Annotated in this window: 54 protein-coding genes and 2 riboswitches (1 of these 56 cut by a window edge); of the genes, 26 read left to right on the plus strand and 28 right to left on the minus strand. The window is 62.6% G+C overall.

Annotated features, from left to right (window positions below; all coding sequences use genetic code 11):
* Positions 1-123 carry the end of a CBS domain-containing protein gene (locus tag AC1DUR_RS10200; RefSeq protein WP_477718785.1) on the plus strand. The gene continues 345 nt to the left of window position 1, outside the view, so only the last 123 of its 468 coding nucleotides appear in the window; its start codon lies off the left edge, out of view; its stop codon occupies positions 121-123.
* A gap of 39 nt (positions 124-162) precedes the next feature.
* Here the strand turns inward: AC1DUR_RS10200 and AC1DUR_RS10205 are convergent, their stop codons facing one another.
* Together AC1DUR_RS10205 and AC1DUR_RS10210 are read right to left on the minus strand one after the other, a co-directional pair.
* The gene (locus AC1DUR_RS10205; protein ID WP_477718786.1) at positions 163-1,722 is read right to left on the minus strand and encodes a S8 family peptidase; all 1,560 of its coding nucleotides are present in this window, start codon (positions 1,720-1,722) and stop codon (positions 163-165) included.
* Between the two features lie 177 nt (positions 1,723-1,899).
* Positions 1,900-3,153: a polyhydroxyalkanoate depolymerase gene (locus AC1DUR_RS10210; protein WP_477718787.1), complete on the minus strand. Its 1,254-nt coding sequence runs from the start codon at positions 3,151-3,153 to the stop codon at positions 1,900-1,902.
* A gap of 222 nt (positions 3,154-3,375) precedes the next feature.
* On the opposite strand from AC1DUR_RS10210, the gene AC1DUR_RS10215 reads away from it, so the two are divergent.
* Positions 3,376-4,032, plus strand: a complete 657-nt coding sequence (locus AC1DUR_RS10215) for a glutathione S-transferase family protein (protein ID WP_477718844.1) — start codon at positions 3,376-3,378, stop codon at positions 4,030-4,032.
* Positions 4,033-4,247: 215 nt separating this feature from the next.
* Here the strand turns inward: AC1DUR_RS10215 and AC1DUR_RS10220 are convergent, their stop codons facing one another.
* Entirely contained in the window at positions 4,248-4,673 is a 426-nt protein-coding gene (locus tag AC1DUR_RS10220) for a cupin domain-containing protein (RefSeq protein WP_477718788.1), read from the minus strand.
* A 100-nt stretch (positions 4,674-4,773) separates the two neighbouring features.
* Here AC1DUR_RS10220 and aroC point away from each other — a divergent pair, with 100 nt between their 5' ends.
* A complete protein-coding gene (gene aroC, locus AC1DUR_RS10225; protein ID WP_477718789.1) occupies positions 4,774-5,871 on the plus strand; it encodes a chorismate synthase in 1,098 nt (365 codons plus the stop codon).
* A 52-nt stretch (positions 5,872-5,923) separates the two neighbouring features.
* On the opposite strand, the gene AC1DUR_RS10230 is transcribed toward aroC, so the two are convergent.
* Positions 5,924-6,808: a DMT family transporter gene (locus AC1DUR_RS10230; RefSeq protein WP_477718790.1), complete on the minus strand. Its 885-nt coding sequence runs from the start codon at positions 6,806-6,808 to the stop codon at positions 5,924-5,926.
* 160 nt (positions 6,809-6,968) lie between these two features.
* On the opposite strand from AC1DUR_RS10230, the gene AC1DUR_RS10235 reads away from it, so the two are divergent.
* Positions 6,969-7,103 carry a hypothetical protein gene (locus AC1DUR_RS10235; RefSeq protein ID WP_477718791.1) on the plus strand — a complete coding sequence of 45 codons (135 nt, stop codon included), beginning with the start codon at positions 6,969-6,971 and terminating at the stop codon, positions 7,101-7,103.
* Positions 7,104-7,190: 87 nt separating this feature from the next.
* On the opposite strand, the gene AC1DUR_RS10240 is transcribed toward AC1DUR_RS10235, so the two are convergent.
* A complete protein-coding gene (locus AC1DUR_RS10240) occupies positions 7,191-7,982 on the minus strand; it encodes an IclR family transcriptional regulator domain-containing protein (RefSeq protein ID WP_477718792.1) in 792 nt (263 codons plus the stop codon).
* A gap of 194 nt (positions 7,983-8,176) precedes the next feature.
* Between AC1DUR_RS10240 and AC1DUR_RS10245 the strand changes: the two genes are divergently transcribed.
* The 12 genes from AC1DUR_RS10245 (at position 8,177) to arfB (ending at position 18,984) form a co-directional block, all read left to right on the plus strand.
* On the plus strand, positions 8,177-9,154 hold the full coding sequence (locus AC1DUR_RS10245; protein ID WP_477718793.1) for a shikimate dehydrogenase family protein: 978 nt from the start codon (positions 8,177-8,179) through the stop codon (positions 9,152-9,154).
* Between the two features lie 81 nt (positions 9,155-9,235).
* A complete protein-coding gene (locus tag AC1DUR_RS10250) occupies positions 9,236-10,405 on the plus strand; it encodes an ABC transporter substrate-binding protein (RefSeq protein ID WP_477718794.1) in 1,170 nt (389 codons plus the stop codon).
* 54 nt (positions 10,406-10,459) lie between these two features.
* Positions 10,460-11,335: a branched-chain amino acid ABC transporter permease gene (locus tag AC1DUR_RS10255; RefSeq protein WP_011482781.1), complete on the plus strand. Its 876-nt coding sequence runs from the start codon at positions 10,460-10,462 to the stop codon at positions 11,333-11,335.
* Positions 11,332-12,354: a branched-chain amino acid ABC transporter permease gene (locus tag AC1DUR_RS10260; protein WP_477718795.1), complete on the plus strand. Its 1,023-nt coding sequence runs from the start codon at positions 11,332-11,334 to the stop codon at positions 12,352-12,354. The genes AC1DUR_RS10255 and AC1DUR_RS10260 overlap by 4 nt, the downstream gene beginning before the upstream one ends.
* Complete coding sequence (locus AC1DUR_RS10265; RefSeq protein WP_477718796.1) at positions 12,351-13,109, plus strand: ABC transporter ATP-binding protein; 759 nt, start codon at positions 12,351-12,353, stop codon at positions 13,107-13,109. Before AC1DUR_RS10260 ends, AC1DUR_RS10265 begins: the two co-directional genes overlap by 4 nt.
* A 131-nt stretch (positions 13,110-13,240) precedes the next feature.
* The gene (locus AC1DUR_RS10270) at positions 13,241-14,011 is read left to right on the plus strand and encodes an ABC transporter ATP-binding protein (RefSeq protein WP_477718797.1); all 771 of its coding nucleotides are present in this window, start codon (positions 13,241-13,243) and stop codon (positions 14,009-14,011) included.
* 36 nt (positions 14,012-14,047) lie between these two features.
* Positions 14,048-14,953, plus strand: a complete 906-nt coding sequence (locus AC1DUR_RS10275; protein WP_477718798.1) for a VOC family protein — start codon at positions 14,048-14,050, stop codon at positions 14,951-14,953.
* 5 nt (positions 14,954-14,958) lie between these two features.
* Entirely contained in the window at positions 14,959-15,852 is an 894-nt protein-coding gene (locus AC1DUR_RS10280; protein WP_477718799.1) for a sugar phosphate isomerase/epimerase family protein, read from the plus strand.
* Between the two features lie 128 nt (positions 15,853-15,980).
* Positions 15,981-17,240 carry a 3-carboxy-cis,cis-muconate cycloisomerase gene (pcaB, locus tag AC1DUR_RS10285; RefSeq protein ID WP_477718800.1) on the plus strand — a complete coding sequence of 420 codons (1,260 nt, stop codon included), beginning with the start codon at positions 15,981-15,983 and terminating at the stop codon, positions 17,238-17,240.
* 4 nt (positions 17,241-17,244) lie between these two features.
* Entirely contained in the window at positions 17,245-17,661 is a 417-nt protein-coding gene (locus AC1DUR_RS10290; protein WP_477718801.1) for a carboxymuconolactone decarboxylase family protein, read from the plus strand.
* Positions 17,662-17,675: 14 nt separating this feature from the next.
* Positions 17,676-18,458 (plus strand): 3-oxoadipate enol-lactonase, encoded by a 783-nt coding sequence (gene pcaD, locus AC1DUR_RS10295; RefSeq protein ID WP_477718802.1) that lies wholly within the window; start codon positions 17,676-17,678, stop codon positions 18,456-18,458.
* Between the two features lie 118 nt (positions 18,459-18,576).
* Positions 18,577-18,984 (plus strand): alternative ribosome rescue aminoacyl-tRNA hydrolase ArfB, encoded by a 408-nt coding sequence (arfB, locus tag AC1DUR_RS10300; protein WP_477718803.1) that lies wholly within the window; start codon positions 18,577-18,579, stop codon positions 18,982-18,984.
* A 48-nt stretch (positions 18,985-19,032) separates the two neighbouring features.
* Here arfB and AC1DUR_RS10305 read toward each other — a convergent pair whose 3' ends face one another.
* Positions 19,033-19,929 (minus strand): LysR family transcriptional regulator, encoded by an 897-nt coding sequence (locus tag AC1DUR_RS10305; RefSeq protein ID WP_477718804.1) that lies wholly within the window; start codon positions 19,927-19,929, stop codon positions 19,033-19,035.
* Between the two features lie 173 nt (positions 19,930-20,102).
* Here AC1DUR_RS10305 and AC1DUR_RS10310 point away from each other — a divergent pair, with 173 nt between their 5' ends.
* From AC1DUR_RS10310 to AC1DUR_RS10320, 3 genes are read left to right on the plus strand one after another with little or no spacing between them, the layout of a single operon-like run.
* Positions 20,103-20,924: a DODA-type extradiol aromatic ring-opening family dioxygenase gene (locus tag AC1DUR_RS10310; RefSeq protein ID WP_477718805.1), complete on the plus strand. Its 822-nt coding sequence runs from the start codon at positions 20,103-20,105 to the stop codon at positions 20,922-20,924.
* Positions 20,925-20,958: 34 nt separating this feature from the next.
* On the plus strand, positions 20,959-21,645 hold the full coding sequence (locus tag AC1DUR_RS10315; RefSeq protein WP_477718806.1) for an alpha/beta hydrolase: 687 nt from the start codon (positions 20,959-20,961) through the stop codon (positions 21,643-21,645).
* Between the two features lie 57 nt (positions 21,646-21,702).
* Positions 21,703-22,584, plus strand: a complete 882-nt coding sequence (locus tag AC1DUR_RS10320) for an alpha/beta fold hydrolase (protein WP_477718807.1) — start codon at positions 21,703-21,705, stop codon at positions 22,582-22,584.
* Between the two features lie 33 nt (positions 22,585-22,617).
* Here the strand turns inward: AC1DUR_RS10320 and AC1DUR_RS10325 are convergent, their stop codons facing one another.
* The 10 genes from AC1DUR_RS10325 to AC1DUR_RS10370 all read right to left on the minus strand — a co-directional run bounded on the left by AC1DUR_RS10325 (position 22,618) and on the right by AC1DUR_RS10370 (position 34,264).
* Positions 22,618-23,019, minus strand: a complete 402-nt coding sequence (locus tag AC1DUR_RS10325) for an FKBP-type peptidyl-prolyl cis-trans isomerase (protein WP_477718845.1) — start codon at positions 23,017-23,019, stop codon at positions 22,618-22,620.
* A gap of 140 nt (positions 23,020-23,159) precedes the next feature.
* Complete coding sequence (locus AC1DUR_RS10330) at positions 23,160-23,915, minus strand: sulfite exporter TauE/SafE family protein (RefSeq protein ID WP_477718808.1); 756 nt, start codon at positions 23,913-23,915, stop codon at positions 23,160-23,162.
* A 66-nt stretch (positions 23,916-23,981) separates the two neighbouring features.
* Positions 23,982-26,876: an aminomethyl-transferring glycine dehydrogenase gene (gene gcvP / locus AC1DUR_RS10335; RefSeq protein WP_477718809.1), complete on the minus strand. Its 2,895-nt coding sequence runs from the start codon at positions 26,874-26,876 to the stop codon at positions 23,982-23,984.
* Between the two features lie 32 nt (positions 26,877-26,908).
* Positions 26,909-27,277 (minus strand): glycine cleavage system protein GcvH, encoded by a 369-nt coding sequence (gcvH, locus tag AC1DUR_RS10340; RefSeq protein ID WP_477718810.1) that lies wholly within the window; start codon positions 27,275-27,277, stop codon positions 26,909-26,911.
* A gap of 120 nt (positions 27,278-27,397) precedes the next feature.
* Positions 27,398-28,576, minus strand: a complete 1,179-nt coding sequence (gene gcvT / locus AC1DUR_RS10345; RefSeq protein WP_477718811.1) for a glycine cleavage system aminomethyltransferase GcvT — start codon at positions 28,574-28,576, stop codon at positions 27,398-27,400.
* A 45-nt stretch (positions 28,577-28,621) separates the two neighbouring features.
* A riboswitch (glycine riboswitch) is annotated at positions 28,622-28,723 on the minus strand.
* Between the two features lie 21 nt (positions 28,724-28,744).
* Positions 28,745-28,858: riboswitch (glycine riboswitch) on the minus strand.
* A gap of 52 nt (positions 28,859-28,910) precedes the next feature.
* The gene (locus AC1DUR_RS10350; protein WP_477718812.1) at positions 28,911-30,203 is read right to left on the minus strand and encodes a TRAP transporter large permease; all 1,293 of its coding nucleotides are present in this window, start codon (positions 30,201-30,203) and stop codon (positions 28,911-28,913) included.
* 163 nt (positions 30,204-30,366) lie between these two features.
* Positions 30,367-30,879, minus strand: coding sequence for a TRAP transporter small permease (locus tag AC1DUR_RS10355; RefSeq protein ID WP_477718813.1), 513 nt, complete (start codon positions 30,877-30,879; stop codon positions 30,367-30,369).
* 117 nt (positions 30,880-30,996) lie between these two features.
* Positions 30,997-31,965 carry a TRAP transporter substrate-binding protein gene (locus AC1DUR_RS10360; protein ID WP_477718814.1) on the minus strand — a complete coding sequence of 323 codons (969 nt, stop codon included), beginning with the start codon at positions 31,963-31,965 and terminating at the stop codon, positions 30,997-30,999.
* 68 nt (positions 31,966-32,033) lie between these two features.
* Positions 32,034-33,071: a D-erythronate dehydrogenase gene (denD, locus tag AC1DUR_RS10365; protein WP_477718815.1), complete on the minus strand. Its 1,038-nt coding sequence runs from the start codon at positions 33,069-33,071 to the stop codon at positions 32,034-32,036.
* Between the two features lie 212 nt (positions 33,072-33,283).
* Positions 33,284-34,264, minus strand: coding sequence for an acyltransferase family protein (locus tag AC1DUR_RS10370; RefSeq protein ID WP_477718816.1), 981 nt, complete (start codon positions 34,262-34,264; stop codon positions 33,284-33,286).
* Between the two features lie 394 nt (positions 34,265-34,658).
* On the opposite strand from AC1DUR_RS10370, the gene epsA reads away from it, so the two are divergent.
* The 6 genes from epsA to epsG all read left to right on the plus strand — a co-directional run bounded on the left by epsA (position 34,659) and on the right by epsG (position 41,566).
* The gene (gene epsA / locus AC1DUR_RS10375) at positions 34,659-35,465 is read left to right on the plus strand and encodes an XrtB/PEP-CTERM-associated transcriptional regulator EpsA (RefSeq protein WP_477718817.1); all 807 of its coding nucleotides are present in this window, start codon (positions 34,659-34,661) and stop codon (positions 35,463-35,465) included.
* Positions 35,458-36,891, plus strand: a complete 1,434-nt coding sequence (locus AC1DUR_RS10380) for an undecaprenyl-phosphate glucose phosphotransferase (RefSeq protein ID WP_477718818.1) — start codon at positions 35,458-35,460, stop codon at positions 36,889-36,891. The genes epsA and AC1DUR_RS10380 overlap by 8 nt, the downstream gene beginning before the upstream one ends.
* A 42-nt stretch (positions 36,892-36,933) precedes the next feature.
* Positions 36,934-38,292, plus strand: coding sequence for an XrtB/PEP-CTERM-associated polysaccharide biosynthesis outer membrane protein EpsL (gene epsL / locus AC1DUR_RS10385; protein ID WP_477718819.1), 1,359 nt, complete (start codon positions 36,934-36,936; stop codon positions 38,290-38,292).
* Positions 38,293-38,372: 80 nt separating this feature from the next.
* On the plus strand, positions 38,373-39,272 hold the full coding sequence (epsE, locus tag AC1DUR_RS10390) for a polysaccharide export protein EpsE (protein WP_477721531.1): 900 nt from the start codon (positions 38,373-38,375) through the stop codon (positions 39,270-39,272).
* A gap of 6 nt (positions 39,273-39,278) precedes the next feature.
* Positions 39,279-40,670 carry a chain length determinant protein EpsF gene (gene epsF, locus AC1DUR_RS10395; RefSeq protein ID WP_477718821.1) on the plus strand — a complete coding sequence of 464 codons (1,392 nt, stop codon included), beginning with the start codon at positions 39,279-39,281 and terminating at the stop codon, positions 40,668-40,670.
* Positions 40,667-41,566, plus strand: coding sequence for a chain length determinant protein tyrosine kinase EpsG (gene epsG, locus AC1DUR_RS10400; RefSeq protein WP_477718822.1), 900 nt, complete (start codon positions 40,667-40,669; stop codon positions 41,564-41,566). Before epsF ends, epsG begins: the two co-directional genes overlap by 4 nt.
* 7 nt (positions 41,567-41,573) lie before the next feature.
* Here the strand turns inward: epsG and AC1DUR_RS10405 are convergent, their stop codons facing one another.
* A complete protein-coding gene (locus AC1DUR_RS10405; protein WP_477718823.1) occupies positions 41,574-41,984 on the minus strand; it encodes a VanZ family protein in 411 nt (136 codons plus the stop codon).
* A 62-nt stretch (positions 41,985-42,046) separates the two neighbouring features.
* Here AC1DUR_RS10405 and AC1DUR_RS10410 point away from each other — a divergent pair, with 62 nt between their 5' ends.
* Positions 42,047-42,814, plus strand: coding sequence for a WecB/TagA/CpsF family glycosyltransferase (locus AC1DUR_RS10410; protein ID WP_477718824.1), 768 nt, complete (start codon positions 42,047-42,049; stop codon positions 42,812-42,814).
* A 31-nt stretch (positions 42,815-42,845) separates the two neighbouring features.
* Here the strand turns inward: AC1DUR_RS10410 and AC1DUR_RS10415 are convergent, their stop codons facing one another.
* From AC1DUR_RS10415 to galE, 11 genes are all read right to left on the minus strand, one after another.
* Positions 42,846-43,421 (minus strand): serine O-acetyltransferase, encoded by a 576-nt coding sequence (locus AC1DUR_RS10415; protein WP_477718825.1) that lies wholly within the window; start codon positions 43,419-43,421, stop codon positions 42,846-42,848.
* Positions 43,409-44,437, minus strand: coding sequence for an NAD-dependent epimerase/dehydratase family protein (locus AC1DUR_RS10420; protein ID WP_477718826.1), 1,029 nt, complete (start codon positions 44,435-44,437; stop codon positions 43,409-43,411). The genes AC1DUR_RS10415 and AC1DUR_RS10420 overlap by 13 nt, the downstream gene beginning before the upstream one ends.
* Positions 44,434-46,122 (minus strand): FAD-dependent oxidoreductase, encoded by a 1,689-nt coding sequence (locus AC1DUR_RS10425; RefSeq protein ID WP_477718827.1) that lies wholly within the window; start codon positions 46,120-46,122, stop codon positions 44,434-44,436. Before AC1DUR_RS10425 ends, AC1DUR_RS10420 begins: the two co-directional genes overlap by 4 nt.
* Positions 46,119-47,297, minus strand: coding sequence for a glycosyltransferase family 4 protein (locus tag AC1DUR_RS10430; protein WP_477718828.1), 1,179 nt, complete (start codon positions 47,295-47,297; stop codon positions 46,119-46,121). The genes AC1DUR_RS10425 and AC1DUR_RS10430 overlap by 4 nt, the downstream gene beginning before the upstream one ends.
* Positions 47,298-47,299: 2 nt before the next feature.
* Positions 47,300-48,367 carry an acyltransferase family protein gene (locus AC1DUR_RS10435; protein WP_477718829.1) on the minus strand — a complete coding sequence of 356 codons (1,068 nt, stop codon included), beginning with the start codon at positions 48,365-48,367 and terminating at the stop codon, positions 47,300-47,302.
* Between the two features lie 46 nt (positions 48,368-48,413).
* The gene (locus AC1DUR_RS10440; RefSeq protein ID WP_477718830.1) at positions 48,414-49,496 is read right to left on the minus strand and encodes a glycosyltransferase family 2 protein; all 1,083 of its coding nucleotides are present in this window, start codon (positions 49,494-49,496) and stop codon (positions 48,414-48,416) included.
* Positions 49,497-49,502: 6 nt separating this feature from the next.
* Complete coding sequence (locus tag AC1DUR_RS10445; protein WP_477718831.1) at positions 49,503-50,480, minus strand: glycosyltransferase family 2 protein; 978 nt, start codon at positions 50,478-50,480, stop codon at positions 49,503-49,505.
* Entirely contained in the window at positions 50,477-51,961 is a 1,485-nt protein-coding gene (locus AC1DUR_RS10450) for an O-antigen ligase family protein (RefSeq protein ID WP_477718832.1), read from the minus strand. Before AC1DUR_RS10450 ends, AC1DUR_RS10445 begins: the two co-directional genes overlap by 4 nt.
* 12 nt (positions 51,962-51,973) lie before the next feature.
* On the minus strand, positions 51,974-53,497 hold the full coding sequence (locus AC1DUR_RS10455; RefSeq protein WP_477718833.1) for a lipopolysaccharide biosynthesis protein: 1,524 nt from the start codon (positions 53,495-53,497) through the stop codon (positions 51,974-51,976).
* The gene (locus AC1DUR_RS10460; protein WP_477718834.1) at positions 53,497-53,823 is read right to left on the minus strand and encodes a hypothetical protein; all 327 of its coding nucleotides are present in this window, start codon (positions 53,821-53,823) and stop codon (positions 53,497-53,499) included. Before AC1DUR_RS10460 ends, AC1DUR_RS10455 begins: the two co-directional genes overlap by 1 nt.
* Positions 53,824-53,983: 160 nt before the next feature.
* A complete protein-coding gene (galE, locus tag AC1DUR_RS10465) occupies positions 53,984-55,126 on the minus strand; it encodes a UDP-glucose 4-epimerase GalE (protein WP_477718835.1) in 1,143 nt (380 codons plus the stop codon).
* Positions 55,127-55,697: the final 571 nt, after the last annotated feature.

A 55,697-nucleotide genomic window follows, 5' to 3' on the forward strand; every position in this document is an offset into this window, starting at 1 on the left:
AGTTTTTACGACGTCGCCAAGGCTGTGGTGGACAGCCAGAACTTCGAGAACAAGATGCTCAAGGCCTACATCCGCGATTGGCCGGCCGAGCAGGAAGAAGAGGGCGAGTCCAAGCTGCCGTGAGGCGGGTTGCCCCGCTTTGCTTGTCGGACGTGAGCCTGCTCAGGGTTTGCTGATGACGGTCTGGGTAACTGTGTTCTGGCTTGCGTCGTAAATTATCAGTGGGCCCGAAACGCCGGTCACGCTCATGGTGGTCGAGGGCGTGTTTTTGTTAATCGTTGCGCTGGTCAGCTTGCAACTACTGGTCTGGTCCGTCACGCAGCTGACTGAGCCACCCGGCGAGAAACTCCCTGACACCGTGGCGTTTGCCACGACAGCGCCGCTGTTTTTCACGTCGCGAAGGGTCACCACCGCGGACGCGCGCCAGCCGTTTCTATAACTGACCGCGCTGTTCGTCATGGACGAGACGGCAACGGTCTGCTTGACGGGCTCCTGCGGCGCGCCCGGCGCGAGCGAATAAACCAGCAGGTTGGGCGAGCCGGACCCAATGGCCGTGAGGCGGTTGGCCGAGGCGTTGGCGGTCAGGAAGGAAACCACTGCCCCAGGCGATGCCGCGGTATTGGCTGCCAGCGCCAGCGCGGCGACCCCGGTTACATGGGGCGAAGCCATGGACGTGCCGCTGATGGTGTTGGTGGCGCTGTCACTGGTGTTCCAGGCCGAAGTGATGCCACTGCCTGGCGCGAAAATGTCCAGGCAGGTGCCGTAGTTGGAATACGAGGCGCGCGCGTCGCCGCTTGTGGTCGCCCCCACCGTGATGGCGCTCGGCGCTCGCGCCGGGGAGTCGCTGCAGGCGTCGGCATTGCTGTTGCCGGCCGCCACCACCATGGTTACGCCTTTATTGACCGCACCCGCCACGGCCGCGTCCACCGAGGACGATGCGCTGCCGCCCAGCGACATGTTGGCCACGGCGGGCCGCAGCGGGCTGTTGGCCGCAAAGTCGATGCCGGCAATCACTCCGCTCCAACTGCCGGAACCGCTGCAATTGAGCACGCGCACCGGAATCAGTGAGACCCCCTTTGCCACGCCCCAGGTGGCACCGCCCACCGTGCCGGCGACGTGTGTGCCATGGCCGTTGCAGTCGTTGGTGCCATTGCCATCGGTTATCGCGGTGAAGCCGGCGCCGACATTTACACGGCCATTAAAGTCACTGTGCGTCGCGCGAATCCCGGTGTCGATGATGAAGGCGTGCACGCCCGCGCCGGTGTAGTTGTAGTTGTAAAGGGTGTACTGGGGGTTCAGGGCGCCAACCTGGTCGATCCGGTCCAGCCCCCAGGTGGCATTGAACTGCGTTTGTGTTGCAGGTAATTGGGTTTCATTCAGCGAAACCGTCTGGTCCTGCTCGATGTAGTCCACGTTCGGGTTGTTGCGGATGCCCTGCAGCGCGGCATCTGGAAGGCTGACGGCAAAGCCCTTGAGGGCGCTGGTGTAGGTGTGGTGCAGTTGCCCGCCCAGCCCGCGCGCCAGATTGGCGGCTTCCGCGGCGGGATTGGCCACGCTGTCCTTGAACACCACGATGTAGCGCCCCGGAATCGGTTGCGACTGCGCGTAGGGATGGGTGGCCGGGGGCTGGACCGCCTGGGCGAGGGCCGCTGGTGCGCCAGCGGCGAGCGCTGTTGCGTACACGCCGAGCGCCAGGAGGCGGGCGAGGAAATTTTTTTTCATGATGACCCCGACTGGATGCTGGGAACAATGAACGAGCGCTCATCATTCTGTGCTTGCCATGCAGATGGGTCAAGCTGCTTTGTCAGGCCACCCTCGTTGCGGAGCTTTGGAGTCTGACGAATGGCAACAGCCTGGGCGCCCTTGATCCCTGAACCGGCCAGCCTTGCAGGAGCCGCTTCAGCCTGCGCTGTTGTTGCTGTTGTAAATGACGTCCCGCACCCGCGGGTAGATTTGCTGGTTCCATTTCTTGCCGCTGAAGACACCGTAATGCCCCACGCCAGTTTGTACGTGGTGAGTCTTCATGTAAGGCCGGATGCTGCTGCACAAGTCTTGCGCAGCCACGGTCTGGCCGACAGCGCAAATGTCATCCCGCTCACCTTCTACTGTCAGCAAGGCAGTGCGCCGTATGGCCTTGAGGTTGACTTTTCTGCCATGCCAGGTGAGTTCGCCCCGCGGCAGGTCATAGGTCTGAAAGACCTTGGCAACCGTCTGGAGGTAAAAACTGGCCGGCAGGTCGTTGACGGCCAGGTATTCGTCATAAAACGCGCGGATGATCTGGGCCTTGTCAAATTCGCCCTCCCGGACATGCCGGTACAAGTCTTCAAACGACTTTTTGTGCCGCTCCAGGTTCATGCATAAAAACGCCGTGAGCTGCAAAAAACCGGGGTAGACCTGCCGCATCAGGCCCTTGTGGGGCCAGGGTACGGTGCTGATCAGGTTTTTTTCAAACCATTCGATCGGCTTGCTGTTGGCCAGTTCGTTGACACCGGTGGGGTTGACCCGGCAGTCCACCGGGCCGGCCATCAGGGTCAGGCTGCTCGGCTGTGCCGGGTTGTCGTCTTCGGCCATGAGTGCGGTGGCGGCAAGGGCTGCCACGCAGGGCTGGCAGACCGCGATCATGTGCGTGCCTGGGCCCAGCACTTCCAGAAATTTGATCAGGTAGCTGGTGTAGTGGTCCAACCCGAATTCACCCTGGGCCAAAGGCACATCGCGGGCGTTATGCCAATCGGTGATGTACACGTCATGGTCGGCCAGCAGTGTGCGGGCCGTTTCACGCAGCAGCGTGGCGAAGTGGCCGGACAAGGGCGCAACCAGCAGCACGCGCGGCATGGGGGTGGCCAGTGCTTTCCTGAAATGAAGCAGGGTGCCAAAAGGCAACTCGCAGACTTTGTGTTCCGTCACGGCAACCGGTTCGCCGGCGACCTGCACCACGTCCAGGTTGTAGGCGGGCCTGCTGTGCGTCAGGCGCAGGCGAGCGAGCACTTCGCAGGCTGCGGAGAGTTTGCTGGCCGACTGGCTGATCCATGGGAACAGGGGGGCCGGACTGGACAGGCCAGACTTGACCGAGCCGACCATCATTCCGGCCTGTTCGGCGAACATCCGCAGGGGGGAGGTCAGGTCAGACTGCAACTGATAGGCGTGGTAAAGCATGCTTCTTTCTTGCTGCGCCAGAGCGAGCGGCGGCGTGAACTCTGAGCAATTTACGGGCCACTGCTGGCGACCCGTCCGCCCTGTACATGTAAAGATTCGCCATCGGAGCCGGCAACATTCAAGTTCTGGCACAGGGCTTGCTCAATGACCTTGCGTCAAGGGTTGTTGGCGCGAGGACGGCGTAACAGCGCTGCTTTTACCTTTGTGAAAGACGTCGGCATCATGGCTCAGGCAGTCCTTACCATCAGCAGCAAGAACTACGGCGCCTGGTCGCTGCGCGGCTGGCTGCTTGCCAGGCTGGCCGGTCTGGAGTTCGCCGAGAAGGTGATTCCTCCCGACGATGCGGACATGCGCGCCGAAATCCTGCTGCTGTCACCCTCCATATTGGTGCCCAGCCTGGAGCACAACGGCATCAAGGTGTGGGACACGCTGGCCATTGGCGAATACCTGCATGAAGTCAATCCCAAGGCCGGCCTGTTGCCCGGCGACATGGCCGTCCGGGCGCATTGCCGCGCCATCTGCGGCGAGATGCACTCTGGTTTCAGCGTCATGCGTTCGTCCATGCCCCTGAACATCAAGGCGTTTTTCCCGAAGTTCAGGACATGGTCGCGTGCTGACGCCGATATCCGGCGCATCGTGGGCATATGGACCGACTGCCTCACACGCTATGGCGGGCCCTACCTGTTTGGCAAAAAGCCCTGTATGGCGGACGCCATGTACGCACCGGTGGTCAGTCGTTTCAGGACTTATGACATCCCCCTTGACGCCTTGTGCGTGGGCTATTGCACCAGCATATGGACGCTGCCCGCCATGCAGGAGTGGATTGCCGCCGCGCAGGAAGAGCCTGATGACTTTGACGAACTGGACGCGGAGTTCTGAATTGACATCAACCTGCAAGTGGTAGAAGGGGTAGCTCTTAGGCCCAGCAGGGGCCGCAGGCGCAGCGCCCCTCGGGGGGCAGCGAACCACACGCAGTGGGGGAGCGTGGGGGCCAAGAGATTCCAGCAGGGGCCGCGGGACTGGCTTTGCCAGACCGCAGGCGCAGCGGCCCCCTCGGGGGGCAGGGAGCTACACGCAGTGAGCGACCGTGGGGGCTATTTCCCCCAGGGCGTAGGCGCGGGGATCTCGCACACGGGCTCCACGTCAATGCTTTTGAAGTCCGCCGGCGAAACAATTTCCAGGTATTCCATGTCGGGCGAGTAGTCAAACAGGTAGTGGCGTATACCGGGGCGCTGGTGCACGCAATCTCCGGCGGAAACCAGCGTTTCCCGGTCTTCGTACATGAATCTGGCCCAGCCCTTTAGCATGATGACGATCTGGAAATCCGCCTCATGCCGGTGCCAGCCCGTGCCTTTTTCTGGTGCCATATTGGCCTTCACCAAGTGCGCGATGACCATGCCATGGGTCGCCTCGGCAATGCCCAGGTCGCGGTAGAGGAAGAAATCACGCAATCCGTCCGGTTTGAACGGCGTGTCGCCGGGTTTGACGTGTGAGAACAGGGTGTTGGTTCGCTCAAGCATGGTGCCCTCCGGTAGTGCGCAGCCATTTGCGCCCGTGCCTTCATGCATGAAGTGTTCCCGTCGTACTCCGGCGATGGCCGACGGTTAAAATCGTGTCACTATGTCTGGCAGTACCTTTGGCAACCTCTTCGCAGTCACCAATTTCGGTGAATCCCACGGCCCGGCCATTGGCTGCGTGATTGACGGCTGCCCGCCGGGATTGGCGCTGGCTGAAGCTGACATCCAGGCCGACCTGGACCGCCGCCGCCCGGGTACCAGCCGCCACGTGACGCAGCGCAACGAGCCCGATGCGGTGGAAATCCTGTCGGGCGTGTACGAGGGCAAGACCACCGGCACACCAATCTGCCTGCTGATCAAAAACACCGACCAGCGCAGCAAGGACTACGGCAACATCCTGGAAACCTTCCGGCCCGGTCATGCCGACTACAGCTACCTGCACAAATACGGACGGCGCGACCCCCGCGGTGGCGGCCGCGCCTCGGCTCGCCTGACGGCGCCCATGGTGGCCGCCGGTGCAGTGGCCAAAAAATGGCTGGCTGAAAAATATGGCGCCAGCTTTCGTGGCTGCATGACGCAGATCGGCGACATCGCGATTCCCTTTGAGTCCTGGGAGCATGTGTCCCGCAATCCATTCTTTGCGCCGGTGGCTGACGTTTCCCACCTTGAAGACTATATGGATGCATTGCGCAAGGCCGGCGACTCCTGCGGCGCGCGCATCCGGGTCACGGCTTCGGGCGTTCCGGTCGGGCTGGGCGAGCCGCTGTTTGACAAGCTCGATGCCGACATTGCGTTTGCCATGATGGGCATCAACGCCGTCAAAGGCGTCGAGATCGGCGCGGGCTTTGCCAGCGTGTCCCAGCGAGGAACAACCCATGGCGATTCGTTGTCGCCGGACGGCTTCCTTTCCAACAATGCCGGTGGTGTGCTCGGCGGCATCAGCACCGGGCAGGACCTGGAAGTGTCGATCGCCATCAAGCCCACGAGCTCCATCATCACGCCGCGCCAGTCGATTGACACAGCCGGCAAGCCAGCCGAGGTGGTAACCAAGGGCCGGCATGACCCCTGCGTGGGCATTCGCGCCACGCCGATTGCCGAGGCCATGCTGGCGCTCGTCGTCATGGAGCATGCCCTGCGCCAGCGTGCGCAAAATGCCGATGTGACGGTCAGCACGCCCGACATCATGCGCGCACGCGGCTGAGGCCGCGCACAAACCGGCGATTCTCCGGCGGTTCCCCGGCGGTTCTGCCGGCTCAGGGTTCGGGCGATGAACTCCGGAAAGGATTGAAGCCGGTGATCAGCGCCGTTGCGGCCAGCACCAGCACGCAGCCGGGGAGCATGCTGGCCGTGACCTGCTCCCCCAGGAACAGCGCGCCCCAGGTGACCCCGAACAGTGGAATCATGAAAGCCGACGAGGTGGCCGCGCTGGCCGCAATTTCGCGCATCAGCCGCATGCTGATCCAGTACATGAAGCCCGAGGTGACGATGCCCAGCATGGCCACGGCCAGCATTGCGCCGGCGGTGGGATGCGCTGAAGGCGCAGTCATGCCCGCGGGGATTAGCAAAATCACGGTGGCTGCGGCAAACACGCTGGCGGATGCCGGCAGCGGTCCGTAGGCCAGCGTGGCGCGCTTCATCAGGATGGCGCCCACGCCATAGCTGGCAGCCGCCGCTGTGCATGCCAGCGCGGCCAGCACGACTTGCGGCGTGACGGCCACCGGTCCCAGCTGGACCAGCAGCGCCACGCCGACAAAGCCCACGGCACAGCCCAGCAGGCGCCGTGAGGTCAGCCTTTCTTCGCCGGCAATGGCGGCCCCCAGCACGCCGAACAGCGGGGCCGTGGCATTGAGCACTGCCGAGTAGCCCGCAGGAATGACCAGGGCGGCCCAGTTGAAAAGCACAAAGGGAATGACCACGGTGAGCAGGCTCAGCAGCGCCAGGCGCGGCCAGGCGGCGCGGGGAGGCCAGCGGTCACGCAGGGCGCGCATGAGGACGGTCAGCACCACGGCGGCCAGGGTGCAGCGCAGGCTGGCGACGACCCAGGGACCCAGGGCCGGGCTGGCAATGCGAAGCAGGGGAAATGATGCGCCCCAGAGGGCGGACAGGGCGATGAGCTGGATGAAATGTCGGGTCTGCATGTGGGGTGCCCAGATTGTGCGTGATCCGGGTGAATGCTGCCGGCGATGCCGCTCCATGCCGTCTCATGCCAGTCGAGGCCCTGGTTGCAGGCGCGGATTTTTCCTGTATGTCACCGCCGGACCAGTGTCTGGTTGGAAAACTTCATTGTCAGGAGTCTTCATGCCAAAAACTGCTATCCCGGTCGCCAGCCCAGCCGGAGGAGCTGTCGCCCGCCTATGTATTTTGGCCTCGCCCGTCTGCGCCAGCGATATCACCGGCATCGTGCAGCCCGTCACGGGCAGTGTTGAGGCCTGATTGTCGGGAATTCCATCCGGGTGGGTCCGGGTGGGTGATGACGTCTTCGCTGCATCGGCTTCAGGGCTATCGGCGCGCTGATGCCGATCAGATCAGGTTGCGCATGGCCTGGGCGGTTTCGCGCAGTACCGACAGCACGCGGGCGACGGCCTCTTCGCTCGATTCGTGTCCCATGGGCATGGTTACGCTCAGGGCGCCGGCCACGTCGCCATGCCGGTCGCGCAGCGGCACGGCAATGCCGCGGTAATTGAGTTCCAGCTGCTGCTCGGAAAGGGCCCAGCCCTGGGCGCGCACGCGTGCCAGCTCGATGCGCAGGCGTTCCTTGCTGGCAATGGTGTAGGACGTGTAGGCTTTGAGTTCATGGGTGGCGAACCAGTTTTCCAGCCAGCCGGCTTCGCGCAGGGACAGCATCAGCAGGCCGGCGGCCGTGACCTGGGCCTGCACGCGCGAGCCGAGTACGTAGCCAGTGTTCATCGCGCGGCTGCTGCCATTGCGTGCGATGTACACGACCTCGTCGCCGTCCATGACGCTCACATACGCGCTCTCCTGCGTGCCGGCGGTCACGCGCTGCAGGAAGGGCTGCACGATGCGCGGCAAGCGGGCCGATTCCAGGTAAGACTGCCCAAGCCTCAACACGCGCGGGGTCAGCCAGAACAGCTTTCCGTCGCCCGCCACGTAACCCAGGTATTCCAGTGTCAGCAGGTAGCGGCGGGCGGCCGTGCGCGTCATGCCGCAGCGCGCGCCAGCCTGGCTGGCGGTCAGGCGAGGGTTGGCATCGTCAAAACATTCGATGATGGACAGGCCTTTTTCGAGGCCGGCAATCCAGTCACGTTTGTCGAGCGCGGGTGTGGACGGCACTGAGGGGGCAGGCATTGTCATGGGCCAAGTATTGTGGGAGTGCTCAGTCCGTAAATATGGGGTGAAACCCTTGCTTTGATCGATGATCGCTCAAAACTGATCGTTAATCGCTCAAATGCTGAATTTAAGCTTTTAATTAAGGCTTCAACCCACTAAAGTTCAGCCGAAATCAGCAAATTCAATCGATTATCGAACAAACTCAGCGCCAATTCGACATGCATTCCACCATTCAGGGCAGCACCGATGTGTATTTGATCTCCGGCGATCCGGTGGAGCAAGTGCGGGCGCCCGAGGTGTTCAACCTGATTTTCAGGACGCTGGGCATCAATGCCGTGCTGGTGCCTGTGCATGTGGCCCTTCGGGACATTGAGGCTTTCGTGCGCACTGCCTTCCTGGCCAAAAACATCAAGGGCATGCTGGTAACCATTCCGCATAAATCGCGGGTGATGGGCTTGCTCTCGCACTGCAACGACGCTGGCCGTATGGCCGGCGCGGTGAATGGCATTCGCCGCAATGCAACAGGCGAGCTGGAAGGCGCGCTGTTCGACGGCAAGGGTTTTGTGCTGTCGCTGGACTACTTCGGGGTGGCTTATGCCGGCAAGCGCGTGTTGATTCTGGGCGCCGGCGGTGCTGCGGCCGCCATTGCCGTTTCGTTGGCGCTGGCGGGTAGCCACGCACCGGCCGGAATCGCGCTCTATGATCCGGCACCCGGCAAGGCGCAGGCCTTGGCAAGCCAGCTTGCTGCTGCGGCGCAGATGCCCCTGGCAAACATTGTGGCCGCGACCAGCGGCGACCCGTCGGCCTATGACCTGGTGGTGAATGCCTCGCCGCTGGGGCTCAAGGCCGGTGATCCCCTGCCGTGCGATGTGTCGCGGCTGGCTCCGCATGCGGCCGTGGCGGACATTTTGATGAAGAACCAGCCGACACCGCTGGTCCAGGCTGCCCGGGCACGGCATCTGGTAGCACAGCCCGGCTTTGAAATGCTGATCCAGCAAGCGCCGGATTACCTGGCATTTTTTGGCTATGCCGAGGCGGCGCAAACCGTTCGCAACGACGCCACCTTCATTCGCGAACTCCTGTACCCGGCCGCCATGCGCGGCGAGATCCGTCGGCCGGGCAAGCTCACCCCCGCCCTCCAATCCACCAGCGTTCCAGTCCCCGGAGTCGGGGAATCACGACTCATATCCCATTGATTCGACATTGATTCTGTATTGGTTCCATCTTGATCCCGCATTGATTTTTGTACTGACTTTCAACCCTTAGAGGAGATAACCATGAAGAAACGATTTGCTCTTAAGCTGATAGCTGTTTGCGCAATAGCCATGGCGGCTACAGCCGGATTTGCGCAGGACGTCATCAAGATTGCCAACATTGTCGAGCTGTCCGGTGGCGGCGCCACGGCGGGCACCAACTTCAAAAATGGTGTCGAACTGGCCGTCAAGGAAATCAACGCCGCGGGCGGCATCCTGGGCAAAAAAATCCAGACCATCACCACCGACACCCAGAGCAACCCCGGCGTGGCCAAGGGCCTGACGCAAAAAGCCATCGATGACAACGTGTTCGCCATTTTTGGTCCGGTGTTTTCCGGCTCCATCATGGTCAGCATGGCCGAGTCGCGCCGTGCCGAGGTGCCCAATTTCACCGGCGGCGAGGCGGCCAGCATCACCGAGCAGGGCAACCCCTATGTGTTTCGCACCAGCTTCACCCAGGCCACAGCCATGCCCAAGGTCGCCCGCTACATCAGCGACCAGGCCAAACTCAAAAGCATTGCGATCATTTATGTGAACAACGACTTCGGCAAGGGCGGCCTGGACTCGATCAAGAAGGCGCTGGCCAATTCGCCGACCAAGATCGCTGCCGAAATTTCCACCGAGCCCGGCCAGATCGACTTTTCGGCCGCCGTGCTGCGAGCCAAGCAGAGCAATGCCGAAGGCGTGTTTGCCTACTCCAATGAAGAAGAGTCGGCGCGGCTGCTGCGCGAGTTGCGCAAGCAGGGCTGGAACAAACCCATCATTGGCGAAACCACGCTCACCGGCCAGAAGGTCATCGAGCTGGCGGGTGAGGCTGCCAACGGCGCCGTGGCCCATGTGGGCCTGACGGTTGATGCGCCGCAGCCAGCCATTCGCGCCTTCCGTGCCAAGTTTGAGAAGGAATACAAATATGTGTCCGACCACAACGGCATGAAAGGCTACTCCGGCGTCTACGTGCTGAAGTCCGCGATCGAGAAGGTCGGCAAGCTCGACCGCAAGGCGGTGGCGGCTGCCCTGCATACCCTGAAGGTGAAAGCGGCGGATCAACCCGGTGTGCTGATGGATGTCTCGTTTGACAGCAAGGGCGACCTGGACCGAGAGAGTTTCATGATTGAAGTGAAGAACGGCAAGCAGGAAGTGGTCGCCATCCTGCCGCCGCTGGGTGCCGCGCCTGCGGCCGCACCGAAGAAATAAGCCGCCAGCGCCTCCTGAAACCCTCCAGCAAGCACTTCTTATGCAGGCACTGCCATGACAGACTTCCTCCAACTCTTTTTCTCGGGCCTGGCCACCGGCAGCATCTATGCGCTGGCGGCCCTGGGTTTTACCTTGTTGTGGCAGGCCTCCGGCACGATCAACTTCGCGCAGGGTGAGTTTGTCATGCTGCCCGCCTTCATGCTGCTGGGTTTCATCTCGCTGGGCGCGCCCATGCTGGTCAGCTTTGTGCTCACGGTGCTGCTGGCCGTGCTGCTGCTTGGCTGGGTCTTCAAGCGCGGCGTGGTGGATCCGCTGTTCAAGTACGGCATGATGCCCATCGTCGTGGCCACCATCGGCCTGTCGATCGCCATGCGCAACGGCGTGCGCGCCGGCTACAGCGCCGAAGCCCATCCCTTCCCCAGCCTGTTTGCCGACAAGCTGTACAACATCGCAGGCGTCACCATCACCCTGCAGGACGTCGGCACCTTTGCCCTGGCCATGATCATCGTGCTGGCGACCCAGGCCTTCCTGGCCAGGACGGTCACGGGCCGCGCCATGCAGGCCGTGGCGCAAAACACCGAGAGCGCCAGCGTGCTCGGCATCAACGTGCCGCGCATGATCTTCTACACCTTCGCCATCAACGCCGTGCTGGCCGTGGCGGCAGCGCTGCTGGTCACGCCGACTTACCTGGCCAAGTTCGACATGGGTGAAGGCCTGGGCACCAAGGCCTTCTTTGCCGCCATCATCGGCGGCTTTAACAATTCACGCGGCGCGCTGCTGGGCGGCCTGATCGTGGGCGTGTGCGAAAACCTCGCCTCCGCCTACATCTCGCCCGCCTACAAGGACGCAGTGGCGCTGGTGATTTTCATGATCGTGATCCTGTTCAAGCCGCAAGGCCTGCTCGGCAAGAAAGAGGAGCGCAAGGTATGAAGCTCTTGAACCACAAAATGGCGACCATCTTCACGGTGCTGGGTGCCTTGCTGGTGCTGGTCGCGCCGCAGTACCTGAAGAACTACGGCATCTACCTGCTGACCTACTGGCTCATCTTCATCATTGCCACCATGGGCCTGAACCTGACCATTGGCTATGCGGGCCAGAAGTCCCTGGGGCATGCGGCATTCTTCGGCATCGGCGCCTACACCGTGGCCATCCTGATGAAGGCCGGCTTCAGCTTCTGGCTCGGCCTGCCGGCGGCGGCGCTGATCTGCTTTGCCGTCGGGCTGATCCTCGGCTTTCCGGCGCTGCGGGTGCAGACCATCTACCTGGCCTTTGCTACCCTGGGCTTCAACACCGCCATCTGGCTGGTCATGCGCAACGAAGAGTGGCTCACTGGCGGCACCTTCGGCATCAACAACATAGCGCGTCCCGCCATCCTCGGCTACTCGCTCGAAGCCAACCGGCCGTATTACTATTTTGTGCTGGTGGTGACGCTGATCCTGTCGGGCCTGCTGTGGGGCCTGCTGCGCTCACCCTGGGGCAAAGCCTTCAGGGCCCTGCGCGACAACCCGATACGGGCCGAAAGTCTGGGGGTCGACATCCGCAACTACACGCTGCTGAGTTTCGCCATCGGTGCGGTGTACGCCGGTGTCGCCGGCGCGCTGTTTGCCTCGCTGGTGCAGTTCATTGAACCCGCACCATTCGCGGTGGGTGCTTCCATCATGATGTACCTGATGGTCGTCGTCGGCGGTGCCGGTTATTTCCTCGGCCCCATCGTCGGTGCTGCCGTCGGTGTGGTGCTGCCGGAGTGGCTGCGCGACGTACCGGGCGTGGCCAATTGGTATTTGCCCATGTTTGGCGCCGCGGTGGTGGTGCTGATGGTCTGGCTGCCCGACGGTTTGCTCAGCATTCCGGACCGCATCCGGGACCGGCGCGCCGCGCGTGATGCCTCGGCAGCCCGCAAAATTGCAGCGGGCATGGCGGCCACCAAGCGGGTGGGAGCAGCATCATGATGAACCCTCTGCTGAAAGTCACCGACCTCAGGAAATCCTACGGCGCCATCCAGGCGGTAGGCGGTGTGTCGTTTGAAGTCATGCCGGGCGAGATCTTTGGCGTGATCGGGCCCAACGGCTCGGGCAAGACCACCATGTTCAACAGCGTGCTGGGCCAGATCAGCCCGGACACCGGCGCCATCGAGCTCAACGGCAAAAACATCACGGGTTTGTCACCGCTGGAGTTGAGCCGGCGCGGCGTGGGCCGCACCTTCCAGACCCTGCAGGTGTTTGGCAAGATGACGGTGCGCGACAACCTGATCGTGGCCGCGCAGGAGCACAAAGGCAGCATGCTCAGCCGCATGTTTGCCCCCGGCGACTCGGGGCTGGGCGCGAAGGCCGATGCGCTGATCGACCAGTTCCGCATTCGCCATGTCGCCGACAAGCCGGCCGGCACGCTGAGCTACGGCCAGCAAAAGCTGGTGGACATTGCCATGGCCTTCATGGCCGAGCCCGACCTCGTGCTGCTCGATGAGCCCTGCGCCGGCGTCAACCCCAGCCTGGTGGGTGGCATCTCGACCCTGCTCAAGGAGTTGAACCAGAACCCGAAGTTCGGGCGCAAGGGGTCGTTTGTGGTGATTGAGCACAACATGGACTTCGTCATGGATTTGTGCCACCGCATCATGGTGATGGTGGAGGGGCGGGTGCTGGCGATTGGTACGCCGGCTGAAATTCGGGGCAACAAAGAGGTGCTTGATGCCTATCTTGGAAATTGAGATACACCCCCGTCTCGGCTCACTGCGTGTAGCCGGATCCCCCCTCAAGGGGACAACCGCTGCGGCCCGGCGGAGCCGGTTCCGCGCCGTTGCTTGCCTCGATTTGTACCGCTACGACATGGAATACTGACATGACAAACGATATCTGTATTGAGTTTGACGACGTGGTGGCCGGTTACAAGGACTTCATGATCCTGAACAACCTGTCGTTCAAGGTCAGGCGCGGCTCTATCACCTTGCTGCTGGGCCCCAATGGCGCGGGCAAGTCCACCGTGCTGAAAACGCTGTTCGGTCTGCTCAAGCCGCGCCAGGGTCGCATCCTGCTCGATGGTGTGGACATCTCCGGGGCCAGCCAGAAAGAGTTGTTGGCCAAGGGCATTGCCTTTGTGCCGCAGGGGCGCAACCTGTTTGGCCAGCTCACGGTCTGGCAGAACCTGGAGCTCGGCGGCATCACCCTGGGCACCAAGACCACGCACGAGCGGATTCCCGAGGTGCTGGAGTTCTTCCCGCGCGTGAAGGAGCGCCTGCACTCCCAGGCCTCGGCCCTGTCCGGCGGCGAGCAAAAGCAGCTGGAGGTGGGCCGTGCCCTGTTGCTGCGTCCCAAGGTGCTGCTGATCGACGAGCCTTCCATCGGCTTGTCGCCGATAGTGGTGCAGGACGTGTTCAAGCTGCTGCAAAAACTGGCCTCGCAGGGAACCACGGTGCTGATGGTGGAACAAAATGTCAAGAGCGCCCTCAAAATGGCGGATGACGCGATTGCGCTCGAATCAGGGCAGTTGGTGCTGCACAAGAAAGCTTCCGAGTTGCTGGCCGACCCGAACATCGAGCGGCTCTTTTTGGGCGGCGGGCATGTGCCTGGTGCGACGGTCGAATCCGCTTTTCCGGCAAACCAGCCGCTTTGATGTCCTGATCATTCCTGAACTCAACCGGAGAACACCATGAGTACCCACCTCCAGGCGGCAAGCACTGACCGGGAATCCATTCTTGACGCCGTCAACCCGCTCGGACTGGACGGCATTGAATTCATCGAATACACCACCGCCAAGCCGCAGGCGCTGGGGCAGGTGCTGGAAATGATGGGCTTTCGCCCCATCGCACGCCACCGTTCACGCGAGGTGCTGCTGTACCGGCAGGGCGGTATCAATGTGATCGTCAATGCCCATATTCCGGCCATGCCTGACGGCGCGGCACCGACCGACAAGCCGGTGATTGCGGCCGTGGCCGTGCGCGTGCGCGACGCCGCAGAGGCTTATCGCCGGGCGCTGGAGCGCGGCGCCTGGGCCGTGCCCTCACGCGTGGAAGTCATGGAGCTGAACATTCCCGCCATCCACGGCGTGGGCAAGAGCCGCATCTATTTTGTGGACCGCTACGACAAGTTTTCCATCTATGACGTGGACTTCGTGCCGATTCCCACGGTGGACCCGCATCCACCTGCCGTGGCCGGTCTGCATTTTTTCGGCATCGTGCAGTACATCGGCAATGACCGCACCGAAGACTGGGCGGAGTTTTATCGCGAGCTGTTCGGCTTCACCGAGTTGCCCGCCGAGGAACGCTTCGGCATCCTGCCCAAGGGGCGGATCCTGCGCAGCCCATGCCCGCCGTCATCCCGCTTTTACCTTCAGTTGATCGAGCCCGAAGCCAGCGTGCTGGATGTGGAGGGCGACGAGGGACTGCAGCGCATCGGCCTGGGCACCGCCGACGTGTTGCAGGCGGTGGCCGAACTGGGCAAACGCGGCGTGGAATTTGTCGAGTCGCGCGGCGTTCACACCGAGGACCGCGGCGCGCTGACCAAAACCTGGCTGGGCAGTGTGAGCTTTGAGCTGGTACACGACGAGCGCGGTTGAAGATCATGAGTCACTACAGCGGAAACATAGACGATTTCGGGATGGACACCATCTCGCTGGCCGGCCCGCTCGAGGCCAAGCTGAAGGCTGTCCGGGAAGCAGGATTCACCCAGATCATGCTGGCCGCCAGGGACCTGGTGGGCCACCCCGACGGCCTTGACGCCGCGATTGCTGCGGTGCGTGCCAGCGGTTTGCGCGTCACGGGCTTTCAGGTGCTGCGCGATTTTGAGGGCCTGTCAGGCCATCTGCACGATTACAAAGTCGACATTGCCAAGTCGATGCTGGAGATGTGCCACGCATTGGACTGCCGGCTGTTGCTGATCTGTTCATCCACGTCCGTGCATGCCACGGACGACACCCGGGCGCTGGTCAAGGACTTGCGCAAACTGGCCATGCTGGCGATTCCCATGAATATCCGCATAGCCTATGAAGCCCTGTCGTGGGGGCGTGTCGTCAATGAATTCCCGCAGGCCTGGGACATCATTTGCGAGGCTGACATGCCCAATCTCGGCCTGGGATTTGACTCCTTCCACATGTTTGCGACCAAGACCTCGCTGGACGAGCTGGACATGCTGGATCCCGACAAGATATTCCTGGTGCAGCTGGCCGACTTCATGTGGACCGAGATCAAGTCGGTCGAGGAACGCATTGCCACGGCGCGGCATTTTCGCGTGTTTCCCGGGGAAGGCGTGCACAGCGAAGCACTCGCCACGCTGGTGACCAAACTCCACGGGCTGGGTTACCGCGGTGACTACAGTTTCGAGGTTTTCAATGACGACTACCAGCAAATGCCTTTACCCACCGTGGCCCAACGCGCCTGGCGTTCGGCCTTGTGGCTGGGCGAGGACGTCTTGCGGCGCTCCGTGCCCTTGCCCAACCAGATCCGCCTGAAGCGATGATGCCCCCACGCTTGTCACTTCGAGCCTGCGGCGCGCTGCCCCTTTCCTCTCCTGTGGAGGCGCATTTTTCCTTGGGGCGGCCCGGCGGAAAAACAACCCTCATCGCCTTTTGAAAAGAAACCCATCGCATGAGCAGCATTTTTGAAGGTTTTTTATCCACGTCCGAAATCCTAGAGGCGTTCAGTGAACGCAATTTTCTGGACGCCATGCTGCGCTTTGAGGGCTCGCTGGCGCGCGCGCAGGCCAGGGTCGGGCTGATTCCCGAGGCCGTGGCCCAGTCCATCAGCGGGACCTGCAAGGTCGAGCTGTTTGATGTGGCCAAGATCGTGCGCGAAAGCGGGCGCGCCGGCAGCATTGCGATTCCGCTGGTCAAGAGCCTGAAGGAAACGGTGGGCCTCTTCAACAAGGAGGCCGCCGGTTTTGTCCACTTTGGCTCTACCTCCCAGGACGTGATCGATACCGCGCTGGCCCTGGTGACGCGCAATGCGCTGAACCTGATCGAAGCCGATGTCCACAAGGCGGTGACGGCGTTGCTGGCCCTGGCCGGGCGCCATGCCGCCGATCCTGTGCTGGCGCGCACACTGATGCAGCCGGCGTCGGTCACCAGTTTTGGCCTGAAATGTGCCGGATGGGCCGCACCGCTGGTACGCAGCCTGCAGCGCCTGCAGGCGACAGCCGGCAATGCCCTGAGCGTGCAGCTGGGTGGCGCGGTGGGCACGCTCGCCCAGATGCAGAAAGCTGGAAAGAACCTGGGGCCGCAGGTCATCGCGCACATGGCGGCCGAGCTGAAACTGAGGGCGCCTTCCTGTGCATGGCACACGCAGCGCGACGAGTGGGTCGCGCTCGGTTGCGAGTTGGGGCTGCTGGTGGGCAGTCTCGGCAAGATAGCCAAGGACATTGCCCTGATGGGCCAGTATGAAGTGGGCGAGGTGGCCGAGCCGTCCGAGCCGGGGCGCGGAGGTTCGTCGGCCATGCCGCACAAGCGCAATCCGGTCGCCTGCATGGTGGCGCTGGCCGCCGCGCAGCGGGCACCGCAACGGGTGGCCGCGTTGCTGGCCGCCATGCCGCAGGAGCACGAGCGAGCCCTTGGCAACTGGCAGGCCGAGCTGGCTGAATGGCCGGGCCTGCTGATGTCGGCGCACGGTTCTGCCCGCGCGATGGCCCAGGCGCTGCCGGGCCTGCAGGTGGATACGCAGCGCATGCGGGCCAACCTGGACGCCTTGCGCGCGGTGCTGCCCGCCGAGGCTGCAGACGAGTGGTTCAGTCCCGGCCTGGCCCAGCATGCGGCGGAGCTGACACAGGCCCAGGTCCTGGCCCATACCCAGGCGCTGGCCGCGCTGAATTCCCCGAAACCACCAGATATCCAGATACCAACAGAACGAAAGTGACGCCATGAGCACGAGTGACTCCATGAATGATTACGACAAGGGCATGGTCAATCGCCGCAGGGTGCTGGGCGATGCCTGGGTAGACAAATCCATTGCCAACAGCAACGCCTTCAACGGGGAATTTCAGGCCCTGATCACGCGTTATGCGTGGCACGAAATCTGGGGGCGCCCCGCATTTGGCGACAAGACGCGGCGCCTCATGGTGCTGTCCACCATGATTGCGCTGAAGGCCTTTGAGGAATTCGCCATGCATGTTCGCGCCGGCCTGGACGGTCCGCCGGACTCCCGGCTGACGCCCGAAGACATCAAGGAGGTCATCCTGCAGGCGGCGATTTACTGCGGTGTGCCTGCGGCCAACCATGCGTTCGCGGTCGCCGGCGATATCCTGCGCGAAAAAGGCCTGCTGGCCGCCACACCCTGAGGACACTCCAGACAATGAAAAAAACTGTTTTGCACTGGACGAAAGAGGGCCAGGGACCGGTGGTGGTGTTGAGCCATGCCCTCGGTTGCGACATCCGCATGTGGGATGGCGTGACCGCGCTGCTGAAAAACCGCTACACGGTGCTGCGCTATGACCACCGGGGGCACGGCCAGTCGCAAGCGCCTGCCGGGCCCTACAGCATGGACCTGCTGGCAGACGACGCCGCCGGCCTGATCCGCGAGCAGGCGGCAGGCCCGGTGCATTTTGTCGGCCTGAGCATGGGCGGCATGACGGCGCAGGCGCTCGCTGCCAGCCAGCCGCAGCTGCTCAAAAGCATTGTCATCGCCAACGCGGCCAGCTGGTACGACGATGCGGCCCGAGCCCTGTGGCAGGCGCGGGTCAAGACTGTGCTCGCCGAGGGCGTCGCAGCCATTGCCGACGGCGCCATGCAGCGCTGGTTCACACCCGAATTCAGGGCGGACCTTGCCGGAGGCGGCGCGCAGCGCGTGGCGGACCTGCGCCACCAACTGGAAAAGACCGACGCTGCGGCTTATGCCACCAGTTGCGAGGCGGTGGCATCCATTGACTTTCGTGCCAGCAATCGCCGCATCGAATGCCCGGCGCTGGTGATCGCGGGCACACGTGACGAGGCCACGCCAGTGGCCATGTCGCAGGCCATTGCGGACAGCATCCCCGGCGCGCAATTGCGTACGCTGGAGGCTGCCCACCTCAGCGCCGTGGAGCAACCCGAAGCGTTTGCCCGTTTGCTGGAAAGTTTTTTTGACGATGTGAAGTAGCCGTCTTTCGTGATGCCGGCGTGCTGCAAGTGTGATGCCAGCGAGGCCGGGCCGATAATCATGGGATGTGGGACCATCCAATTGCCGTTTCCAGCTTGAACCCCGCGCAGCGTTGACCATGACGACCCCGAAATTTCTGGTTGATGAGCGCGAGGTGGAATTCAGCGCGATCCGCGCCCAGGGCGCGGGCGGGCAAAACGTCAACAAGGTGTCCAGCGCCGTGCACTTGCGCTTTGACATTGCAGCGTCTTCACTCCCCGATGAGGTCAAGGGCCGCTTGCTGGCGTTGAGCGACAGCCGCATCACCCAGGAGGGCGTGTTTGTCCTGAAGGCGCAGCAGCACCGCACGCAGGAGATGAACCGGAGCGACGCCTTGATGCGCTTGCAGGAAGTGGTGGACAGCGTGTCATCGCCACCCAAACCCCGACGCGCTACCAAGCCGACCTACGGCTCGAAGCAGCGGCGTCTGGCGGGCAAAAGCCAGCGCTCGGAGATCAAGAACCTGCGTGGCAAGGTCAATGAATGATTGAGCCGGGAGCCCTGGCCGGCACCTGGCGCCGCCAGACTGCCGGGTTCATTCCCAATCAGGTTTTTTGAACGCGCCAGCCAGGTACTCGACCATGCGCCGCACCTTGACCGACAGGTGCTGGCGGCTCGGGTACACCGCATGGATGGCGAAGGTCGGCGCGCGGTAGTGCGGCAGCACTTCCACCAGCCGGCCTGCCTTGAGGTCGGGTCCGACAATGAAGGTCGGTTGCAGGATCAGGCCCTGGCCCGCCAGCGCTGCGGCCAGGCAGGTGTCGCCGGAGTTGCTGCGCAGGCGGGCCTGCGTGACCACCTCGACCGGGCCCTCCGGCCCCTCGAACGCCCAGCTGTCGCCGCCTGACCAGTAGCTGTAGGCGATGACGGGATGCGCGGCAATGTCTTCAATGGAGCGTAGCCGGGCCTGCCGTTTCAGGTAGGCGGGCGAGGCGCACAGCACCAGCCGGGTGCTGGCGAGCTGGCGCGAGATCAGACTGGAGTTGGCCAGGCGGGCGATACGGATGGCCAGATCGTAACCGTCTTCCACCAGATCGACCTGACGGTCGGAGAGCGTGACGTCCAGCGTCACATCGGGATGCCGCTGCAGAAAACCGCCCCACAGCGGCGCCAGATGCAGGTTGCCAAAACTGACTGGCACGTTGATGCGCAGCCGGCCCACCGGCAGTGCGGTACTGGCGCTGGCGGCCTGGTTGGCTTCGGCCAGGTCATCCAGGATCTTGCGGCAGCGCTCGAAATAATCGGCCCCCGATTCGGTCAGCGACTGTTTGCGGGTGGTGCGATTCAGGAGCCGTGTGTCCAGCCGGGCCTCGAGTTCCAGCACCAGGCGCGACACCGCGGCCTTGGAGTCGCCCAGCTTCTCGGCGGCTTTGACAAAGCTGCCGTTTTGCACCACGGCAACAAAGGTTTCAATCTGGCGGAGCTGGTCCATGGTGTGCGTTTTCGCCTTTTCAACGGTGAGTGAGCTGAGGGTTCGAGTAACGTGAGAGTGCCGTTTTGACCATTTATTGTCAATTATTCAGAGTCAATGAATCAATATTTACGATATTTATCTTTCATTTATGGATAACTACAGTATCAGTAATCTTTGGAAAGGATTTCGTCATGCGGGTCTCAACACTTCCAGCCTTGTTTTTATCCCACGGCGCACCGCTGTTCGCCATTGAAGCCGGCAGCACCGGCCCCGCGCTGACACGCTGGGGCGCAGCGCTGGCGCAGGCGCCCGGTGATTTGCGCGGCATCGTCATCATGTCGCCGCACTGGATGGTGCGCACCCCGGCGGTCATGGCCAACCCGGCGCCTGCCACATGGCACGACTTTGGCGGTTTTCCGCCTGCGCTGTACGAACTGCAATACCCGGCCCCGGGCAGTCCGGTACTGGCGGCCGAAGTGCGGGAACTGCTGCAGGGCGCGGGCATGGCCGCCGACAGCGATGCGGAGCGCCCGCTCGACCACGGCGCCTGGGTGCCGCTGATGCATCTCTTCCCGAAGGCGGATGTACCGGTGGTGCAGGTGGCCTTGCCGCTGGGTTACGGCCCGGCCCAGGTGCTGGCCATGGGCCGTGCGCTGCGCAGTCTCCGGGCCAAAGGTGTGCTGGTCATTGGCTCGGGCAGCATGACGCACAACCTGCGCGAGTTTTTTGGGGGTGAACGCGAGCCGTCGCCTTATGTGGTCGAGTTCAGCCGCTGGGTTGAGTCGGCCGTCGTGCGCGGCGACAAGGCCGCACTGCTCGACTACCGCCGCCAGGCGCCGCATGCGCAGCGGGCGCATCCGAGTGAAGATCATTTTTTGCCGATATTTTTTGCGCTGGGGGCCGCTGGTTGGGGTGAAGATGAAGCGGTGCAGGCCGACTACCTGAGCCGCGAGGTGATGTACGGCATCCTCGCGATGGATTCGTTTGCGCTGGCATCAGCGCAGCCTGCCTGAAAACCCGGCCATCGTCGGAAGGAAGAATTTTTATATGACTGAAAACAACGTGAAACCCCATGAATTTGGCAGTATTCCGCTGTCTTTTTTGAAGCGTGATGCGGCGCCCGGAACCGCCAGCCCGTGGCTGCTGGTGCTGCTGCACGGCGTGGGCAGCAATGAAGAAGACCTGTTCGGCCTGGCATCCCATGTCCCGGCCAACTTTCATGTGGTCAGCCTGCGCGCACCGAATGTGGTGGGGCACGGTTCGTATGCCTGGTTTCAGTTTGGTGTTTCACCGCAGGGCCAGCGTGTCATTCATCAGGCGCAGGAAGCCGCCAGCCGCCGGCTGGTGGCCGAGACCCTTGCGGGCCTGTCGAGGCAATTGGGCGTGCCGCCCGAACGCGTGATTGTGGGTGGTTTCAGCCAGGGCGGCATCATGTCGCTCTCGCTGCTGCTGACCCAGCCTCAGCTCGTGCACGGCGCCATGGTGCTGCACAGCCGCCTGCTGGATGAAGTACGGCCGTTCGTGGCACCTGAGGCGCAGCTGCAGGGCAAGCAGCTATGGGTCAGCGGTGGAACCCGGGACCAGGTGCTGCCCATCGCCCATGCCCAGGCGATTCGCCATCAGGTGCAAAAGCTGCCGCTCACGCTGCGCTATACCGAATTTCCCAACGCCCATGAGATCACGCAGGACGAATTGACGGCTGCGATGGAGTGGCTGCGGCAGCTGGCGGCGTAGCGACATAGAGGCCAGGCAGGGCGTGGCCCGTGCGGCGGGGCAAGGTATAAACACTGAATGACTCTTTCGATACAGGTTCAAGTCCAAGTTCCCTCTGAAGCACAAGCGCTTTTAAAAACAGCGGTCCGCAGGGAAACCCCCTGCGGGGCGGGCACCATGGTCTGGCATGTCTGGGGCGAGGCGGGTGGCAACCGGGCCCTGGCGCCCGTGGTGCTTCTTCATGGCGGCAGCGGCAGCTGGACGCACTGGCTGCGCAATATCCTTCCGCTCGTCGAGTCGGGGCGCCGGGTCTATGTGCCGGACCTGCCCGGTTTTGGCGATTCAGCCGCACCGCCACAGGGGACGGACGCCGATGCCGTGCCCGGGCCGGTTGAGCAGGGGCTGAAGCTGCTGCTGGGTGATGAGGCCTGTGATCTGGTGGGTTTTTCTTTTGGCGGCATGGTGGCCGGATTTCTGGCGGCGCAGTTTCCGGCGCGGGCTGCCCGTGTGGTGCTGGTGGGTGCACCCGGTTTGGGCATCGCACCCGTGAAGCCGATCCAGCTCACTTCTTGGCGGCACCTGACCGACCCGGCCCAGCGCGATGCCATTCACCGCGGCAATCTGGCGGCGCTGATGCTGTACCACCCGGAGGCGATCACCGAACTGGCGCTTCGCCTGCATGTGGCCAATGTGCTGCGCGACCGGATGAAAGGGCGCAGCCTGTCGCGTACCGGCGTGCTGGCGCGTTCACTCGAGCAGGTGCGCTGCCCGGTGCATGCCATTTACGGCAGTGAAGATGCCCTGTACCGGGGCAAGCTGGATGCACTGGCGGCGGCCGTGCGGCAAGCCCGAAATTTCCGGACCCTGACGCTCATTGATGCCGCCGGCCACTGGGTTCAGTTTGAACGGGCAGATGCCTTTAACCAGGCATTGCTGGCGGCACTCAGCGAGGCACCGTAAGCGGTGGCGTGAGGCCGTGTCCGTGCGGGCTGCTTATTTCTCGATGGCCAGCAACTCAACTTCAAACGTCAGCGTGGCATTGGGCGGCACCACACCGCCGGCGCCGAGCTTGCCATACGCCGTGTCGGGCGGGCAGGTCAGCGTGGCCTTGCCGCCGACCTTGATTTTCTGCATGCCTTCCGTCCAGCACGGCACGACGCGGCTGAGGGGAAAGGTTGCGGGTTTTCCTCGTTTGTAGGAGCTGTCGAATTCCTTGCCGTCGGCGAGCGTTCCGCGGTAGTGCACCTGGACCGTGTCCGAGGCCTTGGGCTGCGCCCCGGTGCCGTCCACGCTGTGCACAACTTTCACGCCCGTGGGCAGCGTTTCGGCGGGTGCTGCGGCCAGCACGCTGGTGGCCAGAGCGCAGGAGGCCAGCAGGGCTGGAACGGCTTTCATGATGTTCATGGGGTTGCTCATTGAATAGTGGCGGGGGTAAGGTTGAAGCAGGCAAAACGGAGAACGCTTGCGGAAGCAGTCGGCCGCATTATCTCCGGGCCGGCGCAATACCCTGTAACGGCGAAGTTACAGGCGCCGCGTCAGCTGGCACGGCCGAGCAGCTGTGGCAGCGAGGAGCCCAGCAGGGCTGCCCCCGAGGCGGTCAGCAGGCTCAAGATGATCTTGCGGAATGTTACTTCGCTGATGCCAATGTAGACCCGGGCGCCGATGAGTGAAGGCAGCAGCATCGCGGGCGCCACGATGGCCAGCATGGGGATGGTTTCGCGGGTCACGATGCCGGTGGCGATGTAGGTGGCCATGGTGACCATCAGCACGGCCAGATTGAAGTTTTGAATGATGGCGCGCTGGGCGTGCTTGTCATAGCCGCGCAGCGTGCACCAGAGCGTGGGAATGACCCCCGAAAAACCACCCATCGCGCTCATCATGCCGCCTACGCCGCCCGCCAGCCCGTCGCCGAGACGCCCGCCCGCGGTAATGCGGGGTAGTTGCCCTGCCATCAGCATGGCAGGGCACCAGAGCATGAGCAGCATGCCCAGAAAGGCCTTGAACATGTGCACGTCCATCAAGGGCAGCACCAGCAGTCCGGCGGGAATGCCAATCAACCCGCCGGCCACAAAAGGGGCGAGCCGCCGCAGGTCAAAACCGCGGCGCACTGTGGCGGCGGCCACCAGCTGCCCGGTCAGGGCGCCAAAGACCGCCATGGCGGCGGCAAGCCGCGGATCAATCGTCCAGGCCCAGACAGACATGGCGACCAAGCCAAAGCCGAAGCCTGAAAGGCCCTGCACAAAGCCGGCCAGTGCGGCACCCATCACGACCAGGAGTGTCTGCGAATCCATGCAGGGCGAAGCGGCAGAAAACGGCAGTAAGCGGCAGTAAACCTTGAAAAAACCCCCTGGTTTGTTTCAGGCGTAGTCGCTCAGGGGCACGCAACTGCAAAACAGGTTGCGGTCACCGTAGACGTTGTCGACGCGACCCACCGGCGGCCAGTATTTGGCGTGCTGGGTCTTGCTGAGTATGGCGGCCCCCACATCGCGTGTGTAGGCATGATTCCATTCGCCCTTGAGCAGGCTTACCGCTGTATGCGGCGCGGCCTTCAGCGGGTTGTCGTCCTGCGGCCACTCGCCTTTTTCGATGCGGCGGATTTCCTGCCGAATGGCGATCATCGCGTCGATGAAGCGGTCCAGTTCGTCCAGCGTTTCGCTCTCGGTGGGTTCCACCATCAGCGTGCCGGCAACCGGAAAGCTGAGCGTCGGCGCGTGAAAACCGTAGTCGATCAGCCGCTTGGCCACGTCTTCGGCGGTGACGCCGCTGCTGTCCTTGAGCGGGCGCAGGTCCAGGATGCACTCGTGCGCGACGTGGCCATTCTCGCTGGCGTACAGCGTCGGGTAGTGGTCTTTCAGGCGCGAACTGATGTAGTTGGCGCTCAGGATGGCGATTTCGGTGGCGCGCGTCAGCCCCTCGGGGCCCATCATGCGGCAGTACATCCAGCTGATGGGCAGCACGGCCGCATTGCCCAGGGGGGCCGCCGACACGGCGCCGACACCGTTGACCGGAATGCCGGCTGTGGCATGGCCGGGCAGGTAAGGCACCAGGTCGGCCACCACGCACACCGGGCCCACGCCCGGCCCGCCGCCGCCGTGCGGAATGCAGAAGGTCTTGTGCAGATTCAGATGGCTCACGTCGCCGCCAAACTCGCCCGGGGCGGCCACGCCGACCAGCGCATTCATGTTGGCGCCGTCGACGTACACGCGCCCGCCGTGTGCATGCACCAGCTGGCAAAGTTCCTTGACATGGGTTTCAAACACACCATGTGTGCTGGGGTAGGTGATCATCACGCAGGCCAGGTTGGCGCTGTGCTGTTCGCACTTGGCCTGGAGGTCGGCCATGTCCACATTGCCCTGCGCGTCACAGGCGGTGACGACGACGGTCATGCCCACCATCTGCGCGCTGGCCGGGTTGGTGCCATGGGCTGACGAGGGAATCAGGCAGATGTTGCGGTGGCCCTGTCCCTGTGCTTCATGGTAGGCCTTGATCACTAGCAGGCCGGCGTATTCGCCCTGTGAACCCGCATTGGGCTGCAGGCTGATGCCCGCATAACCGGTGGCCTGGCAGAGCCAGTCGCGCAACTCCTGGTCGAGTTCGGCATAGCCCTGCAGTTGCTCCTGGGGGGCAAAAGGGTGGATGTTGGCAAACTCGGGCCAGGTGATGGGAATCATCTCGCTGGTGGCGTTGAGCTTCATGGTGCAGCTGCCCAGCGGGATCATGCTGCGGTCCAGCGCCAGGTCCTTGTCGCTGAGCATGCGGATGTAGCGCAGCATGCCGGTTTCGGAATGGTGGGTGTTGAACACCGGGTGCGTCAGGAAGGCGCTGGTGCGGCGCAGGTCGGCCGGGATCAGGGACTCGATGCCTTTTTCAAAGGCGCTGACCACGGGCACCGTCTGCCCGGGCTGGGCAAAGAAGGACCAGAGCAGTTCGATGTCCTTGCGGCTGGTGGTTTCGTCCAGCGACACGCCCAGGTGATTGTTCAGTCGAAACCGCAGGTTGGCCCCTGATTGACGGGCGCGCTCAGCGATTAAATTGGTCGCGTCGCCGGTCTTGACGGTGACGGAGTCAAAGGCGCCGCCGTTGGTGATTTCATAACCGAGCTCCTGCAGGCCGCGCACAAAGATGGCGGTGTAGGCGGCCACGCGCTCCGCGATGCGCTTGAGGCCCTGGGGGCCGTGGTAGACCGCATACATGCTGGCTACCACCGCAGGCAGCACCTGGGCGGTGCAGATGTTGGAGGTGGCCTTTTCGCGGCGGATGTGCTGCTCGCGCGTCTGCAGCGCCAGGCGGTAGGTGGGGTTGCCGTGGACGTCGACACTCACGCCCACCAGGCGGCCGGGCAGCGAACGCTTGAACTCTTCGCGACAGGCGAGGTAGGCGGCGTGCGGCCCGCCATTGCCCATGGGCATACCGAAGCGCTGGGTGTTGCCGAGCACAATGTCGGCGTCCCATTCGCCGGGCGGCGCGAGCAGGGTCAGTGCGAGCAGGTCGGCGGCCACGCACAGTGCGGCGCCATCCACATGTGCCTGGCCGGCCAGCGGGCGCAGGTCGTGGATGCTGCCGGTGGTGGCCGGGTACTGGACCAGCACGCCGAAGTAATTGCCTTCGGCCATGAGTTGCGGCACGGTAGCCACTGCGGTGCTGACCTTGATTTCAATGCCCAGCGGTTTCGCGCGGGTCTGGATGACTTCAATCGTTTGTGGATGGCAGTCGCCTGCGACGATGAAGACATTGCTCTTGCTTTTTACGCTGCGCCTGGCCAGCGTCATGGCCTCGGCGGCAGCTGTCGCTTCGTCAAGCATGGAGGCATTGGCAATGGGCATGCCCGTCAGGTCGCACACCATGGTCTGGAAGTTGATCAGCGCCTCCATGCGGCCTTGCGAAATCTCGGCCTGGTAGGGCGTGTAGGCCGTGTACCAGGCGGGGTTCTCCAGGATGTTGCGCAGGATCACGCCCGGCGTGTACGTGCCGTAGTAGCCCTGGCCGATGAAGTTTTTGAACACCTGGTTTTTCGCGGCAATCGCCTTGAGCTGCTTGAGGGCTGCCGCCTCACTCACCGGCGGTGGAATGGCCATTGCGCTGCGGCGTGCGATCGAGCGCGGAACAATCCCGTCTATCAGGTCGCGGCGTGAAGCTGAGCCCACCACACTGAGCATGTGCACTTCGTCGGCCTCATCAATGCCGATGTGGCGTGCGATGAATTCAGAGGGGTTTTCAAGCTCGCCCAGCGGCTTGGCGGATTGCATCAACATGTCGGGAGTTCCGTATCAGGCGGTTTCAAAAATCAGGCGGCGGAAAACTGGGTGTAGCTGGTTTCATCCATCAGGGCGTCCAGCTGCGAGGCGTCGGACAGTTTGATTTTGAAGAACCAGCCGGCGCCCAGCGGGTCGCTGTTGGCCAGCGACGGATCGTTGCGCAGGGCTTCATTGACTTCAACGACCTCGCCGCTCACGGGCATGTAGACGTCCGCGGCGGCCTTGACCGATTCGACCACGCCGGCAGTTTCCTTCTGCGCCAGGGTGGCGCCGACGGCAGGCAGGTCGACAAACACCACATCGCCCAGCGCGTCCTGCGCATGGACCGTGATGCCCACGGTGGCGGTGTCGCCGTCAATCTTGAGCCATTCGTGGTCTTCGGTGTATTTGACAGTCATGAGGTTCTCCAGAAGTTCAAAAGTTCAGTGAAAAGGATTCAGCAAAAAGGATTCAACAAAAAGATTTAGCAAAAAAGATTCAGCAAGTTAACGTGAAAGTAGTAAGAGGCAGCCAAACACTCAGCCGCGGTAGTAGTGGTTGGGCACAAACGGCATGGCCGACACTTCCATCGGAACGGCCTTGCCGCGCACCAGGGCATTCACCCGCGTGCCGATGGCGGAAAACTCGGGGCTCACGTAGCCCATGGCCACCGGCTGGTTGATGGTGGGGCCGAGCAGGCCGCTGGTCACGGTGCCAATGGGCGCGCCCGCGGTGCTTTGCAGTTCGGTGTGGTCGCGCACAGGCACGCGCTCCAGCGCCACCAGGCCCACGCGCATTCGGGTAAGCGTTACCGGGTCGGCCAGCTGCGCCAGAATTTTTTCCGCACCGGGAAACCCTCCGGCGCGCGCGCCGCCGGTGCGCCGGACCTTCTGAATGGCCCAGTTGAGCGCCGCTTCCACCGGCGTGGTGCTGGTGTCAATGTCATTGCCGTAAAGGCACAGCCCCGCTTCAAGCCGCAGCGAGTTCCGTGCGCCCAAGCCAACAGGTTTGACTTCGGGCTGGGCCAGCAGGGCTCTGGCCAGCGTGTCGGCCTGCGATTCGTGCACCGAGATTTCGAAACCGTCTTCGCCGGTGTAGCCGCTGCGCGTGAGGAAGCAGTCGCAGCCCGCCACCGTGAAGCGGCCGCCGGTCATGAACACCAGTTTTTCAACGCCCGGCGCCAGGCGCTGCAAGGCGGTTACCGCCTGCGGCCCCTGCAGAGCCATCAGCGCCATCTCCGGCATGGGGATGACTTCGCACCGGCTGCCGATCTTTTGCTGGATGTGCGCGATATCACCGACCTTGCAGGCCCCGTTCACAATGAGGAACAGGTCGCCGCCCCCGGCGCTGTCGTGCATGTTGCGGTTGAAAAACATCAGGTCATCGATGATGCCGCCGTCGTCATTGAGCAGCAGGCCGTAGCGCTGCTTGCCGGCGGGCAGGTCGACCACATCGACGGGCAACAGGGTTTCCAGCGCAGCCGCCGAATCGGGGCCCACCAGGCGCAACTGGCCCATGTGGGACACGTCAAAAAGTCCCGCCGCCTGGCGTGTGTGGTGGTGCTCGGCCATCAGGCCCGCAGGGTACTGCACCGGCATGGAATAGCCCGCGAATGGCACCATGCGCGCGCTCAACTCTGCGTGCAAGGCATGCAGCGGTGTTTTGAGAAGATCTTCAGGGGTGACAGAAGAAGAGGAGGCAGAAGAGGCGTTAGACAAGGCATTCTCCGGGGGCAAACATGAATCCATGACCCATGGTCATGCGCTGCCCCTGCTGTCCACTTTACCTGAGAGATTCACCTGGCGATGCAGGCTTGCTCCTTCGGTGGGCCGCCTCAAAAGCGGCCTCTCTCCAGTAGGGAACGTTTTCCGGCGCCAGACGCCGGAAAACGGTTGCCAGTCCTTTTGCCTGAGCGTTCAGTGCACCATGGGAGTTAACTTCATGGTGTTCGTGCGCCTTCGGCGGTTTTCGCGGTGAAAACTCTCTCCTGACCTCTCAAGTGTAACGGATGCCGGATTCGGCGATTTGCACCCGACGGGGTGTTATCAGGTGCTATTTGAAGCCCAGCACATGGGGCAGCCAGGTGCTGAGCGCAGGCAGGAAAGTCAGCAGCACCAGCACCGCACCGTGCGCCCAAAGAAAGGGCATCAATTCCCGCACCAGCGGGCCCATGGGTACACGCGATACGTTTGATGTGACAAATAACAGGCCTCCCACCGGCGGCGTAATCATGCCCAGCGTGAGGTTGTAGATGACGATCATCGCAAAATGGATGGGATCTATGCCCAGCTTGACTGCAACGGGCGCAAGAATCGGCGCCAACACCATCACACCGGGCAGCGGCTCAATAAAAATGCCAAACAGCAGCAAAAAGATGTTCACGATGATCAGGAACATCCAGGGAGACAGATTCATCCCGATGATCCAGTCCGCCATCAGCTGCGGCAGGCCCTCGATGGTGAGAATCCATGCGAAAGAGGCGGACAGGCCAATGATGATCAGCACCGAAGCCGTGAGCAGGGCAGAGCGCGCCAGGATGTCGGGCAGGGCTTTCCATTCGAGTGTCCGGTAAACGAATTTGCCGCAGACCAGCGCGTAAAAAACAGCCACCACGGAGGCTTCGGTGGGCGTGAACCAGCCGGCCCGCATCCCGCCCAGAATCAGCACTGGCAGCAGCAGCGCAGGAATTGCCTTCCAGGTGGTGCGCCAGACCTCCGGCCACGGCGGCATGCCGCCGTCGCCTTTGTAATTGCGTTTTTTGGAAACTTGGAAATTGACAACGCACATCGCCACCGCAATCAGGATGCCGGGTAACAGACCCGCGACGAACAGTGCGCCGACAGAAACGTTATCGTCCTGCAGGGCATAGATGATCATGATGATCGACGGTGGAATGATGGGCCCGACAATGGCTGTCGCTGCTGTCAGGGCGGCAGCATAGGAGCGGTCGTAGCCAGCCTTGTCCATCATGCGGATCAGCATGGAGCCCGGTCCTGCGGCATCCGCCAGTGCGGAGCCGGAAATGCCGGAGAAAAAGGTCAGCGACACCACGTTGGTGTAACCCAGGCCGCCCCGCTTGTGGCCGACAAATTGCCCGGCAAAGCGCAGCAGTACCTCTGTGAGCGAACCACCGCTCATCAACTCGGCCGCCAGAATGAAAAACGGCACTGCCATCAGCGGGAAGCTGTCCACGCCGGTAAAGGTTTCCTTTAGCAGTACAAACAGCGGGTAGTTCTCCGCGAGAATCAGCGTGGCGGCGGTGGCAAGGCCCAGCGCAAAGGCAACCGGTACGCCAATGGCGAGAAAAAAGCAGGCTGAAATTATCAGCAGCAGGCTGGCGTTCATAGTGCCCCCACGCTTGCGGCATGGGCCGCCGCGCGAGGCCTTGCAGGCCGCGGCTCGCGAGACGCTTCGCCTCTATCGCCTGTCCAAGCCTGCTCAAGCAGGCTTGGAGCCGCAGGCTCCAGCCCCAAGGGGGCCTTCGGGTCTTGGAGCGGTCCGGCGGCCCTCATAGGGATGCACTCGCAGTCGCATCAAAATGCGCGTCTACGGCAAACAGCCGGTCGCGCACATAAACCCGCACGATCAGCAGCCAGTGCACGACCAGCAGCACGCCGCCAACCGGCATGGCCGCGTAAATATAGGCAAACGGAATCTGCGTGGCCGCCGTCAGCTGAAACATGGTGCGGCCCATGTACAGCCAGCCATACCAGATCATGAAACCGAAGAAGGCGAACAGCAGCGCAGCCACGACAGCCCGCGTGATGATGGCCAATGGCCGGGGCAGCGCATCCTGGAGATTTTCTACAGCGATGTGGCCGCCGTACCGAAGTACCGGTCCGGCACCGAGAAACGTCAGCCAGATCATCATGTGCCGGGAGACTTCTTCGGCCCATTCAATCGACTGGTTGGTCAGGTAGCGCAATGCCACGTTGACAAAAATGATGACGGCCATGGCCGCCAGCAGCAAAATCAGCGCCCAGCGGTTGGCGCTGAGGAAATAGCGTTCGAAGGTCTTCACTGTTGTTCTCGATTGTTCAGCCTGATTCTGCTGGCGGTGATCGCCAGGTGCGACGGGCTGGAGCCTTCCAAAAAAATGCCGCCCGGATAAAGCCGGGCGGCGCCAGGGTTTCGACGCTTAGCGTACGTCCTGGATCTTTTTGATATTGTCGGCGCCAAACTCCTTGGCATAGCTGGCGTAGGCCGGCTTCAGTGCTTCCCGGAAGGCGTTGCCGTCGACTACTTTGGTGACTTTCATGCCTTCTTTTTCCAGCTGGGCAATACCGTTGTTCTCGTCGTCATTGACCTTTTTGCGCTGGGCGGCACCCGCCTTTTTAGCTGCTTCGACAAATACCTTCTTGTCGGCGTCGGACAGCTTGTTCCAGGTTTTTGGGGACAGCAACAGCAAGGCCGGGGAATACACATGACCGGTCAGCGACAGGTGTTTTTGGACCTGCGAAAACTTGGAAGACAGGATCACGGGGATGGGATTCTCCTGGCCGTCCACGGTACCTTGCTGTAGCGCGCCGAACAGCTCAGGGAAGGCCATGGGCGTGGGCAGAATGCCGAAAGTCCGGTAGCCATCCATATGCACCTTGTTCTCCATGGTGCGCATTTTCAGGCCGGCGGCATCGGCGGGTTTGACAATGTCGCGTTTGCTGTTGGTCATGTGGCGAAAACCGTTTTCCGTCCAGCCCAGCGCAATGATGCCCTTGCTCGGGAACTTGCTCAGGATGTCCTGGCCGATGGGGCCATCCATCACCTTGCGTGCATGGTCGTAATCGCGAAACAGGAAGGGAATGTCAACAATCTTGACTTCGGGCACAAAGTTGCCCACAGGGCCGGTAGAGGTGTTCACAAGATCCTGCGTGCCAAGTTGCACCGCTTCGATTTGCTCGCGCTCTCCGCCCAGTGCAGAACTGGGGAACTGCTGGCATTTGTAGCGACCCTGTGTGTTCTTTTCGACTTCATCGCAGAACGTGGTGGAACCCACTCCGTAATGGGATTCCTTGGTGGTTGCGTAGCCGATTTTCAGGATGGTCTGTGCCTGCGCGGCAATACACCCCGTGGCCAGGGTGATACCGATAAGCAGTTTTGAAAGTTTCATGTCGTCTCCGGGGGGGGTGTCGTTCTGACGGGCCTCCGGCCAGTCAAAAGTTATCATACAACTCTGAATTATGTCCGCTCAGCCAGAGCCGCCACATTGGGGTTTTCGAGCACATAGCCACGAATGATGGTTTCAAAGTCGGGGTCGGGCTGCAAGCCGAGTCCGCGGGCGCGGACGGCATCGATGTGGGCGGGCCAGCTGGTGACGATTTTTGCAACCGCAGGGTCCGGCGTCCAGTCGATCAGTGCCGCAACCTGCTTGCCTGCCACGCGTTCCAGCGCCGCGGCCATATCGCCGGCCGTTGTCTTGAGCGCCGGCAGGTTGATGGCGGTGCGGGCGCCCCATTCGGCATCGCTGGCTTGCACGGCCCGTATCAGCCCGTCAATCGTGCGGCCTGGCGAAGACAGGGCCACGGCTGTTTCCGGCGGCACCGGGCAGGCTGCCCGTACGCCTGCCAGCGGCTCGCGGATCATGCCGCTCAGAAAGCTGGATGCTGCGCCATTGGGCCGGCCAGGCCGTACGCTGACGGTCATCAGGCGCACATTGCGGCCCCGGATGAAGCCTTTGCGGGCGTAGTCGGCCACCAGCTGCTCTCCGATGAATTTCTGGATGCCATAGCTGTTTTGCGGCGTGGGCAGCGTCCTGTCGTCAATCACCGCAGGCAAGGGTTGTTCCGGTGAATTGCCAAAGACGGCGAGTGAGCTGGCAAATACAAAGGTGGGGGAGGTCTTCAGCGCGCGGCAGGTTTGGAGCAACGCCCGTGTAGCGTCCAGGTTGCTGCGCATGCCGAGGTCAAAGTCAGCCTCGCACTCGCCACTGACGGCTGCGGCGAGATGAAAAATGATGACGTCTTCCGGCCGTACTACGGAGGCTGTGGCCGGGGTTGCGGCCGGATTTGCTTCCAGGAGCTGGTTCAGGTCGCCCACCATTGAACGAATTCGCCGGTCTGCCGCCAAATCAGCGGGCGGTGCCGCGCGGTCCACCAGTGTGATGGTTTGAATGGTTTGCGGTGCGGCGCCGGCCAGTGCAAGCTGGCCACGCTTGAGAAGCTCGCGGGCGAGCCGGGCGCCCAGAAATCCGGCGCCGCCTGTGATGACGATGTTCATGGAGGTTGTCTCTGTTGATGTCTCTGCTGATGTCTGCGATGTGTCTGTGGTGTGCCAGTGCCCGCCAACTGGATGCATGAGGCCTGCCCTGCGAAGCACCACATGGTGTATTGCAGTTTAGCGTGCGGGGGTGTGCAACAACCGGCTGGTGCGTGGCGGGCGGCGCGGCGGCAGTTCAGTGCGCCGCGGCGGCAGGTGTCAGGTGTCAGGTGTCAGGTGGCTGTCGCTTTTATTTTTGCATTGCTTCCCAGCAACCACAGGTTGAGGCCTTGGTACCGGCCGATGACCAGCGCGGAAACGATGGGGCCGCCGACACCGAAGGCAAGGCCGAGCACCATGAGCACGTAGGTGTCCGTGATCCCGAGCTTCTGAAAGAAGATACGGCTTGCGGCGGTAAAAAAAACATGCAGAAGATAAATGGCAAATGAGAAGGAGCCGATATAGGCAAGATTCTCCGAACGCCAGCCACTCCTCAGCAGCAGGAAGACGCCGGAAATGCCGAGCGCGAGGGCGGGCAGGGAGCCTCCCTGTTCAGAAACCTGGGGAAATGACATGGCAACCACTGCGGCGCCGATGAAGACCACGGCTGCCAGAAGGCGTGCGGTGGAGGTCCCGATCTCAAATCTTTTGCAGGCCAGCCCACCCAGAAAAAATGGCAGCAGGTAGACCGCACCGCGAGCCGCAAAGTAGTTGGGCGGATGAAAGTAGATAAACATCATCGCGCTAACGATCCAGACTGCTGCGAAACCGGCCCCGGTAGCAAGGGCGCCCAGGTGTTCCAGCAAAAGAACAATCAAAAAGACAATGAAAAGCGCTTCCAGGAACCAGAAATGCCCAACGGGTTCGATATGCAGCAGCCACCAGTGGTCAACAGTCGCATTGGCACCTGGCGTGACGGCCTGGACAACCGCAAAAAGGGTTCCCACGGTGACCAGGGGCAGCACAAGCCGCCGCACTTTTCCTTTGATAAAACCCAGCGGATGGCCTTGATAGGGACGAAAGCCGTAGACGTAGCCCGAGATAAAGGAAAAGAGCGGCATCCGGACATAGGCCAGCGCTTCATTGACCACCTGCAGCCAATGTCCCTCCGGAATTCTCAACCCCACGGCAGGTGTATCACCCACGACATGAAAAAGCACGAGCAGCACGCACGCGATGCCCCGCAAGGTATCCACCTCAATGCTGCGTTTCATTTTTGTGCTGCTGTTGCTCATTGGCCCTTGCACCCCGCTGAAAAATCAAAGGACCTAGCGTAATCTGAAGAGGCATCGATAAGGCCTGATGGTTGCAAAATGCTACAGGCAAACTGTTGCAAGTCGTAGGAAGACCACCCTTGCCGGCAGGTGAGTCGGTGAGGTCAAGCGCATGGCCGGCCGCGTTCGGGGAAACAGTGAAGACGCAGCAGGGCGTTATCCGACGTGGCCCGCGGTAATGGCCTACAGGCCACCGTTTTTCTCTCCTACATGGATTGTCAGCCATCCTTCTATTGTCCTGGCAGGAGCATCCCCCATCATGAGTCCAGTTGTTATTGCGGCCACTTCAATGTTGGTCAACGAATGAAAAAAATGAACCGGGAAGTGGTGAAAAATGAAGTCTCCTATATCGCCCACAGGCGAAAATTCTGCGGCCGAGGGTTATTTGAAGTTGATCAGTCAGGCCGTAGCGACCGGATGGCGGCATATTGACTTGTTGAACTGGTTGCAGGGCGACGTCCAGCATTACCTGCCTCATGACATCCTGCTCGCCGGATGGGGGGATTTTCGGGAGGGTTCGATACACCACGATGTCCTGTCCAGTCGGCCTGGCGTGCGCTCTTATGCGGCGGGCACGGAGGTGCTTCCGTTCCTGTTGGGAAAGTTTCACGACAGTTGGGTCGCGGCGCAGAGAAAACCCTGTCGTCTGGATTTCGGTGAATTTGCGTACCTGCTGGGCAATGCCAGCCTGGCTGGTTCCTTTTCCAGCGTGTTGCGCACGATGCGCTCTGTATTGATACATGGGATCTGCGATGAAAGAGGCCGCCATGAGTGCCTCTATGTGCTGTTAAGGGCAGGCGAAATTCCCGCCGAGCCCGCCACGACGGCCATGGGCGTGCTGATGCCCCATATCGACACCGCATTGCGGCAGGTCACGCACTTGCCGCAACAGCACCAACAGCTTCGTCAGTCATCGCCGCCTGCGCGGAGTGCCCCGGAGGACTCCTGTGGCTTGAGTGAACGTGAAACCCAGATCATGGCGTGGGTGGCCATGGGCAAGACCAATTCGGAGATCGGAACCATTCTGAATATCAGTGGATTCACAGTCAAAAACCACATGCAGCGCATTTTTCAAAAACTGAATGTATTCAATCGCACACAGGCAGTTTCCAAGGTAACGAGGGTGGCACTCGATGCCTGAATTCAACCCGGTCAATTCGGCATCGACTTCAGCCTGGCTGGGCCGTCGTGAGCCCCGATCCATGGGGTTGGGCAGAAGCTATATTTTCATCGCCATCGAAGCCGCGCTGGAGCCTCTGGTCCTGGTATTTTCGCTGTGGGCGTTGGCGTTTTACCTTGAAGACCAGGTAAGCCCGGCCTACCTGATCCTGTCGGTCATCGTGTTCTCTCTGTCTTTTCCGGGCACTTCCCAGCTTCGCCTGCCGGCGGGCAAAGCCGTGCTCAATATCGCCACTCACTGGCTCTGGATCGCCGGGTTGTTGTTGCTGGCAGGTGTTGCCACGGAATACCTTTACAGCTTGTCCCTGCCCGTGGTGGGCAACTGGTTATGGATTGCGCCGGTGGCCCAGATCGCTGCACACCTCGGGCTTAGAGCTGTCGCTCCCCAACTGCTGAAGTTGCAGGGCCCGCCCCGAAGCGCGGTCATTGTGGGTATGAACGAGCAGGGCGTGTCCCTTGCCCGGCATATCGCCGGGTCGGCCTACTCGGGTATCGAGCTGCTGGGGTTTTTTGATGACCGCAGCGAAGAGCGCAGGGTCGCACAGGACGAGCAGGGGCTGATCGGCAAAATCGATGACCTGCCGGCCTACGTCAAACAGCACCGGGTCCAGTTTATTTACCTGTCATTGCCGATGGCTTCGCGGCCACGCATTTTGCATGTCCTTGACGGCTTGAAGGACACCACCGCCTCCATCTATTTTGTGCCCGACATGTTTGTGACGGACCTGATTCAGGGCCGAAGCGATTCGGTATGCGGTGTCACGGTGATATCCGTTTGCGATACGCCGTTTCGTGGTGTCAATGGCGCATTGAAGCGAGCCAGCGACATTGTGTTGTCATTGCTCATACTGCTCTTGGTGTCTCCCCTCATGCTGGTGATTGCGCTGGCGGTGAAACTGGACTCACCGGGGCCGGTGATCTTCAAGCAACGGCGCTACGGACTGGATGGCGAGCAGATCCTGGTCTATAAATTCCGATCCATGGCCGTGACCGAAGACGGCAACACGATTCAGCAAGCGCAGAAAAATGACCTGCGGGTCACCCGGCTGGGCGCCTTCCTGCGCAGAACCTCGCTCGATGAGCTGCCGCAATTCATCAACGTCCTGCAGGGGCGCATGAGTATTGTCGGGCCCCGTCCCCATGCGGTTGCGCACAACGAAATGTACCGGACCCAGATCAAGGGCTACATGGTTCGCCACAAGGTCCGGCCCGGAATTACCGGTTGGGCCCAGGTCAATGGGCAGCGCGGCGAAACGGACACCCTGGACAAGATGGAGGCCCGCATTGACTGCGATCTTGATTATTTGAGAAATTGGTCGTTGCAGCTCGACCTGTTCATTATCTTGAAGACCGTGCGGCTTGTTTTCAAAGACAGTTCCGCATACTGAAACGGATGGGGATGCAATGCGTCAAAGCGTCAAAGCGTCAATGTGCCCAGTAGTGCAAAAGAGCTATTTCACAACCTACACATTCCTATGAAACTAACATCTTTACTCCTCAATCAACGCGTTGCGATTCAACCCCGGAGGGGCACCCTGACTGATTCGTTTCCTCAAATCCGGCGCAGCCTTGGCCGCCCGCCTTCCTCGCGAGACTTCGCACTGATCCCGCTGGGCTCGCTTGCCTTGATGGGTCTGCTTCCGCTGGGGGCGTACGCGGACGAGCTGGACACCCTGCAGTTCCAGGCCGGGCAAAGTGTCCAGCACGACAGCAACGTGTTTCGCTTGTCCGACTCGGCGGACACCCAGGCGCTGTTGGGCACGTCAGGTCGTTCAGACACCATCGCCGTGACGACGGCGGGTTTCAAGGTGAGCAAGCCCTATGGCTTGCAGCGTTTTGAGCTGGAGGCCAATGCCGAGAAGCATAACTACAGGAATTTCTCGAATCTGGATTTCACGGCGTTTAACTATGGTGCGGCATGGCGCTGGAGTTTCACTCCGGCCCTCCACGGCAATCTGACGACGGACCGGCGGGAGTATGTCGATAACACGGCGGATGTGCAAAACACTGGCCAGCTCAATCGCCGGACGAACCGATCGACAGTATTCGATGCGGAATACGAACTCGACGGTGCCTGGCGTGTCCTCGGGGGCGTTTTCGAACGCACCAGCACCAGCAGCCAGCCTTTTACTTTTGAAGCCGACTACAAGATACGCGGTGCGGAGGCCGGTGTGCGGCATGTCTGGCCGTCGGGTACGTCGCTGGCCTATCGTTTCAAGAATGGCGAGGGCGAATATCCAGGCCGCACATTGTCGGCGGTGTCTGCCAGCGACTTTACCGATCGCGAACATGAATTGCGGCTTGACTGGGCGCCCACAGGGAAAACCACGGTGAAGGCCCGGCTTTCGCATTTTGACCGTGCCCACGATGGACTCTCCGCGCGGGATTTTTCCGGCGTCATTGGCCAGGTCGACGCAACCTGGGATGTGACCGGCAAGACCAGTATCACGGGTGGCCTGGCACGTGAAATGGGCAGTTACCAGACGACGACGTCGAGCTATTACCAGGGCTACCGCTTCTTCATTGCGCCGACCTGGAAACCGACGGAAAAAACCGCCATACGACTGCGTTATGACCATGGCTTGCGGGATTACCGGGGACCATTGCCAGGCTTTATGGCCACCGACCGCGAGGACACCACCAGGCTGGCTTCCCTGATCCTCGAATGGCAGCCAGTTCGTGCGCTCAAGTTAATGGCAACGGCCCAGCGCGATAAACGCACGTCCAACGCACCGGGGTTTGATTACACGAGCAATGTGTTTGGCGTTTCGGCGCTCGCAAGCTTTTAGTGGGCCAAGGCCCTTACGTGGCTTTCTCGCCGCACGTTGACCCATTCTTCCAACATTCAATTCACGAAAAAGGTGCCAAGATGAAACCCCTCTTGATCAGGTATTTCGCCACAGCAGTACTTTCTCTTTCCGCCATGGCTGCATTGGCACAGACGGCAACGACTGCACAGACGGCTCCAGCCGTCCGGGCTGCGGTCGCGCCTTCCGTGCCGTCGGGGCCATCGGGTCCGTCAGTACCGGCGGCGCCGGACAACCAGGATTACCGGTTGGGGCCGGGCGATGCGATCGGTGTGCAGGTTTACCAGAGCCCGGACCTCACGGTTGACGCCCGTGTTTCCGAAAGCGGGGTGATCAGCTACCCATTGATTGGCAGCGTGCAGCTGGGTGGTTTGACCATCGGCGAGGCCGAGAAAAAAATTGCCGATGCGCTGCGTACCGGGGGCTTTGTCAAGGTGCCGCAGGTGAATATCGTTTTGCGGCAGGTGCGGGGCAACCAGGTGGCGGTTTKGGGGCAGGTGAGCCGGCCTGGCCGATTCCCGCTCGAAACATTCAACACCCGTGTCAGCGACATGCTCGCGGCAGCCGGCGGCGCGACGCCGACGGGGGATGATGTGCTGATCATCACCGGCCAGCGTGACGGCAAGCCTTTCCGCAAGGTCATCGACATTCCGGCGCTGTTCCTGAACGAGAAATCGGAAGAGGACATCCTGGTGGCCGCCGGCGACACGCTTTATGTGAACAAGGCGCCGATGTTCTACATCTACGGCGAAGCGCAGCGACCCGGCCCCTACCGTATTGAGCGCGGCATGACGGTGATGCAGGCGCTGGCCCAGGGGGGCGGGCCCACTGTGCGCGGCAGCCAGAACCGCCTGCGCCTGCACCGCCGTGATGCATCCGGAAAGGTGGTGGAAACCGTTCCCCAGCTCACGGACAAGATTCGGGCGGAAGACGTGATTTATGTTCGTGAAAGCCTCTTTTAAGCTGCCATGACACTCCATCAATTCCTGTTGATCCTGCGGGCCCGTTACCGGGTGGCCTTGACGATCATTGCGGTTGCCGTGCTGTCGGCACTGGCGGTCAGCCTGGTCCTGCCCAAGAAATACGTGGCCCAGACCGCGGTTCTGGTTGATATCCGGTCACCCGACCCGGTAGCCGGCGCTGCCGTGCCGGGCCTTGTTGCCCCCAGCTATATGGCAACGCAGGTCGACATCATCGGCGGCGACCGCGTGGCGCAGCGCGTTATCAAAATGCTCAAACTGGACGAAAACCCGGGTACGCGGGAACGGTGGCTGGAGGCGACTGAAGGACGGGGCACGATGGAGGCCTGGATCGTTGATTCGCTGCAAAAACGGCTGGATGTGCACCCTGCACGGGAAAGCAATGTGATCAACATCACGTACAAGGGCGGCGAGCCGGACTCTGCGGCCCAGATAGCCAATGCCTTTGCCCAGGCCTATCTGGATATCAATCTGGCGCTGAAGACAGAACCTGCCCGCATCTATGCGGAATGGTTTGACGAGCAGACCAAGGCCTCGCGGGCCAAGCTTGAAGTGGCCCAGGCCCGTTTGTCCGATTTCCAGCAAAAAGCCGGCATCGTCTCCAGTGACGAGCGGGTTGACTACGAAACGACCAAGCTGAGCGAACTCTCGTCGCAACTGACCGTCGTGCAAGGCCAAACCACGGACAGCCAGAGCAAGCGCAACTCCCGCGGTGACACCGTCGCGGAGGTCATGCAGAGCCCCCTGATCAATGGTTTGAAGGCCGACATCGCGCGGCTCGAAGCCAAGGTGCAGGAGACCAGCGTGAATCTCGGGGCGAATCATCCGGTGCGCCAGCGTGCCGAGTCTGAACTGGCCTCCCTCAAGAGCCGGCTTGCCAGCGAATCGGGGCGCATTTCAGCCTCGATCGACACGGCCTATCGTGTGGGCAAGGACCGCGAAGGCGAATTGCAGGCTGCCGTCGGCGCGCAAAGGTCGCGGGTGCTCATGCTGAACAAGCAGCGTGACGAACTCAATGTGTATCGTCGCGACGTCGAGGCGGCCCAGCGCGCCTATGAAGCGGTCAGCCAGAGCGCCTCGCAGACGCGTTTGCAGAGCTTGACCAACCAGACCAATGTGGTCCGCCTCAATACGGCCACAGCGCCCGCCAATCCCTCCAGCCCGAAATTGCTGTTCAATCTGCTGATTGCGGCTTTTGGCGGAACATTGCTCGGTGTGGCCTGTGCCTTGTTGCTGGAACTGGCCAACCGCCGTGTGCGGTCCACGGAAGACCTGGTGCAGATGCTGGACCTGCCCGTGCTGGCCAGCATCAGCTCCAGTGGCGGCCGCCGGCTCTCCGGTTCGGGTCGCCTGGCCCTTGGTAACGGAAGCACAGCATGAAGAGAAATGATTCCCCACTCATCCGGCCAGTTCCCCTGACCTTGCCGAGCAAGCCGGCGGTCGGCGCGGGTCGCTCCATCGGTGCGATATTGGTCGACGCGGGCCGGCTGTCACTGGCCGATACCGAGCGCATCCTGCGGGCCCAGCGGGAAGGTGGTGCGCGCTTTGGCGATGCCGGCATGGCGCTGGGTCTGTTGACCGACGATGACGTGCGTTATGCCTTGTCCGTACAGTTTGACTACCCTTATATTGCCCGCGAAAGCAATTTGAGCCGCGAACTCGTCGCGGCTCACCAGCCCGCCAGTCGTTCGGTGGAGCAGCTGCGCGCCTTGCGCAGCCAGCTGATGTTGCGCTGGTTCGATACCGGTGCGGACCGCAAGGGGCTTGCCATTGCCAGCGCGGGCCCCGGGGAAGGGCGCAGCTACCTTGCCGCCAACTTGTCCATCGTATTTTCCCAGCTTGGCGAGCGCACCTTGTTGATAGACGCGGATATGCGGTCCCCACGCCAGCACACCCTCTTCAATCTCGGCAAGCGTGCCGGCCTGTCGGACATGCTCGCGGGCCGGGCGGGGCCGGAAGCCGTGGTCGGCGTTGCGGCGCTGCAGGACCTGTCGGTATTGCCGGCCGGCACCATTCCGCCCAACCCACAGGAGCTGCTGGGCCGGCAGGAATTCTCCAGGTTGTTGCAGTCGCTCGGCGAAGAATTTGATGTGATCATCATTGACACGCCGCCGGCCAGCAGGTGTGCTGATGCCCACACCGTGGCGGTTCGCGCAGGGGCCGCATTGATCGTGGCGCGGCAAAACAAGAGCTCCGTGCCGCAAATGGCCCAGCTCACCCAGGGTCTGCGCGAATATGGGGTGACCCTGGTCGGGTCGGTGCTTAACGATGCTTGATGAGGTTTCAATGATGCCTGGCAGTCCACCTGCATATCGCTCCCTGGGCGGCAGTGAGCAACACGGCGCCCAAGAGGCCACCCATGGCGTCGGCCGCCAGGTCGGACCAGCTGGCGATGCGTCCCGGCAAATAGGCCTGGTGCAACTCGTCCAGCACGCCGATCGCGACCGCGCCGGCAATGCAGCACGCTGTTCTGCGCCAGCCGCGCGCACCGCTGGCTACACCGGTGGCGCTGCCAATCAGGGCAAATGTCACCACATGCGCGAGCTTGTCCCACGGCGCTGGAAACAGCCCGGCGGCGAAGGGCTGGGCGCCCAGCGTATACAGGCCGGCGCCCGCCAGGATCACGGTCAGGACCGCCCAGGTACGGGCGCTGCGCAAGGGCGATGGGGGACGCGTTTTTTCGGGGCTCAGCATGTGATGTGCGCCGGTAATGCCCGTAGCGTCGATAGCGGGGAAGTGGCCTGGAGGGTGGCGATATGTTGAGCCGTCACCTGAAAGCCTCCAGGGACTGGCAGCAGCGGTGGGCCTTTCTCATCGACAAAATCGAGCGTGTGCAAACGCCCGCGGACGAGCAGCGTCTGCTGGCCCGTCTCAGCCGTCCCGACAGGCCTTTTGTGCTGGCCTTTGCCAATGCGCACGCCATGAACTCCCTTGCCGCCTCGGGCCCCTTTTTTGCCGCGTTGCAATCGGCCGACATGGTGCTCAGGGACGGCTCGGGCATGGCAACCCTGTTCAAGCTTCTTGGCATGCCGCCCGGTCGAAATCTCAATGGCACCGACTTTATTCCCGAGCTGGTGAGGCAGTTTGACGGCCGGAGCATTGCCGTGTTCGGAACGCAGAATCCCTACCTGGAGCGGTGCCTGAATGTCCTTGCGCGCAAGCTGGCACCCAGCAGCTCCTACGTCAGCGCGCATGGTTTTCTCGATATCGCCGCTTATACCTCTCTGGCGCAGGCGCAACAGCCCGGGCTGATCGTGCTGGGCATGGGCATGCCGCGGCAGGAGGAAGTGGCGGCAGCGCTGCGTTCGGCGCTGACTCACCCCTGCCTGATCGTTTGCGGCGGAGCCATCGTCGACTTTCTCGGCGGCAAAACACCGCGTGCGCCAATGTGGATGCGAAGGCTGGGGCTGGAGTGGATGTTTCGTCTGGCCATGGAGCCGCAGCGCCTGTTCCAGCGCTATGTGATCGGCAATCCGCTGTTTTTGTCGCGGGCCGTACGCCTGGCATCGGTTCGCCGCGGTTGATGCTGGCCCGCAGCCGCGAAGGTCAGGCCAGTCAGGCCACATAACGGTTGTCGACATCAGGCACGCAATTGTTTTTGACGATTTTGCCCGGGTTGCCGAGCACCATGCTGTAGGGTGGAATGCTTTCATACACATAGGCGCCGCCGGCAATCCGGCTGCCCTTGCCTATGGTAACGCCGCCCACCACGATGGCGTGCGGGCCGATCCAGACCTCGTCTTCAATCACGGGATAGGTGGTGAGCCGGCGGCCGTCGTTGTCGATATGGTCGCGCTGCCCGAGCGTGACGCCGTGAAACAGGGTCACGTTGCTGCCAATGCGGGCTCCGGCATTCACCACGATTCCCCGCCCATGGGTCAATGCCAGGCCGGGGGCTACCGAGGTTCGCCAGGGTAATTCAATGCCCGCCAGCTGGCTCGCCAGGCGATGCAGCAGCCTGGCGGGTGTCAGCAGCAGCCAGCGCAACGGCACGGCACATCGGTCGGCCGCCTGGCAACAGCGCAAGGTGGCCACCACGCGAAATGCCGGGTTCGAGAGGATGCCCTTGAACACCAGCCACCCGCTGGAGCGCCCGAATACGCGGTAGGTATCGGCTTTCAGGGCGTGCATACAGCATTGCCCAAGGGCGGGGAGCGCTGCGCCGTGTTCCCTGTAAACCAGTCTGCGCAACTTTGCAGGCTGGCAGCGTAGGGTGTCCAGGTCACTCCCAGCTTCTGCTCTGCCAGCGCGGCATCGAGGTGAATATGCTGGGCCCACAAGCGAAGCAGTCCGGGTGGCATGGGGTCCGGCAAACCGGAAGTCGGCCTGCCCATGCGTTTGAATGCCAGTTGTATGGCCTTGAGCGGCGGCCCGGCCAGCAGGGCGACCAGCCGGAGCTGGCGCGGCCCGATGCGCGGCACGGGCGTGGCTTGAAGTGCCAGCGCCAGGTCCACGAAATAGTCGTTCCAGCGCGGGCTGTCAGGCGCCGCCAGGTTAAAGACCGGCATGTCGCCCGGTCTGACGGGCAGCTGCAGCGCGGCTATCAGCGCCTGGCAAACGTCGTCCACATGGACCAGGTTGGACCAGCCGTCACCCGCCACGCCTAGGTCGCCGAGCCGGCCGGTTTGCAGCCATCTCCCGACGCGGCCGACCCACAACTCGCTGCCAGTGCCGAAAACACAGCCCGGCCGCAGCACCACGGCCTCACCGCCGCGGCGTGTAAATTCGCCCATGTGTTTTTCCGCATCGCACTTGGCCTGGCCATACCAGCCGAGGCTGGGGTCAAGTGTTGCGTCTTCGCGGACCACACCTTCCACGGGGCCATAGACCGACATCGTGCTCAGGTGAACAATGCGCCGGCACCGCGTGCCCAATGCGGCCTGCACCAGTACCCGCGCGCCTTCGGAAATCGAGCGCGCATCGCCCGCGACGCAATTGACCACGGCGTCAAAGTCTTCCAGCGCCGCAGTCAGCGCCTGGAGGTCACGGCTGTCCACGCGCAAGGTCTCGACGCTCCCGTTGCCCGCGCCGGCAGTCCTGCGCGAGGCGCTGACCGGTATCGCCCAGGCCGTGTTCTTCAGCGTCTCCACAAGCTGCTTTCCAATGTGGCCGGACCCGCCCAGCACCAGGACTCTCAGTATTTTCATGCGCACTCTCCCAGGGGCGCGGCATGCTCTGCCTGCAGGCGCCGCGCCAGGCTGTCACCCAGCCTGAGCGACATCGCAATCAGCGTGAGCGTGGGGTTGGCCTGGCTGGAGGTGGGGAACACGGCGCTGCCCGCCACGAACAGGTTGCGTACCGAATGCACCCGGCAATCGGCGTCGACCACGCTGGTGCTTGGGTCGCGGCCCATGCGTGCCGTACCGATGTGGTGACCGCCATAAGCGCCAAAGCGCATGATGTCTTCTTCCAGTGTGTCGCGGTCGTAGTCAAAGCGGCCAACTCTGCTTTGTGCAAACTCCTGCACCAGCACGTCCAGCGTGCCACGGACCGAATCAATGTCCGCCTGGCTGTAGCGCCAGTCCACGCGCAGCTGCGGCATGCCGAGGGCATCGAGCTTGTCGGTCAGCGTCACGCGGCTGCCGGCTTGCGGCATCTGCTCACCGTGCACCTCCAGGCTGAAGCGGTTGGTGCGGTTGCGCAGGATCACCGACGGGAATTTGCGCTCGGCGAGCGAGCGCCGAAGCAGCCAGTGCCCGAGAAAGGCCGTGGTGTCCATCGGGTCGGCCATCACATTGAAGAGATGGCGGGCGTAGCGCCCCGGCGAGGTGGCGTTGCCGTCGTTCAGCCGTTTGCCGTATTCATAGCTGATCAGCTTGCGCGCCAGAAACAACCCGGACAGCACGCCGTTGCGGTGCGCCGGATCGGTGATGCGCGGAAAGTGCAGGCGCGCCACCGCGTTCGCCAGCCCCAGCCGCCGCTGCTCTGCCGCTGTCACCGACAGTCGCCGGCGGCAGTAAACGCCTTCCGGTGCCACTTCGTAGCCGTGCCGCACGTTGCGGGTCGGGCCGTCGATGGTCAGCGTGCCGACATTGCCCGCGATGTGGCACATGTAATAGCGGCCAACCACGTCGTGGAAATTGCCCACGCCTGCGGGTGTGACATCGCGCGAGGCCAGCAGCAGGCGCGCGGCTTCAAGGCCGCCGGCAGCCAGCACCGCCGCGCGCGGCGTGACCACAAACCGCGTGCCAGCCAGGGTGGCAACTTCCAGGCTGCGCACTGCCTGCCCGTCGGCCTGCAGCCGGACGGCGGTGCAATTGGCGCCGAGCAGAACCTGCACGCCGGGCGCCAGTTGCAGCCGTTTGGCATAACGGGTGCCGAAGTGGGTCGGGCAGGAAAACCGCTCGAGCCCGCTGGTGCGCACGCGCGGGCTGTCAAAGCCGCGGATCAGGGGCTCGAGTTGCGGGCCGAATGCTTCACCGGCGTCATAGCTGAAACGCCCGGCCTCGGCCAGCGCATTGGCTTGCGGGTAATAGGGCAGCAGATCGTCATACGACAGCGGCCAGCCGCTGTGCGGTACATGGCTGCGTGTTTCAAAGTCAATGGGGTCAAACGGCATGCACCGGCCACCCCAGATCGCCGACGAGCCCCCCAGTCGCCGCTGCCGGTACTTGTCGGGCGGGCTGTGCAATCGCTCATCGGCGACCTCGCCCTCATAGAGTGACTGCGTTTTTTTGTCTTCCTCCAGTTGCCCTGACTCCAGCATCAGCACCGACAGGCCGCGCTCGGACAGCGACAGCGTGAGCGCGATGCCCGCAGGGCCTCCACCCACCACGCAGACATCGGCATGCAGCTCGGCGCCGTTCTGGATGCTGTTGGCATCAATGATCATGGTGACTGTTCCTGCAGGGAGGCGCTGCTGGCGTGCCGGGGCTGGCCGGCAATACCGAAGTGGCGCTGGTGAACCCGTGCCACGCTGGCAAAAAACCGGGTCAGGGAAAATTGCTGTTCATACAGCGCGCGTCCGTTGCGTCCCAGCCTCTCCATCAGTTCCGCTTGCTGCAACACCCGCTGCAGGCCTGCCGCGAGGCCGGCCACATCACCGGGCCGGACGAAACAGGCATTGACGTCATGCGTCAGCACCGAGGGAATTTCGCCGACCGGGCTGCAAACCACTGCAACCCCATTGGCCAGTGCCTCCAGGATGACCAGGGGCAGGCCTTCGTCGTAAGAGGGAAGCACCAGAACGTCGGCGCGGGCCATCAGGCGCGCTACCTTGGGTTGATCCGACCAGCCCTCAAAGCGCACGAAACGGTCAATGCCGAGTTCCCGGGCCGTGGCCTGGTAAGCCTGCATATCCCCGCCGCCCGCCAGGCACACCTCCAGCCGGGCGGTATCAAAACCGGGCAGGGCCAGGGCCTGCAGGAGGTCGGACACCCCCTTGCGCTCCGACAGGTTGCCGACAAAGAGCACACGCTGCACCGCATGCGCAACGACTTTGCGCCGTGCTTCCGTGGGTTCTGGAACGCCGTTGATGACGATCTCCACGCGATCGGCCGGCACCCGCAACTCGTTGATGACGAAGCTTTTTGCGGCGTTTCCAAGCACCACACAACTGGCCGGCAGTGAAAAGACCCAGCGCGTCAGGGCCTGCAGCGGGCTCGGCAGGGTCCGGTAGAAGTGATGCAATTGCGCGGCGTGCAGGTGCAACACCACCGGTACACCGAGGGCGCGGCTCGCGACGATCACGGCGCTTTTGCGAAACAGGCTCAACCGCTCGGCCATGTTGACGTGCACGCCGGCCAGCCGCCCGTCGAGCCGCCCGCGTACCAGCCGGGCCAGGGCGGTTGCGAGCACCCAGAAAGAATAGAGCGCGTTGGCACCGCCGCGCGTATCCAGCGGGCGCAATTCGGCAGCGCCTGCGGGCGTGGAAAATGCCTGGGCCTGGATCAGGTAGTCGGCCACCTTGAACATGCCCCCGCCCTTCGGGGTCCAGGGGCAGGCAATGTAGATGTAGCGGCCCTCAAGCTCGCGGACGGCTGTGCCTGGCATCGGTTCACTTCGCATGTTTATTTTCCGGGATGTTGATAAGAGAGTCGGGACGGACTGAACAGGATGCGTTTGAGAAAATCGGTCATGGGGCGTTCAAGCCACACATAGGAAAGGCAACCGGTCACGATCACCAGCAGGCCCACTGCCAGCACAATGACGAGGCCGTTTTGCACACCCAGCCACCTCAGTGCCAGCACGCCCGCCGGCACCACAAACGTGTGCGAGAGGTAAATGGAGTAGGAGGCATCTCCCAGGAAGGACAGCGGCGAAGCCAGGCGGCTACGCGCGGTCCAGGGCTCCAGCCAGACGGCGCCCAGCACCACCAGCGCCGCTCCTGCGCCCCATGTCAGCAGACGGTCGGTCGGGTCTTGCCCGCCCACGCCAAACATGAGCACCGCACCGGCCACCATGGCAAAAGGCCCCAGGGCCGGCGCCACCGTGCGGCCATGCAGCAGCAGATGCGCAATGCACACACCGAGGATGAATTCGAACACGATGGAGTTTGCATAGAAAGCCAGCGGCACCGCGCCGGGCAGGTAGCTGCCGGCCAGAAAAATCACCAGGAATACCAGCAGGCAGAACCTGATGCGTGGTGCGCCGAGTGCCATGGCCAGCGCAAACACCGCATAAAAAAGCATCTCGAAGTTGAGCGTCCAGCCGACGGGAAGCGTCGGTTGGATGAAGCCCCACGGGCTCGTGGCCGGAATGAAGAGCAGCGATGCCGCCAGATGGCCGGGCTCCACCGACGATCGTGATGCCAGGGTGGGCAGGGCCAGCAGCAGGGCCGCCTTGAGCAGGGTATAAAACCAGTAGAGCGGCGCGATCCGCAGCAGGCGGCGCTTCATAAAGACCCAGGCCGCCGCCAGACGGCCTGCGCTGTCGGTAGGCGTGTTGCGGGTGGACATGGCCATGACAAAGCCGCTGATCACAAAGAAGATGTCCACTCCGGCCGAGCCGGCGTGCCAATAGTGACCGGGCCCCTGGCCGGTGATGTGAATCGAGATGGCCTGGGTAATGTGCATCACCACGACCAGCATGGCCGCAATGAACCGCAGGATTTGAACGCCGGTGAACTGCTGGGTCATACGCGATCTCTGCCAGGTCGATCCGTGCTGGGGACAGTTTCGTTTCTCATGGGGAAACGCCATGCGCCGGTTGCGAAGGAATGCCGGTGGGCTCCTTCAGGATGTGGCTGGAAATGCGTTCATGCGCGGGCCGGCGCGCGCGGAGCAGGCCTCGCACCAGGCCGGCGGCGTTGAAGCACCAGGACACCACGGAATAAATCGCTTTGGTCGCCGAGCGCTTGCGCCACGCCATCAACAGGAAAGGCGCTGCGGCCAGTGCGCAAAACAATCCCAGGCTTGCGGTCCCGGACACGGGCCAGAAGGGCATGCTGAGCAACACGGCCCACCAGGCCAGAACGGCCAGGTAAATCCGCAACTCGCGCAGGCCCGCCACCACCAATGGCAGGCGCGGCTGGCCGGCCGCGGCGCGGACCAGTTCACCCAGGCCGCAAACATAACGGCTGCGCCAGCGCCGCATCAGCAGATCGTATGGCGGCGCATCATGCCCATAGTGAGAAGCCGCATCCACCGGCAGGCGCCAAAGCTGCCAGCCCAGGGTGCGCAGCCGCACCGCCAGGTCAAATTCTTCGTAGCTGTGCAGGTTGCGGTCCGAGAAATACCCCGCGGCCTCGATCGCGCTGCGCCGGTACAGGCCGCCGCCATCGAGGCGGTCGACGCTGCCGGGCGAGAGGTGAGCGGACTGGCGCTCTCCGCGCGCCAGGTATTCCAGGCTGTGCATGTTTTGTTCAACCACGCGGCCACCGACACCGGCAATATCGGGGTGCCCGATCATGACGGCGAGCGCGCGCTCCAGAAATCCTTCGGCCATCTGCATGTCGCCGTCGAGAATGTAAACAAACTCGCCGCACGAGTGCTGGTAACCCAGCTGTGGGCCCGCCCCGCAGCAACGCTCGCTGGCATGGGCAAGCTGCACGATGCGAATGGGGTAAGGCCGTGCCAGTTCCACCGTGCGGTCGGTGGAACACGAGTCCGCGAGCACCACCTCGCCGCCCACTGTGGCGACTGCACGCAGCGCGCTTTTCACGGTCGCCACGATGTGCCGTTCTTCGTTCAGCGCCTTGATGATGACGGATACGCGGCATGCCGGGGCACCCGCGTGAAGTGTGTTCCAGGAAGTTTCTGCCTTCATTTTTTCTTATCCTCCATCGGCGACATCGACCGCCCGGACAGCACGGCGTATGCGCCAGAGTTGCCAGTTCCTGACCAGCAGTCCCGGGAAAAAACAGGCCATGGCTGCGGTCATCCACCAGCGTTTGGTGCTGGCGGCACGGCGGCCCTGAATGAGCCAGCGCAAGCCCTCGAGGCGCCTGCCCGACGCGAGCGCCTGGCGTGCCAGCGTCACTTCATGCTGGGCTACCAGCCATAACGCGGATTGGCGCCTGGCCTCGGGCATGGCGCCGCCCAGCGCGCGTTCTTTCATGCGTTGCAGGAAGGGGGGCATGGTCAACGCCGCGTGGTGCGCCGTCAGGCTGCCCGCTACCGCGGTTCGGTAGGCTGCCAGCGGTGCCCGGGCCAGTGCAACTGGTGAATGCTCGGCCAGGCGGAACCACAGATCCAGGTCTTCCCCATGGGACTCGCCGGGTGCAAAGCAGGGCTGCATGCGCTGCAGCAGCGCGGTCCGCACGGCGATGGAGCTGGTGAAGAGCGACGGGCCGTTCATCCACCGCAAAGCCAGGTCTGTAATCAGTTCCACGTCGGGTGCTTCTTCCGGGACTGACCATCGCGGCGGCCAAATGCCGTCGCCGTCGCCGTCGGGCACCGTCACAAAATCGGTCGCCAGTATGTCTGCCGCCGGACAAGCCCGGTGGGCCAGCAGCAAGGTCGCCAGATAGCGGGGATGGTGCCAGTCATCGGCGTCCAGAAACGCCACCCATTCGCCACGCGCCAGTTCTATGCCCTTGTTGCGCGCCGCGGACACTCCGGCGTTGGCCTGCCGCACCAGCCGCACGCGCGGATCGGTGATCGCCGCGACCAGATCGGCCCCGCCGTCGCGGGAACCGTCGTCGACAACAATGACCTCGAAGTCCGTGAAGGTCTGGGCCAGTGCGGAATCAAGTGTGCTCCGGATGTAAGGCGCCTTGTTGTAAAGCGGTATGACGATGGAGAATTTCATGGCCTGCCCCGGGCGGATGCCAACCCGTCTTTGGCGGTGGCAAAACCTGCATGCGCACGGCTGCGCGCCGTTTGTGCTTTGGTAATTCGGGCCATGCGGGCCTCGCTGGCGGCGGCCGCCAGCGTCATCAGCAGCAGCACATGGGTCACCAGTTCGGCACCATAGCCAAACAGCAGCAGCGGGACCTCGCTCATGGAGCGCAGGGCCAGTGCCACGAACAGCGCCAGCGTGAGCCCGCCGCTGGCGCGCGCATAGCGCAGCGAGAGCACCAGCAGGATCAGCGCATAAAGCACCAGGGCCGTCGCCCCGACCGTGCCGGAGCGCGACAGCGTATCCATGAACTGGTTGTGGGCGTGCGTCGCGTTGGGCATGCCGATGCTGGCCCGGAAGCTGGCGTCCCATAAGGTGGGCCCGTAACCGAACACGGGGTTGCGGCGCCACTCCTCGTAGGCGATCGCCCATATCTGGTCCCGTCCCGTCAGGGAGGCGAGCTGGGCCCCCTCGGCGCTGGCAAAAAAGCTGCTGAGCCTGGCGTCCAGTTCACCAAACATCAACAACAGGGCGAGGGCCGAGACCCCGGCCATGAACACCAGCAGGGAGACGACACCCACTTCGGGATGCAAGGGGTCACCCACACGGCGCCAGAAGGACGGGCCCTGTCGCACGAGGAGGATGCAGAGCGAACAGACCACAAAGGCAATCCACGCGGTCTTCGACTGGGCCAGAAACAGCACCGCCAGCCCGAGGGCCCACGCCAGCCGGTTAAGCCACACGTGCTGGTAAGGGCGCGCGAGCAGGCACAGCAAGCCAAGTTGGGCCAGGATTCCCAGGGACACCGCATGGGCCGCGAGACCGGCCAGGCGCGGCACACCCGGCAGAAAGCCCTGCGTGTAGGAATTGTCCAGCACCAGACTGGGCTTTAGCGGAATCAGGAGCAGACCGGCCGCCAGGAACAGCAGCAGCGCGTTGCGCGCCGCCCTCAAGGCAAGGTCACGTTCCATGCCGCTGACCAGTACGGCGGCAATCCCAATCACCAGCGGGTAGACGTAGTCGTGCGACAGGTGCGGGTGCGCGCCCAGGAGCGCAGGGGCGGCCACCGTTGCGGCCCAGAAAAGAATGAAGGACACCAGTATCAGCGGTGGTGCTGGCGCCGCTTTTCCGCGATTGAGGAAGCGGGTGACGATGCGCTCGCCTGCAATGGTCAGCAGCAGCAGCGACATCAAGGGCTGTGCCAGGCGCACCAGCGGGTGGCGCACCAGCGCGACGGGCTCGGTCAGGCTCAGCGCATGGACAGACAGGTCGCGGCCGGAGAGCAGGTTGCTCAGTGCCACCATCAGCAGCATGGCATAGAAAATCACATGCATATAGCCGTGGGACTGGCGCGTTGTCAGCTGGACGGCGCCCGCCATGCCCGCACTCGCGGACAGAGCCGCCAGGACGGCACCTGTGACGAGGATGGCAATGGTGATGGCTTGTTCCATGGTGGGCCGATTTCAGAGGCGTTGCTCGCCGAGGGGCTCGGGAAGCGGTGATGCAGGCGCCGCACCCAGGTGGCTGGCCAGCCCCGGGAAGAACCGGATGAGCATGCCGGCGGTTTGATCACCCAGCGCCTGTGGACGCAAGGCGACGAGCAGGGTCATGACAAGCAAGGCCATCAGCGTGCTGGCTGCCAGTGACAGCAACGGCATGTCAAACTGCGCGACGGCACGCTGACCCGCGACCGCAGCCGCGGCGCACAGGACGCTGAGCAACAGACCGCGCGCAGCATGGGGCAGCAGGGCGGTCCACGGCAGCTGTACCGCCCGGAAAGCTGCCGTGCCCACGACCAGTGCACGCAGTACCAGCAGCCCGGCAGCAACGCCCGCAGCCGCATGGATGCCCTGTCCGGCATAAAGGTAAAAACCCAGTGCGCCCAAACCTACCAGCGGCAGTTGCAGCGCAAACTCATAGTGCTTACGCCCGGTATTCCAGAGCACGGGGGTCGACAGGCCCCAGAGCACATACGCCGGCATGCTCAAAAACAAAATCGCCAGCACCCAGGCTGCTTCGCTCCACTGGGGGCCGTACAGCAGGCGCACCAGATCCGCTGAAATGAGCGCGAGAAACACAAAGGCTGGAAGGCCCAAAACAAAAATGGTGGCCAGCATCTGAAGATAGGCCCGGCCAAGCCTTTGCAGGTCGTCTTGCAACCGTGCACCGGCCGCCAGAAACGCTGGTTGCAGCGCGCCGAGCAGCAGGGTGTTCGGCATGGTGGCCAGGTTATAAGCCACGTTGTAAAGACCCAGTGCCTGGGCATTGAGCAGGCGCCCTATCAGTACGCGGTCAAGGTTGTTGAGCAGCCAGTTGACGATGTTGGTGGCAAACACGGCGCGGCCGGTCCCCACCGCCGTGGCCGCGTCGGCGTACCAGAAAAGCGGGCGCACGGCATGTGGCCTCAGTGCATAGCTGGCCACCAGCAGCACGCCGGACTGCACCAGCCACGCGGCCACCAGCGAGGCGGTGCCCCATCCCAGCAGGGCCATGGGCACCCCTACCGCGACATAGCCTGCGGCATAGCTGCCCACCTGAACCAGACCGACGGCCTTGAAATTGAGGTCGCGCTGCAGCAGGTAGCTCGACGGCGCAGCCGCTGCGGTGAGCAGGCAGGCTATAGAGAGCCATTCAACGACGGCCTGTGCGCGCGGTTCCCTGAAGTAGCTGGCCAGGACGGGTGCCAAAAAATACACGGCAAGCATGGTCAGCGCACCCACCATCAATTGCCAGGTCCATGCGAAGCGGATGTCCTCGTCGCCCAGTGTTTCCCGCTGCAGCAGGCTCCAGCTGAAGCCGAAGCCGGAAAAAAAGGTGGCGAAAGTCAGCACCACCATGCCGATGGCAAATACGCCGAAGATGTCCGGGCCCAGGGTACGGGCGAGCACCACCTGCGCCACCAGTTGCAGCGCAAAGCGGGCCACGGTGGAAACTGCGCTCCATTTCACCGCAGCGACACCGGGCCGGCCGAGTCCGCCGGTGTTCATCAGGGCATTCCTGAGCCACGTCGCCGCAATGCAATAGCGCCCATCAACACCAGGGTGATGAGCAGGGTGGCATGGGGGTTTTCTCGAGAATCCCCGGCGGTTGATTCATGCACGGTGGAGGACCGTGGGGGGCTGTGGCTCTGCCCTTCCGAAAGTTTCGTATTGACTTTGATGTTTTGGACTTTGATGTTTTGGGCTTCGCGCAGCCGTGCGACTCGCGCGGCGGCATCGCGTGTCAGGGTGTCGGTGGTGGAACCCACCGGGGTGGCGGCGAAAGCGGAAGCAATGCAAGCGTTTAAAACGACTGTAAGCAAGGCGCGGTACATGACCTTTTCTCCCTGTAGAAGCAATTATGAAAGTTTGTTGTGCAGTGCAGCAATTGACAATAGTCCGATCGGCTCATGAGCGTTTGTGCCTGAGAGAACGCGGACGGGAACTTTTGCCGTGAGAGCCTGCCTCGTGAGGTCGTGGGGTGCGAGAAGCGGCTCAGGTCACCGCCGCGGGCCGCAGGGGCTCGTTTGGCCTGCGGCGCAGGCGTGGCCGTGGGGGCGCATCCGGGCCTGTCGGGCCTGCCTCGTAACCATCGGGATTGGTTTGCTGCCAGCGCCATGCGTCTCGGCACATGTCGTCGATCGTGCGCGTTGCGCGCCAGCCCAGTACGGCATCGGCCAGCGACACATCCGCGTAATACTGGGCCACGTCACCTGACCGGCGCGGCGCGAATTCATGGGGAATGCGCCGGCCGCTCGCGTGCTCAAACGCGCTCACTACCTCCAGTACGCTGATCCCCTTGCCGGTGCCAAGATTGAGCGTAAAACTCTGGGGACGCGTCAGCAGCGAATGCACGGCGGCCACATGGCCCTCGGCCAGATCCATCACATGCAGATAGTCGCGCACACCGGTCCCGTCGGGTGTGGGGTAGTCATTGCCAAACACCTGCAGGCTGGCACGCTTGCCGACGGCTACCTGGGTTATATAGGGCATCAGGTTGTTGGGAATCCCGCGAGGGTTTTCGCCGATCAGGCCGCTGGGGTGTGCGCCCACCGGGTTGAAGTAGCGCAGCACGCCGACGCGCCAGGCCGGATCGGCCGCGCGCAGGGAGGCCAGGATGTTTTCACACATCAGCTTGGTCTGGGCATAGGGACTCTCGGGCGCACACGGGAACTGCTCATGGATGGGAACACTGGCCGGATCGCCATACACCGTGGCGCTGGAGGAAAAAACCACGGAGCGGCAGCCAGTTGTTTCCATGGCTTGCAGCAGACTCATCAGACCACCAACGTTGTCGCTGTAGTACTTGAGCGGCTGCTGAACACTTTCACCGACCGCTTTGACACCCGCAAGGTGAATGACTGCCTCACACGCGTAGTGACGCAGTACCTCCGCCACAAAACCTGGATTCAGGACATCACCCCGCTCGCGTATGACGCGTTGTCCCGTCAGTTTTTGCAGCCTGTCCAGTACTGCCGGATGGCTGTTGGAGAAGTTGTCGAGAATGACGGGTTTGTAGCCCGCATCAATCAGGGCTGCAAAGGTATGACTGCCGATATAGCCGGCACCCCCGGTCAACAGGATGGGGGTGGTGTTGGTGTTGGTGTTGTTGGGGGTGTTGTTTTTTTTCAAAATCATTCCAGGTAGCCGGCAAGCCGGTGGATTCATCGGTCGGAGCAAGTCGCACGCACCGGACGCAAAACCTTGCAGTTCCGGCGAAGCAATGAAACGGCGACACGCGCTGATGCTTGGTGCTGCGAACAGCTGCGAGGCGCAACGTTTGGCGGCAGCGAGCAACAGCAGCAGCGCCATCTCCCAATCGCTTTGAGTATCCCCATCGGAAACGCAAGCCATGTCGGTGCTGTCCGACTCGGTGCGTCGGACGGCACCTGATTTCACGGTGTTCCCGCGAAAGCGTGTCCAATCGTGTGTCCAATCGTTTTCTCATGTCCATGAACGACAACAGACGACGACAGACGACAACAGGGAAGGCCGTGTATGGGCCTTCACGCAGTCATGCCGGCCTGGGCAGGCCATGACGCGTTACCGCATTACCGTATTACGCGGAAAGATGAGAGGAGGAAGCGGGGGTGTGCAGCCTGACTGAGGCCACAGAAAGTAACAAAGATTTTTTGACACCGAAGCTGCCTGGGAAGCTGCTTCGGCTTTGGTTTGCCATGCGGCCCATGAGGGGCGCACGGGCGGGCGC

The sequence above is a fragment of the Polaromonas sp. P4_F4 genome (genome assembly GCF_056401355.1).

Excerpts from the sequence above, each read along its gene's own strand:
- AC1DUR_RS10205 (WP_477718786.1), bottom strand. The coding sequence starts at position 1,722 with ATGAAAAAAAATTTCCTCGCCCGCCTCCTGGCGCTCGGCGTGTACGCA.
- AC1DUR_RS10210 (WP_477718787.1), bottom strand. The coding sequence starts at position 3,153 with ATGCTTTACCACGCCTATCAGTTGCAGTCTGACCTGACCTCCCCCCTG.
- AC1DUR_RS10215 (WP_477718844.1), top strand. The coding sequence starts at position 3,376 with ATGGCTCAGGCAGTCCTTACCATCAGCAGCAAGAACTACGGCGCCTGG.
- AC1DUR_RS10220 (WP_477718788.1), bottom strand. The coding sequence starts at position 4,673 with ATGCTTGAGCGAACCAACACCCTGTTCTCACACGTCAAACCCGGCGAC.
- aroC (WP_477718789.1), top strand. The coding sequence starts at position 4,774 with ATGTCTGGCAGTACCTTTGGCAACCTCTTCGCAGTCACCAATTTCGGT.
- AC1DUR_RS10230 (WP_477718790.1), bottom strand. The coding sequence starts at position 6,808 with ATGCAGACCCGACATTTCATCCAGCTCATCGCCCTGTCCGCCCTCTGG.
- AC1DUR_RS10235 (WP_477718791.1), top strand. The coding sequence starts at position 6,969 with ATGCCAAAAACTGCTATCCCGGTCGCCAGCCCAGCCGGAGGAGCTGTC.
- AC1DUR_RS10240 (WP_477718792.1), bottom strand. The coding sequence starts at position 7,982 with ATGACAATGCCTGCCCCCTCAGTGCCGTCCACACCCGCGCTCGACAAA.
- AC1DUR_RS10245 (WP_477718793.1), top strand. The coding sequence starts at position 8,177 with ATGCATTCCACCATTCAGGGCAGCACCGATGTGTATTTGATCTCCGGC.
- AC1DUR_RS10250 (WP_477718794.1), top strand. The coding sequence starts at position 9,236 with ATGAAGAAACGATTTGCTCTTAAGCTGATAGCTGTTTGCGCAATAGCC.
- AC1DUR_RS10255 (WP_011482781.1), top strand. The coding sequence starts at position 10,460 with ATGACAGACTTCCTCCAACTCTTTTTCTCGGGCCTGGCCACCGGCAGC.
- AC1DUR_RS10260 (WP_477718795.1), top strand. The coding sequence starts at position 11,332 with ATGAAGCTCTTGAACCACAAAATGGCGACCATCTTCACGGTGCTGGGT.
- AC1DUR_RS10265 (WP_477718796.1), top strand. The coding sequence starts at position 12,351 with ATGATGAACCCTCTGCTGAAAGTCACCGACCTCAGGAAATCCTACGGC.
- AC1DUR_RS10270 (WP_477718797.1), top strand. The coding sequence starts at position 13,241 with ATGACAAACGATATCTGTATTGAGTTTGACGACGTGGTGGCCGGTTAC.
- AC1DUR_RS10275 (WP_477718798.1), top strand. The coding sequence starts at position 14,048 with ATGAGTACCCACCTCCAGGCGGCAAGCACTGACCGGGAATCCATTCTT.
- AC1DUR_RS10280 (WP_477718799.1), top strand. The coding sequence starts at position 14,959 with ATGAGTCACTACAGCGGAAACATAGACGATTTCGGGATGGACACCATC.
- pcaB (WP_477718800.1), top strand. The coding sequence starts at position 15,981 with ATGAGCAGCATTTTTGAAGGTTTTTTATCCACGTCCGAAATCCTAGAG.
- AC1DUR_RS10290 (WP_477718801.1), top strand. The coding sequence starts at position 17,245 with ATGAGCACGAGTGACTCCATGAATGATTACGACAAGGGCATGGTCAAT.
- pcaD (WP_477718802.1), top strand. The coding sequence starts at position 17,676 with ATGAAAAAAACTGTTTTGCACTGGACGAAAGAGGGCCAGGGACCGGTG.
- arfB (WP_477718803.1), top strand. The coding sequence starts at position 18,577 with ATGACGACCCCGAAATTTCTGGTTGATGAGCGCGAGGTGGAATTCAGC.
- AC1DUR_RS10305 (WP_477718804.1), bottom strand. The coding sequence starts at position 19,929 with ATGGACCAGCTCCGCCAGATTGAAACCTTTGTTGCCGTGGTGCAAAAC.
- AC1DUR_RS10310 (WP_477718805.1), top strand. The coding sequence starts at position 20,103 with ATGCGGGTCTCAACACTTCCAGCCTTGTTTTTATCCCACGGCGCACCG.
- AC1DUR_RS10315 (WP_477718806.1), top strand. The coding sequence starts at position 20,959 with ATGACTGAAAACAACGTGAAACCCCATGAATTTGGCAGTATTCCGCTG.
- AC1DUR_RS10320 (WP_477718807.1), top strand. The coding sequence starts at position 21,703 with ATGACTCTTTCGATACAGGTTCAAGTCCAAGTTCCCTCTGAAGCACAA.
- AC1DUR_RS10325 (WP_477718845.1), bottom strand. The coding sequence starts at position 23,019 with ATGAAAGCCGTTCCAGCCCTGCTGGCCTCCTGCGCTCTGGCCACCAGC.
- AC1DUR_RS10330 (WP_477718808.1), bottom strand. The coding sequence starts at position 23,915 with ATGGATTCGCAGACACTCCTGGTCGTGATGGGTGCCGCACTGGCCGGC.
- gcvP (WP_477718809.1), bottom strand. The coding sequence starts at position 26,876 with ATGTTGATGCAATCCGCCAAGCCGCTGGGCGAGCTTGAAAACCCCTCT.
- gcvH (WP_477718810.1), bottom strand. The coding sequence starts at position 27,277 with ATGACTGTCAAATACACCGAAGACCACGAATGGCTCAAGATTGACGGC.
- AC1DUR_RS10350 (WP_477718812.1), bottom strand. The coding sequence starts at position 30,203 with ATGAACGCCAGCCTGCTGCTGATAATTTCAGCCTGCTTTTTTCTCGCC.
- AC1DUR_RS10360 (WP_477718814.1), bottom strand. The coding sequence starts at position 31,965 with ATGAAACTTTCAAAACTGCTTATCGGTATCACCCTGGCCACGGGGTGT.
- denD (WP_477718815.1), bottom strand. The coding sequence starts at position 33,071 with ATGAACATCGTCATCACAGGCGGCGCCGGATTTCTGGGCGCCCGGCTC.
- AC1DUR_RS10370 (WP_477718816.1), bottom strand. The coding sequence starts at position 34,264 with ATGAAACGCAGCATTGAGGTGGATACCTTGCGGGGCATCGCGTGCGTG.
- epsA (WP_477718817.1), top strand. The coding sequence starts at position 34,659 with ATGAAGTCTCCTATATCGCCCACAGGCGAAAATTCTGCGGCCGAGGGT.
- AC1DUR_RS10380 (WP_477718818.1), top strand. The coding sequence starts at position 35,458 with ATGCCTGAATTCAACCCGGTCAATTCGGCATCGACTTCAGCCTGGCTG.
- epsF (WP_477718821.1), top strand. The coding sequence starts at position 39,279 with ATGACACTCCATCAATTCCTGTTGATCCTGCGGGCCCGTTACCGGGTG.
- epsG (WP_477718822.1), top strand. The coding sequence starts at position 40,667 with ATGAAGAGAAATGATTCCCCACTCATCCGGCCAGTTCCCCTGACCTTG.
- AC1DUR_RS10405 (WP_477718823.1), bottom strand. The coding sequence starts at position 41,984 with ATGCTGAGCCCCGAAAAAACGCGTCCCCCATCGCCCTTGCGCAGCGCC.
- AC1DUR_RS10410 (WP_477718824.1), top strand. The coding sequence starts at position 42,047 with ATGTTGAGCCGTCACCTGAAAGCCTCCAGGGACTGGCAGCAGCGGTGG.
- AC1DUR_RS10415 (WP_477718825.1), bottom strand. The coding sequence starts at position 43,421 with ATGCACGCCCTGAAAGCCGATACCTACCGCGTATTCGGGCGCTCCAGC.
- AC1DUR_RS10420 (WP_477718826.1), bottom strand. The coding sequence starts at position 44,437 with ATGAAAATACTGAGAGTCCTGGTGCTGGGCGGGTCCGGCCACATTGGA.
- AC1DUR_RS10425 (WP_477718827.1), bottom strand. The coding sequence starts at position 46,122 with ATGATCATTGATGCCAACAGCATCCAGAACGGCGCCGAGCTGCATGCC.
- AC1DUR_RS10430 (WP_477718828.1), bottom strand. The coding sequence starts at position 47,297 with ATGCGAAGTGAACCGATGCCAGGCACAGCCGTCCGCGAGCTTGAGGGC.
- AC1DUR_RS10435 (WP_477718829.1), bottom strand. The coding sequence starts at position 48,367 with ATGACCCAGCAGTTCACCGGCGTTCAAATCCTGCGGTTCATTGCGGCC.
- AC1DUR_RS10440 (WP_477718830.1), bottom strand. The coding sequence starts at position 49,496 with ATGAAGGCAGAAACTTCCTGGAACACACTTCACGCGGGTGCCCCGGCA.
- AC1DUR_RS10445 (WP_477718831.1), bottom strand. The coding sequence starts at position 50,480 with ATGAAATTCTCCATCGTCATACCGCTTTACAACAAGGCGCCTTACATC.
- AC1DUR_RS10450 (WP_477718832.1), bottom strand. The coding sequence starts at position 51,961 with ATGGAACAAGCCATCACCATTGCCATCCTCGTCACAGGTGCCGTCCTG.
- AC1DUR_RS10455 (WP_477718833.1), bottom strand. The coding sequence starts at position 53,497 with ATGAACACCGGCGGACTCGGCCGGCCCGGTGTCGCTGCGGTGAAATGG.
- AC1DUR_RS10460 (WP_477718834.1), bottom strand. The coding sequence starts at position 53,823 with ATGTACCGCGCCTTGCTTACAGTCGTTTTAAACGCTTGCATTGCTTCC.
- galE (WP_477718835.1), bottom strand. The coding sequence starts at position 55,126 with ATGATTTTGAAAAAAAACAACACCCCCAACAACACCAACACCAACACC.